The organism is Allobosea sp. 05T422_2 (genome assembly GCF_056396265.1).
Map to the genome: position 1 here is coordinate 1 of NZ_JBFTLD010000008.1, position 57671 is coordinate 57671.

The window sequence follows — 57671 nt, forward strand, 5'->3', positions numbered from 1 at the left end:
AGCGACAGCAGTGACGACAACATCAGCCCGACAGCCAGCACCGCCGTCGGCAGCCGCGGCACGAATCCACTTTCGATGAATTCTGCGACGACCGAAGCGCCGATAACAACGGAAATCAGAGCAAGCACCCCGGCTACCGCAGAGAAAAATGCCATGGGACGCTCCTCCTTCACAAGGAAGCCGATCAGCTTCAATATCCGGAAGCCGTCATGATAAGTGCGCAGCTTGCTCTGTGAGCCAGCAGGCCGCTCGTTGTAGACGGTGCTGATCTCGGACAGCGGCATCTTCATTTCAAGCGCATGGACCATCAACTCGGTTTCTATCTCGAAACCGTGTGACATGCCGGGAAAGGACTTCGCATATCGGCGGGAGAAKGCCTTGTACCCAGAGAGCATATCCGTCGTTGCGGATCCGAAGATGTTCTGAACCAGGCCTGTGAGCATCTTGTTGCCCCAAGCGTGCCCGGCTCGGTACGCATCCGCACTCTCGGCGACGCGCGCGCAATTGACCATATCGTATGGGCCCGAAACGACTTGCGCGAGCAATACGGGAGCCGCACTCGCATCATAGGTCGCATCACCGTCGACCATTATGTAGATATCAGCCTCGATATCCGCGAACATTCGCCGGACAACATTGCCCTTCCCCTGCCGCGTCTCAGTCCGAACGATARCACCCGTCTTTCGGGCGATATCGGCGGTGCCGTCCGTCGAGTTATTGTCGTACACGTAGATCTCAGCCTCCGGTAGCGAAGCCTGAAACCCTGCAACGGTTGCGGCAACCGTCACAGCTTCATTGTAGCACGGTATCAGAACGGCAACGCGAAACTGCGTGGATGAGCTTACAGAATCCATTCGTCTCTCGCTTGCATCGGGACCCGACTTCTTCGACCGGACGGGCTGCGATCTACGGCGGGCGGGGTGCCATGCCACGGTTCTTTCGACGGCACAACCAGACAGTCGCGTCTCAGACGGAATGTTAGACTATCAGAAGCCCACCGGCGGGCCGGGAATCGTCTTGAGATAGCGTTCGGCGACGACGAAGAGGACGAGGTCGGGCTTCACCTCGTCGACCAGCGCAAAATTGAAGTTCGCTACGTTGTGATGTGTGTAGACGGGGTCGCGGAACGTCTGGAACAGCGCCGTGGGGCCCAGTACGTAGTCGGTGAATGAATCGCCGAAGATCACCGCGCGCGGCGCCTGCCGGCGGTCCGTCGTGCGGAAGGTAATGGGCCAGCCCCAGCCATTTCCAGGTTTGCGAATCTCGGAGGTCAGAATACGGCTCGGCCCCTGGCCATTAAGGTTTTCTCCAGTAAATGCGAGATCCTTGTGCAGCCCCAGAAGGTACAGGAGATCGCTGGGGACCGGTCCCTGGCTCGATGTGAAATCGGTGATCGGATCGATCGCCAGCATCGGAAAGCTCGGCTTCAGGCTTGCCATCAGCATGTCATACGCAATCAGCGAGGCACGCTGAGACCAATGGGTATCGCCCTTGAAGTAGAGGCCGGGATGCTTCGCCTTGGCCGCGACGATCGCTTCGCGCGGATCGATGAATGTCAGCGCTGTTCCCTGCAGCCGCGCGGCGATCTGATCTGCGCGCGTCAAGGCGCCGGCGCGACGCGGATATTGCGGAAGCATCTCGGGATAAATCGTGTTCTTGTCAGGTGCCAGCAGCATAGCGAAGGCGATGCCGCGCTTGGCGAGCCATTCCCGATTAGCCTCCATGCGGGCCACCCACTGCTCGAGTTCGCCCTGCGTGAAGATATCCTGACCCGTATGCTGCTCCATGATCCGTTCGGCCGTGTAGAACAGCCATTCATCGCGACCGATAGCAACCTGGGGATTGCTGCTGACGCCAAGACTGTGACGGGTCAGGCTGTTGAGGCGAACGAGCTGATCGCGCAAGCCGAAATGGTCGTTGACATAAGTMTCGAGCAGCCGCGACAGCTTCAGTGGGCGCGCCAAATCTTGCCAGCCGGGAGCACGGGCGAGCAAACGGTTCTCGCCCTGCCCCATCCCCGCCCCGCCGACGAACTGCAACACCATCGGCGCGAGCGAGATCAGCCCGAAAACCGCGATGACCAGCCATGACGGAATGCGCCAGGGCCGACTGAGCGCCAGAGTGACGGCGCGATCGATCTCTGCCCGCATGGCCCCCRCTCAGAACCGGAAATAGATGAAGGGATTATAGGCCCCGCCGGCGAGACTCATAGAGACCAACCCCAGGACCAGCACCAGACCGGCAAGGCGCACGAAATCAACCACCGGCCACATCCTGATGAACCAGCGTGACATGCCGTCCAGTGCGGCCTGCCCCCATGGACCCGCAGCGGCAAGTCCGACCAGACAAGCGAGCAGCACGTCTGCGCCGATGAGCCGCTCCAGGGTGGGCGCAAACGGCGCTGGCGCCCCCAACCCCACCATCGCCTTTAGGAAGCTCATGGCCTGGCCCATGCCGTCTGCCCGGAAGAATACCCAAGCCAGCATGACGAGGAGCAACGTGTAGACCGCACGGATGACGGTCGGCAATCTTTCCAGCCGCGCGCCGACACCCGCTCGCTCCATCACCAATGCCGTACCATGGAGCATCCCCCAAACGACGAAGTTCCAGGACGCGCCGTGCCAGATGCCGCATAGAAGAAAGACGATGAAGAGGTTGCGATAGGTCTGGAGAGGCGAGCCGCGATTTCCGCCAAGTGGGATGTAGACATAATCGCGAAACCAGGACGACAACGAGATATGCCAGCGGCGCCAGAATTCCGTCACCGAGAGCGAGGCATAGGGATAGTTGAAGTTGATCGGGAAAGTGAAACCGATCATGAGGGCGAGACCGATCGCCATCAGCGAATAGCCGCCAAAATCATAGTAGATCTGCAACGTGTAGCCGATGACGCCGGCCCAGGCGATACTGGTGGACAGCTGATCGCTCGGCAACGCGAAAACAACGTCGACACTGGCCGCTATCGTGTTGGCGATGAGCACTTTCTGGCCGAGGCCAATCACGAATATCCGGATTCCTGCCGCGACACGCTCCATGGTGAAAACCGGCTGGTGGAGCTCGGTCACGATGAATTTGTAACGGATGATTGGTCCCGCCACGAGTTGCGGGAACATCGAGATGTAAAGGGCGAGGTCGCGCAGGCTGCGCTCAGCCGGAACGTCCCGCCTGTAGACGTCGATCAGATAGGACAGGGCATGAAAAGTGTAGAACGAAATGCCAAGTGGCAAGGCGATCTTCACGAACGCCCCACTCGGAGCCGCTTGGTTGAAAAGAAAGGCAACGGTTTCGGCGAGGAAGCCGAGATACTTGAAGATGATCAGGATCAGCAGGTATACCGAGACACCGGCGGCAAGGATCAGCTTGCGGCGCCTCTTGTCTGACTCGGCATCAATCATGATGCCGAGTCGATGGTTTAACCCGATGGACCCGAGCAGCAGGAATATATAGAGCGGCTCGCCCCAAGCATAAAAAAACAGGCTAAAGGCAAGAAGCACATTCTTGCTGCGACCGAAGGCATAAAAGCAAATCAGCGTGATCGGAAGAAAGTAGTAGAGGAAAACGATACTACTGAAGACCATCGTTTTTGCCAGCGCCTAACGTGCGTGCCTTCGCCTGCAGCAATGCAGGCGGGGGACTAGCTCAATTTCTCGAGGGTTACGAAATGACCGGCGAGTGTCAGCGGCTTATCCAGCTTCCAGCGCCCATTCATCTCAGCGACAAACTCGTCGGTCGCTAGCTGGGCACCTTCGGAGAAGAAGCCGTAATCGTCGACGACTACGCGGGCCCCCGGCAGCATGCGGGCGTCGAGGAAGTGCAGAGCGTCCTTGATCGGTTCGTAGAAATCGAAGTCGACATAAGCGAAGGCGACCCGCTGCGGCACATCGGGCCGCTTGATTGTCTGATTGACCCACCCCTTCATCACCCGCAGGCGATCCTTGGGGAATTTCACCTTCTCAAGGCGACCGAGCACCTCGGTCTCGGCCGACTTCATGGTGCCGCGATAGCGCTCCATCGAGCCGAGGCCAAAGATATCGTCGATCAGCTTGTCTTCCTTGGTCGGAGCCGGCAGGCCTTCGAAGGAATCGAACAGCCAGAACACCCGCTTGGTGTCCATGATCTCGCTAGCGATGAGCTGGGACGTAGCGCCCTGGGCAACACCGAATTCGCAGATGTCGCCTTCGACCTTTAGCGCCTTATGCAACGCGTCAAGGAGGTAGAGAGCCTCGCAGACATTGGTACCGATCAGATCTGCCAGACGCTCCTCACGGCCGGGGTTGGCGGGGAGATCCGGCAGCGCGGTCATGCGCAAGAGAGCCTCGATCTCCTGGCCGTCGCGCCTGTGAATCGTGCGCATGGTCTCGCTCAAGACGAGCCGGTTGCGGAGTTCGTTGAGTTCGTCCTCGACACTCCCGGCGTTTTCGACGCGCGTCACGGCCTGAATGCGGCGAATGTCGTATCCAAATGACCGCGCCAGATCGCGGACAGCATTCTTCAGGCTCATTGTCGATATCCCCTACTTTTTCCCGCCCCGCCCCTTTCGGGAAACATCGAGACACATGCCGATCCGGACGCCGTAAGCCCGAAGGCCCGAGCACAGCGCACCAACAATCACGATCAACCACGAATGATCCGACGGGTCGATACCTCGTTGAATCGTCTACGACAAGCGCTGAGGTTGCTTATCCCGCATATCGATTCATCAGGCATCTCCCGCTGCAGCGCCCGATCTCTACGCGCGAAATCGCCTTGCAACTGCCGCCAATGCCCCGCACTTAGGCACAATTCTGCTTCCGCCATACTGCAGCGCAAGAAGACCCGAGAGGTGCCCCTTGACAACGGTGAGTATCATTATGGCGACGCGCAATGCAGAGGAGTTTCTGCCGGACGCACTGGCAAGCATTTCTCGATCGATCCGGAGCACGGCAGCCGTCGAGATCCTGGTGGCGGATGGCAACTCCAGCGACGGGACCTTGGCGATCGCGACTGCTCACGCCGGCCTCAAAGTGGTTTCTCGGCGCGATACTGGCATCTATGACGGCATGAACCAAGCGATCGCGGCCGCGACGGGCGACTACTGCCTGATCCTGAACAGCGACGACCTGCTATTGGACGAGGCGCTTGGCCAGGCCATCGGAATACTCGAGGCGCGCCCCGATACCGGATTCGCCAGCGCTCCCGCTCTTTTCGGATCGGGCCTCAACGATGCGCTTCTCCGATCGCATCCAGCCCCTCTTACCGCAGAAGGGGCTCTATTCGGTGTTCCGGCGATCAATGCACGCCTGTTTCGACGCAACGTTCTTCAGGGCGCGGGCCCCATCCGAACGGATATCGGCCTCGCGGCCGACAGGGAGTTCATGGCACGCTTCGCTCGCACGGGCGTAACTGGCGTCAGTGTCGAAACACCACTCTACCTCTACAGGGTTCATCAGGGATCGCATACGATCTCGGGCGATCGAGCAGGCCGGCAGCGCGTTTACGAGGCAGAAGCCCAGCTGGCTCGCTTCCTCACCACAGACGCCGATCCCAGAATTCGCCAACTGGCAAGTGCGGCGGGCGCCGTCGCGGCGTTGAAAATGCGGGTCAGTCGCAGCCGGCCGCCCGCTATAGCTAAGGGGCAAAAGCAGCAACAGGGTGCGCCCATGGGGCCGATCGACCTGTGGCGCGGTCTAATTCTGGCCCGTAAATGGCGAGGCCGACTATCCGGCTACTAGCCATTGGGTGATGCCCGCTCCGATCCGAGCCACCATCTCTGCAGGTGCAACCTGAACCGGGGTCGCAGCAGCCACGAATGAGCCAAGGCTCGCACGCACCCTCCCAGATCGCCGGAGAAGTACCGCGTCGAGGCCTTTTCGATAGCGAGATAGGCGGCCATGTTGCGTCTGAGGGGCTGGGGCAATCGATGCGCTGCACCCCGCGCCAGCCATTTCTCCGAGAGAATGGACGCTGCGCGGTCCAATCGGTCGCGGGACGGGCGCCCACCCACGCGGACCTCGACCTCGACGGCGTCAACAACGGCGACGCCCCCTCCCGCCAGCGCAAGGCGCAGAAACCAATCGAGATCCTCCAGCCGCTCTAACCTCTCGTCGAGAAGACCAACACGCGCGAATGCTTCGCGCGGTACCAGCGCCGTCGAGCCGGGCCCAAACCAACAGCCTGACGCGAAATCGGCAGGGTCTGCGCTGGCCACTGGAATTCGGATCGCTGTGGCGCCGGTTGCCAGCTCGAGCCGGCGAAAGCCGGTCGCCACGCTGGTTAGCGACGGCCACCCACGTGCCATTCCGTCTTCGGCGAAAGCCACCTGACGGGCAAGCTTGCCCGGCAACCAGATATCGTCTGAATCGAGGAACGCGATCCAGGGAGACGTAGCCTCGCTAATTCCGCGGTTCCGAGCGGCGGCAGCACCCGCGTTCCGGCTGAGCCGGATCAGGCGTACGCGCGGATCGTGGGCACAATCAAGTGGAACCCGATAGGGCTCGGGCGAGCCATCATCGACGACAATAACCTCGAAATCGACGCCGTCTTGCTGGATAACGGACCGCAACGCGACATCCGCCTCCTGCTGTCGGCGGTAAACCGGGATAATGACCGAAACTTTCATAGGGAATCCGACTGAGACCGCACACACCACACCTTGTAGCCCAATGCGCCTGCGCCGGGCATTGCCCTTCATTGGCCTCGACGGGAGTGCGCGACCGCAACGAGCATCGCAACGGCGATAAAGGCACCGGGCCGTCGGAGCCTGACATGACCTAGCCTGTCAACGTCGCTGGAGTAGATGACACGCGAGCGGGGATATTCAAGCCCACCCCGTCCGCCAGACCGCGAACTTCGCCTTGGTCTCGGCATTGGCCGGATAAAGCCCGAAAATGGTTTCGCCGGCGCGGACACGTTCTTCGACAAAATCCTCGTAGGCCGTCTGCTCATAGGCCTCCTCGGCGATCTCATTGGCGAGATGCGCCGGGATCACGCAGACCCCCTCACCGTCTCCAACCACGATGTCACCGGGGAACACCGGCACATCGCCACAGCCGATCGGGACATTGATATCGGCCGCGTGGTGGCGGATCAGATTGGTAGGAGCGCTCGGCCGGCTGTGAAAGGCCGGAAACGGCATCTGCGCGATATCTGGCGAATCCCGGAAGCCGCCATCGGTGACAACGCCGGCAACGCCTCGCTGCATCAGCCGCGAGACCAGGATGCCGCCAGCCGACGCCGCGCGCGCGTCCTTGCGGCTGTCGATCACCATGACATGGCCCGGCGGGCACGCCTCAACCGCCTTGCGCTGCGGATGCTCGATATCGGCGAAGACGCCGAGATGGTCGAGATCCTCACGCGCCGGGATGTAGCGCAGCGTATAGGCCTCGCCGACCATCCGCGGCGCCGCGGTTCCCAGCGGCCGCACGTCCTGAATGAAGACATTGCGGAAGCCGCACTTAAACAGCGCGGTCGTCAATGTGGCGCTGGAGACGCGCTTCAGCTTTTCGCGATTTTCGGGGGTCAGCAAGGACGTCATCGGAAGGTGATCCTCATTCGCTCAAAGGAGGCGGCATACGACGCTGATAGTCGCCGCCCCGGGGCTGCACCGCCGCGCAGCCTCGGAGCCATCGCGTTTCACTCGATCTTTACATTCGCCTTCTGCGCCACCTCGGCCCAACGCTTGGTTTCGGCGGCGATATGGGCGGTGAAATCGGCCTGGTTCGAGCCAACCGGGTCGACCCCAAGCTTCCTGAGCTGCTCGACGGTTGCCGGCTCGCGCATGATCGCCTGCACCTCGGCAGAAAGCTTGTCGACGATCGGTTTCGGCGTCGCGGCAGGCGCAAAGAAGCCGTGCCAGGAGGTCGCGGCATAGCCCGGAATGAACTCGGCCAGCGCCGGAAGGTCCTTGGCCACGGCGAGCCGTTCCGGCGTTGCGGTCGCGAGTGCCCTGATTTTGCCGGCTTCCACATGCGGCCACGCTATGGTGATGTTGTCGAAGGAAAGCTGGATCTGGCCGGAGAGCAGATCCTGGGTCACCTGCCCGCTCGATCGGTAGGGTACATGGGCCATATCCGTGCCGGTCGCGACCTTGAACAACTCGGCTGCCATATGCGTCGAGGTGCCGGCGCCGGACGAGCCGAACGAGTATTTGCCCGGGTTCTTCTTCAGCAGTTCGATGAGTTCCGGTACCGACTTCGCCGGCAGGTCGAGATTGACCATCAGGATATTCGGCACGCTCGCCACCTGCGAGATCGGCGCAAAATCCTTGATGTGGTCAAAGGGCATCTTGCTGTAGACGGCCGGGTTGATCGCATGGGTCGAGACCGTGCCCATGGTCAGCGTATAGCCGTCGGCCGGCGCCCTCGCGACGGCAGCGACACCGGTGTTGCCGCCCGCGCCCGCCCGATTTTCGACGATGAACTTGCCATTGAGCCGCACGGCCAGCCGCTCGGCCAGAATTCTGCCGAGAAGGTCGGTCGTGCCGCCGGCCGCGAAGGGCACCACGATGGTCACGACCTTCGAGGGATAATCCGACTGCGCCAGGGCAGCCGGGGCGATCATCAGGCAGGCGGCGGCCATCGCCGCGCGTCGCGTCAAACTCATCAGGTCTTCCTCCCTTGTTGCAGCGCCCGCGCAATTCGCGCCGGCTCGACCCTTCCCGGGCTCCTTGCCGCAGGGCATAGCACAGCATTTCAGATTTGAAATCTGAAATTTCAGACTTGTTCGGACTTGATGTTTGTGATGTTTGATGCGGCGATGCAGGGCGGAACGCCGGAGCCCGATCGGGATTTCGGTGCCTCCCCCGCACATGCTGGGACTATGATGACCGAGACCACCACGATCGAACCCGTCGCCCCTCACCTGCTGCGCTCCTTGCGCGAGCATGTGCATGAGCGTCTGCGTCGCGCGATCGTGGCCGGCAGCTTCCAGAACGGGGAGAGGCTGAACGAGCGTCAGCTCGCCGAAATGCTCGGCGTCAGTACAACCCCGGTGAAGGACGCGATCCGTAAGCTCGAAAGCGAAGGGCTTGTCCGCACAGAGGCACGACGCGGCGTCTTCGTGCTCTTCTCCGCGCGCCAGGCTTTGGAGATGGCGCTTGGCCGCGCCGCAATCGAAAGCGTGATGGCCCATATCGCCGCCAATCGCATCAGCGACGCCGAGATCCGCGACATGTCGCGGCTGATCGACGACATGGCGCACGCGACCGAGCACAGCGCACTCGAGGACCTCGTCAATCTGAACGAGGCCTACCACGGCGCGATCCACCGGATCTCGGGCTGCGCCTATCTGGAGCGCCGGCTGGACGGACAGCGCATGTATGATCACGCCCAGCGCATCGCACTGCTCGGCGAGCAGGACGAACGCCGCCAGGGTTTTGTCGAACACCAGGGAATCTTCGAGGCGCTGGCTGGGCGCAAGCCGCAGCTCGCCGAGCAGCGAATGAGGAGCCACATCGTGCGCTCGGCCAAGAGCCATGTGCGCCAGGTGTTCGGCTCGGATGCGGAGGGATTGGCCTATGACGAATGACCGCTTGCGGACCGCATTACGCGGAATATCCGGTGTGCATGTCACAGCCTGGAAGGGCGACGGCGAGGCCGACTGGGCCCTGACCGGCCAGATCGTCCGGCGCATTGCCGAGGCCGGCATCCACAATATCGTCTCGGCCGGAAATACCGGCGAATTCTACCCGATGACCACCGACGAGGTCGTCCGCAGCCATGCTGTCGCCGCCGAAGCTGCGGCCAGCAAGTCGCTGGTCACGGCCGGCATCGGCCGCTCCCTTCGCGAAGCGATTGCGACCGGCAAACTCGCAGTTGCGGCCGGTTGCGATGCGGTGATGGTGCATCACCCGCTCGATCCCTTTGCCGCGCCGCAATCGCAAGCCGATTACATTCTCGCCATTGCCGAGGCTCTGCCGATTCCGGTCGTCGCCTATATCCGCTCCGACGCGATCGGCGTGAAGGACCTCGCCCGCGTCGCGACCCACGCCAATGTCGCCGGCGTGAAGTTCGCGTCAAACAACATGATGCTGCTGGCCGAATGCGTGCGCGCGACCCAGGGCACCAGTGCGAACTGGATCTGTGGACTGGCCGAAGGCTGGGCCGCACCGTTCCACGCGCTCGGCGCCCGCGGCTTCACCTCCGGACTGGTCAACGTCGTGCCCGAACGCTCGCTGGCGATCTGGCGGGCGCTGGAAGGCAACGATTATGAACTCGCCCGACACCTCGTCGACGAGATCGCCGGTTTCGAGACGCTGCGTACCAAGTATGGCAACGGCGCCAATGTGACCGTGGTCAAGGAGGCGCTCGGCCTGCTGGGCACGCCGGTCGGCCCCGTCCGCCTGCCCGGCCTTCCCGAACTGAACGAGAGCGAGCGCGCCGAGCTGCGCCGTGTCGTTGCTGGCTGGGGCGCACGGCAAGCAGCAGCGGAATAGCCGCAAGCGTCATCGCAGAGCACTGCGACAAGGCATGCGGCCCGCATCCCCGCCGGCGCACCGCGCGCAATGGCGGTCAGGACCACAAGCAAGAAACATCCGAGGAAACACCATGCCCCACCCCCGCAAGACGCCCGAGACGCTGCGCAGCAGGCGCTGGTTCGGCGCCAGCGACCTGCGTTCCTTCGGTCATCGCTCGCGGGCGCTGCAGATGGGCCTCAATCACGAGGAGTTCATGGGCAAGCCGGTCATCGGCATCCTCAACACCTGGTCCGAGATCAACCCCTGTCACACCCATCTGCGCGACCGGGCCGAGGCGGTGAAGCGCGCGGTCTGGGCCGCGGGCGGTTTCCCGGTCGAAATCCCGGTGATGTCAGCCTCCGAGCAGTATCAGAAGCCGACAACGATGCTCTACCGCAACTTCCTGGCGATGGAGGCGGAGGAATCGATCCGTTCCCATCCACTCGACGGCGCGGTGCTGCTCGGCGGCTGCGACAAGTCCACGCCCGCCCTCGTGATGGGCGCATGCAGCGCGGGCCTGCCCTTCATCTTCGTGCCGGCCGGCCCGATGCTGCGCGGCAACTGGGCCGGCAAGGTGCTGGGTTCCGGGGCCGATGTCTGGAAATACTGGGCCGAGAAGGAAGCCGGTAACATCACCGACGGCCAATGGCGCGAGATGGAAAGCGGTATCGCCCGCTCGCACGGCACCTGCATGGTGATGGGTACCGCGGCGACCATGATGAGCCATGCCGAGGTGCTCGGCCTCACCTTGCCCGGCGCCTCCGCGATCCCCGCCGCCGATGCCGCCCACCCCCGCATGGCCGCGGCCGCGGGAAAGCGCATCGTCGAAATGGTCTGGGAGGACCTGACCCCCGACCGCATCCTGACCCGAAAGAGCTTTGAGAACGCGCTCACCGTCCATATGGCGGTGGCGGGCTCGACCAATGCGATCATCCACCTGATCGCGATGGCGGGTCGGGCCGGTGTGCCGCTGACGCCGGAGGATTTCGACACCTTTTCGCGCACGGTGCCGGTGATCGCCAATCTGCGGCCGTCCGGCGACTTTCTGATGGAGGATTTCTTCTATGCCGGCGGTCTCCCCGCTCTGTTGAAACAGCTTGAGAGCAAGCTGCATACCGACGCCATGACAGTGACAGGAAAGCCACTTGCCGAGACGATCGCGCTCGCACAGGTCTATGATGACAACGTCATTCGTCCACTCGACAGGGCCGTCTCGACCGCCAACGGGCTTGCCGTCCTGAAGGGCAATCTTGCGCCCGATGGCTGTGTCATCAAGCCTTCCGCGGCCGAGCCTCGGCTGCTCCAACATCGCGGCCCGGCTCTGGTTTTCGAGGATTACGACGCGATGATGCGCGCGGTGAACGACGAGGACCTCGATGTCACCGCCGATCACGTCATGGTCCTGAAGAACTGCGGCCCGGTCGGCGGCCCGGGCATGCCGGAATGGGGCATGCTGCCCATTCCCAAAAAACTGCTGAAGCAGGGTGTGCGCGACATGCTGCGCATTTCGGACGCTCGCATGTCCGGCACCAGCTACGGCGCCTGCGTGCTCCATGTCGCGCCGGAGGCTTATATCAAGGGGCCTCTCGCCGCGGTTCAGACCGGCGACATCATCGTTGTCGATGTCGAGGCTCGCAGTATCTCCGTCGAGCTTAGCGACGACGAAATCACCGGTCGCCTCGCCACTTGGTCACCACCCGACCGCAATTATGCTCGCGGCTATGGCCGCATGTCCGCCGCCCATATCCGCCAGGCCGACAAGGGCTGCGATTTCGACTACCTGGAGGGCACGGCCAAGGTGGCGGAACCGGAGATTCACTGAGCGACCTCAGAATGACCACGGCCGTGGAAGCAGCAAGCCTCACGACAGACCAAACCTGCCTTGGACTGGCCGAGAGCCCAGGGCATTATCGATGCGAGCGCCGAAATGGCGTGGCTAAGGCGATGGGGCAGTTGATGACGATGGGGTATGACGACACGCTCTCCTTCGACCCACGCCTTGCCTACGAGATGCCGACCAATTCACAGATCGAGCAGGAGCGCTGGGTCTTCGCCATGTGCAATGGCAGGCGTGGCGGCCGCTTCGCCGAGATCGGCGCCTTCGATGGCGTCCTCCACAGCAACAGCTACTTCCTCGAAACCGAACATGGCTGGACGGGTGTGGCGGTCGAGCCCAACCCCGAACTTTTTGCGAAGCTCCGGCAGAACCGCACGGCGATCTGCCTGGAAAAGGCTGTCTATCGCGAGTCCGGCAGGGTCCTTGACTTCGTTGCCTCCCAGGAGATCGGCACCCTCGAGGAGTTCGCCGACAGCGACGGTTATGCCAGGCATCGTCGCCAGGTCGTCGCGGAGAAGGGCCTGATCCAGGTCGAGACCATCACCTTCAACGAGATCGCTGCGATGGGTGATTTCGCGCTAAACGGCTTCGACTATGTCTCGCTCGATACGGAAGGCTCCGAACTCGACATTCTGCGCAGCATCGACTTGGCTCGCCACCGGATCCCGCTCTTCACCATCGAGCACAATTTCGTCGAGCCGCGCCGGGAGGAGATCAGGCTCCTTCTGGCCGAGGCCGGCTATGATCGGCTCAATGTCGGCTTCGACGACTGGTATTTTCACCAGCAGCTCCTCTGCGAACGAAATCACGGTGCCGCGGTCGATCTCGACGGCATCAACCGGTATTTCAAGAGCCTCTACAAGGATTAGCTGGCGTCCGGACAGGCCCATGGCGTGCCTCCTCCCAGCTTGTGTTGACGCGTTTTCGCAAGTCTGGAACAAGCTCACGCACGAAACAGCCGCCCCACGGGTTCGGCGTAAAGCGCGAGTGCAATGTGAATTCGGAAGCCGCGCAGCGCTTCATCGAGCGCACCCATGATCGCTCCTTGACCATCGGCATCATTGGCCTGGGCTATGTGGGCCTTCCACTCGTATTGGCGGCGCTACGCAAGGGCTTCAGCGTCATCGGCTTTGACATCGATCGCGACCGCGTCGCGCTGATCAATTCCGGCCAGAGTGACATCAAGCACATCCCGTCCGAACCGATCGCAGAGGGCATCAGCAGCGGCCGGTTCGCCGCCACGACCGACTTCGATCGGCTGTCCGAGCCGAACGCCCTGCTCATCGCCGTGCCGACGCCACTGACGCGGCACCGCGAGCCGGACATGTCCTATGTGGTCAAGACTGCAGAGGCGATCGCGCCCCGGTTGCAGCGCGGCCAACTGATCGTGCTGGAATCGACGACCTATCCCGGAACCACAGACCAGGTGATGCGTCCGATCCTGGAAGGCGTATCCGGGCTGGCAAGCGGTCAGGATTTCTTCCTGGCTTACTCGCCTGAACGCGAGGATCCGGGCAACCCCAGCTTCKGCACATCGGATATMCCCAAAGTGGTCGGGGGCGACGGGCCAGATGCCTTGGCAATGGCCGACGCGCTCTACAGCGCACTTGTGGTCAGAACGGTGCCTGTTTCATCAACCGCAACCGCGGAAGCCGTCAAGCTGACCGAAAATATCTTCCGAGCAGTCAATATCGCGCTCGTCAATGAGCTGAAGCAGGTCTACAGCGCGATGGACATCGACATCTGGGAGGTCATCGAGGCGGCGAAGACCAAGCCCTTCGGCTTCATGCCCTTCTATCCGGGCCCCGGCCTCGGTGGCCACTGCATCCCGATCGACCCCTTCTACCTGACGTGGAAGGCGCGCGAATACGACATCACGACGCGCTTCATCGAGCTCGCAGGCCAAGTCAACACCCATATGCCCTATCTGGTGGTCAACCGCCTGGCGGAGCTGGTCGATACGCAGCTCCGCAAGAATTTCAGCGATGCCCGTATCCTCGTCCTCGGCATCGCCTACAAGAAGAATATCGACGACATGCGGGAAAGCCCCGCGCTCAAACTGATCGAGCTGATTGAAAGGCGGGGCGCCCATGTCGCGTTCCACGACCCCCATGTGCCAGTGATCCGGCCGACGCGCGAATACCCGGAGCTGACCGGAAAGAAGGGGATCCCGGCGCTCGATGCGGAAGCTCTGGCTAGCTTCGATGCCGTTCTGATCGCGACGGATCACGACATCGTCGACTACCGGCTTCTGGTGGAGCACGCCCATCTGATCGTGGACACGCGCAACGCCTGTGCGCGACACGGAGTAAGTGGCGCAAACGTATTCAAGGCGTAACAAGCCAGGCGGATCGGCGGCCGGTCGATCCGGCTCAACGACCCCGAGCAGTTCACAATTGCTTCTGCCAAATCGTGTGAGCGAAGGTCTGCTTCATATCAGCAGGTGGCCTGCACCCCGGGCGTAAAAAACCGCCGGGCCAGCGTCTGGCCCGGCGGTTATAAGCTATGTCTGGGAAGCAAAGGGCAAGGTCCCTCGCTTCGACGGCCTCACGCCACCTTCGCCACCACAGCCGGCTTTTCCCATTCCTCGCCCCAGATCATCACGGCGTGGCCGGGTGAGACCTCGCGGAACTGGCGGACCGGCGGGACGTAGTCGGGCGCACGCACCGGGCTCTTGATCTCGTCGTTCGAGACCGGGCGCTTCTCGAGGCGCCGTGCCGGATCCGGCACCGGCACTGCCGCAAGCAGCCGCTTGGTGTAGGGGTGCTGCGGATTGCCGAAGATCGCCTCGCGCGGGCCGATCTCGACGATCTCGCCGAGATACATCACCGCCACCCGATGGCTGACGCGCTCGACCACCGCCATGTCATGCGAGATGAAGAGATAGCCGAGCTTCATGCGCTCCTGCAGCTCGAGCATCAGGTTGATCACCTGCGCCTTGACCGAGACGTCGAGCGCCGAAACCGATTCATCCGCCACGATCAGCCGCGGCTCGACCGCGAGTGCGCGTGCAATGCAGATGCGCTGGCGCTGGCCGCCCGAGAACTCATGCGGGAAGCKGCTTGCCATATCGGGCTGAAGCCCGACGCGGCGCAGCAGCTCGGCGACCTTGTCGCGGGCCTCCGAGCGGGTCGCGAGCTTGTTGATCAGCAGCGGCTCGGCAATCGCCGCGCCGACATTCATGCGCGGATCGAGGCTGGCGAAGGGGTCCTGGAAGATCATCTGCATGCGCTTGCGCCGGTCGCGCAGGGTCCGCTGGTCGAGCTTCAGCACATCCTCGCCGTCAAGCAGCACCGAGCCGGAGAGCGGCTCGATCAGCCGCATCACCGAACGCCCCGTCGTCGACTTGCCGCAACCGGATTCGCCGACCAGCGCCAGCGTCTCGCCCGCCTGCAGGCTGAAGGAGACGTTCTCGACCGCATGGACCCGGCCCTTGACGCCGCCGAGCAGCCCCGCGCGGATTTCGAAACGGGTGGTGAGCCCGCTGACCTCGAGCACCGGCCGCTCAGCATGAGCCACGGTGTCGGAGGTCTCCGTCGGCACATCGGACAGGCCGGTCGCCCGATCGACGACCGGGAAGCGCATCGGCCGCTTGTGGCCAATCATCGAGCCCAGCTTCGGCACCGCTGAAAGCAACGACCGGGTATAGGGGTGCGTGGCGCGGGCGAAGATATCCTCGGTGGCGCCGGTCTCCACCGCCTGGCCGTTATACATCACCACCGTGCGGTCGGCGATTTCGGCGACTACGCCCATGTCGTGGGTGATGAAGAGGACGGACATGCCCTCCTCGTCCTGCAGGCTCTTGATGAGCTCGAGGATCTGCGCCTGGATCGTTACGTCGAGCGCTGTCGTCGGCTCGTCCGCGATCAGGAGCTTCGGCTTGCAGGCCAAGGCCATCGCGATCATCACGCGCTGGCGCATGCCGCCGGAGAAGCGGTGCGGGTACTCGTTGAAGCGCGACTTCGCCGCCGGAATACGGACCTTCTCCAAGAGCCGGATCGTCTCGGCCTCGGCCGCACTGCGCGACAGGCCGCGGTGCAGGATCAGCGCCTCGGCGATCTGGAAGCCGATGGTCAGCACCGGATTCAGGCTCGTCATCGGCTCCTGGAAGATCATCGCGACTTCGTTGCCGCGGATATGGCGCATATCGGCATCGGGCAAGGTCAGCAGTTCCTTGCCGCCGAGCTTGATCGAGCCTTCGATCTTGCTCGAGCCGGGCGGTGTCAGCCGCATGATCGAGAGCGCCGTCACGCTCTTGCCGGAGCCTGATTCACCAACGACGGCCACCGTTTCCTTCGGTCCGATATCGAAGGAGACGTCGCGGACCACGGAGCGCCACTGCCCCTCGACACGGAACGAGGTGGTCAGATGCGAAACGGAGAGAATGGGAGAGGTCATGCTGAAGCTTTCCAGTCTTTCCTAGATCACGCGGCGCGGGTCGAGCGCGTCGCGCAAGCCATCGCCAATGAAGTTGATCGAGAGAACGGTGAGGAAGATCGCGGCACCAGGGAACAAGGCCCAGTGCGGAGCGACATCGAGATGATCCTTGGCGTCGAACAGGATCCGCCCCCAGGTCGGGATGTCCGGCGGGAAGCCGAGACCAAGGAAGGACAGGGTCGATTCGGCGATGATCGCGGACGACACCTCGATGGTGCCGGCAACGATGACCGGTCCCATCGCGTTGGGCAGGATGTGGCTGACGACCTGCCGCCATTTCGTCGCGCCCGACGCACGCGCCGCCTCCACGAACTCCTTCTCGCGCAGCGAGAAGAACTGGGCCCGGACCAGGCGGGCAACAGGCATCCAGCGCAACCCGCCGATGACGACAACGATCAGGACGAAGACGCCGCCCTCAAGCCCGAAAACGGCCTTGAGCTGTTCGCGGAACAGATAGATCACCAGCAGCAGCAGCGGCAGCTGCGGCAGCGACAGGAAGAGGTCGGTGACCCACATCAGGAAGGAGTCGACATAGCCGCGCGACATGCCGGCGATCGCCCCAACGACGACGCCGACGAACGTGGCGACCACCATGGCGGCGAGGCCGACTGCGAGCGAGATGCGCCCGCCATAGATCATCCGCGCCAGAATATCCTGGCCAAGATCGTCGGTGCCGAACGGATGGCTCCAGGACGGCGTCTGCAGCTGTGCCGCGAAGTCGATATCGTTGATCGCCACGGGCCAGAGCCACGGGCCAATGACGACGCCGAGCACAAGCAGGCCGAGCACGATCGTGCTGATCATTGCCAGGCGGTGTCTGCGGAAGCGGCGCCAGGTCTCGCGCGCTGGCGAGACCGACACGCTCCGCGCCGGCGAGCCGGAAGTCGGCTCAGCGGAAGGAGATACGAGGGTCGAGCCAGCCATAAAGGAGATCCGCAATGAGGTTGAAGAAAACGACGAGGCAGGCGAAGACGAAGGTCACCGCCATGACGACAGGGGTGTCGTTGGCGAGAATCGCCGTGATCAGCAGCGAGCCGATGCCGGGCACACGGAAAATCTGTTCCGTGACGATAGCACCGCCGAAGACCGCCGGCATCTGCAGCGCGACCAGCGTGACGACCGGGATCAGCGCGTTGCGCGCCACATGCCGGATCGTCACCTTCGTCTCGCTGAGGCCCTTTGCCCGGGCGGTGGTGACATAGTCGAGCCTGACGACGTCGAGCACGGCGGAGCGCACATAGCGCGTATAGGAGGCTGCCTGAAAGAGACCGAGCACCAGGATCGGCATCAGCGCCTGCCGCATCATCTCCCAGTACCAGCGCCAGCCTGTCGCCGCGATATCGGAGCGATAGACGAAGGGCAGCCAGTCCAGCTTGATCGAGAACAGCAGGATGAAGAGCAAGCCGGTGAAGAAGGTCGGCAGCGAGAAACCGACGAAGGCGAGCGTGTTGGCGATCTGGTCGAAGACCGAATAAGGCCGCGTCGCGGCATAGATGCCGACCGGCAGCGCGATCGCAAGCGCCAGCAGCTGCGAGCTGCCAACGACGAAGAGCGTCGTCGGGACCCGCTGCAGGATGAGATCGTCGACATTGATTCGGCTGGCGAAGGAAAAGCCCCAGTCGCCCTGCACCATGGCCGTCAGCCAGCGCACATAGCGCACCATGACCGGATCATCGATGCCGAACTTCGCGCGCAACGCCATTCGGACTTCGGGAGGCACATTGGGATTGGTCGCGAGCTCCTCGAACGGGTCGCCAGGCGCCAGCGCAAGAACCGTAAACAGGATCAGGCTGATGCCTAGAAGGCTCGGAATGGCGATGAGCAATCGCCTTATGAGGTAACTCGCCATGTACAGGTCTCTGTCAGCGTGCGGATCGGGACCGTAAACCGGAACCGAAGGATGCAGGGAGCGACGAAGACGCCCCTGCGATGATCCGGCTCCGGCCGGTCAATGAACGGTCGGTACTCACCCTTAGCGAGAGCGCATTGCGCTTTCGCTAAGGGATTGGCCGCTTCTACTAGCTGCGATACCAGCTCGCCAGTCGCCAGACGTCACTGTCCCAGCCACTATATTTCGGCACCAGGTTGTTGGCCGCCGCGGCGACGCGCGTACGCGACAGAAGCGGCAGGATGACGTTGGCCTCGCAGAAGGCCTCATCKACCTTAATCAGCAGCGCGGCGCGCTTGGCTGGGTCGAGCTCTTTCTGCGCAGCCTTGTAGGCGTCGTCCGCTTCCTTGCTGGCGTAGCGCGAGACGTTGCGACCGAGCCACTTGTTCTCCTTGTTGGCGATCTCCCAGGAGGTGAACTGGTTGAGGAAGCGCTCCGGATCAGGCTGCGGCTGCGTCGTGGTGTACATCTCCATGTCGCAGTAGAGCTTGGTGTAGGTGTCGGGGTTGGCGACGTCCGAGGAGAAGAACACGGACGCGGTCACCGACTTCAGCTCGAGATCGATGCCGGCGCGCTGGCAGGCCTGCTTGATGATCGCCTGGGTCTTCTGGCGCGGCGCATTGATCGAGGTCTGGAAGACGTATTTCAGCTTCTTGCCATCCTTCTCGCGGATGCCGTCGGCGCCCTTCTTCCACCCGGCGTCGTCGAGGATCTTGTTGGCCTTCTCGACGCTGAACTCGTATTTCAGCTTCTTCGACTTGAACATCTTCGGCTCGTTGACGAAGCTCGCCGTCGCCGTGCCGCCGCGGCCATAGATGAATTTCTGGATCGAATCRCGGTCGATCAGCAGGTTGATCGCCTGGCGCACGGTCGGAYCGCTGAGCGTCGGATGCTTGGTCTTGATGCTCGAACGCTCGCCATCGACCTCGGTCCACGGATCCGTCGTGTTGAGGATGATGAACTCGATATTGCCGCTAGGAACCGCCAGCACGCGCCCGCGCCCACCGGTCTCCATGCGCTTGAGGATCTCGTCCTCGACTAGCATGTTCCAGGCATAGTCGAACTCGCCGGTCTGCAGCACGGCGCGCGCCGCCGAGACTGCGTCGCCGCCGCCCTTGACCTCGATCGTGTCGAAATGCGGCTGGTTCTTGACGTGATAATCGGGGTTGCGCTCGCCGGTGACGATGTCACCTGGCTTGAAGTCGACGAACTTGTAGGGGCCGGTGCCGACGGGCTTCAGATTGGCCGGAGCCTCGCGCGACTTGGCCCCCTTGAACTCGCCGAAATGGTGCTTCGGGATGATCATGCCGGCGACGCCGACGAAGGCATCGGCCCAGAACGGCGTTGCCTCGGCGAAGATGACCTTGACGGTGTGGGAGTCGAGCTTCTCGACCTTGATGTCCTTGTAGGAGCCGGTGGTGTAGGCGGCGGTGGCCGGATCGGCTGCATATTCCCAGTTGAAGACGACGTCATCCGCGGTGAACGGCTTGCCGTCATGCCATTTGACGCCCTGCTTCAATTTCCACGTCACCGACTTGCCGTCGGCCGAGAGACCGCCATTCTCCTTGGAAGGGACTTCAGCAGCGAGGCACGGAATGAGATTGCCTTCGGCATCCCAGCCGGCGAGCGGTTCATAGAAGACGCGCGAGGCCTCCTGGTCCTTGGTGCCAGAGGCGAAATGCGGGTTCAGCAGGGTCGGCGCCTGCCAGAGCAGGATCTTCAGCGGCCCGCCGCCACCGRCCTTGGTCGGCTTGTAATCGTCGACCGGCTGCGCCATCGCGACGCCGTTCCAGGCCAGCATCTGGGTTGCGATCGGTGCGCTCAGTCCCAGCGCCACCATCTTCTGCACGAAGGAGCGCCGCGACAGGCCACCTTCCTTCACATCCGCGATCAAACCTCGCAGGCCGTGTTCGTTCATACATACCCTCCGCCAATCGGCAACCGACAAAACTCCGGAGGTCTTGCGCCCCCTGCTTTTCCCTCAAGCTGCTCCCAGCAAGGCATGTGCCAAAGAGCGCGTCAACCATGCAGCGCAGCGCCTTGCAGTCCCGCTTGGAACTGACTGGACGAGCCTCTCCTGGCTTGCTCAAATGCGGAAACACTTAGAAGCGAGATAAAAATGGACAATCGAAACGACCTCTGGCGCCAGGTTGACGCAAGCAAGGAGCGCTTCATCGCGCTGAGCGAACGGGTCTGGGGCATGCCCGAGGTCTGCTATACCGAACAGCGCTCCGTGGCCGAACATGTCGCCGAGCTCCGCCACCAGGGCTTTCGAATCACCGAGAACGTCGCCGACATCCCGACGGCCGTCATCGGCGAGGCCGGAGAAGGCGGCCCGGTCATCGCCTTCCTCGGCGAATATGACGCACTCCCCGGCCTCAGCCAGGAGGCGGGTGTTGCCACGCACCAGCCGCTCGAGGATGGCGGCCATGGTCATGGCTGTGGGCATAACCTGCTCGGCTCCGCCGCACTGCTCGCCGCCACCGCGATGAAGAACTGGCTGGCCGAGAACAAGATCCCGGGGCGCGTACGCTACTATGGCTGCCCTGCTGAGGAAGGCGGCGCAGCCAAGGCCTTCATGGTCCGCTCGGGTGCCTTCGACGACGCCKATGTTGCGATTTCCTGGCACCCGTCGAGCTTCTGGGAGGTCACCCCTCCCCTCTCGCTCGCCAATACGCGTGCCGATTTCATCTTCACCGGCCGCGCCGCCCATGCTGCGGCCTCGCCGCATCTCGGCCGCAGCGCGCTCGACGCCGTCGAGTTGATGAGTGTCGGCGTCAACTATATGCGCGAGCACATGCCAAGCGACGCGCGCGTGCACTACGCGCTGCTGGATACGGGCGGCATCGCCCCCAACGTCGTGCAGGCGCATGCGCGCGTCCGCTACTCGATTCGCGCGCGCGATTTGCCCGGCATGCTCGAGCTCGTCGAACGCGTCCGCAAGATCGCCGAGGGCGCGGCATTGATGACCGAAACCAAGATGGAGATGCGCATCATCAGCGCCGTCTCGAACGTCGTCGGCAACACCCCGCTCGAGAAGGCGATGCACGACATTCTGGAGGAGCTCGGCGCTCCGCATTTCGACGAGACCGACCGCGCCTTCGCCCGCGATATCCGCTCGACGCTCTCGCCTCAGGAGATCGCTTCCTCCTGGCGCTCGATCGGCCTGCCTGAAACCGAGGCTCCGCTTGCCGATTTCGTTGTCCCGCTCGACGCGCCGCGCAATCCGATGATCGGCTCGACGGATGTCGGCGACGTCAGCTGGGTCGTGCCGACGGTTCAGGCTCACGCGCCAACCGTCGCGATCGGCACGCCTTTCCACACCTGGCAGGTGGTGGCGCAGGGCAAAAGCCCGGCCGCGCACAAGGCCATGGTCCAGGTTGCCAAGGCGATGGCAGCGACCGGAGCCGCCGTGCTCTCGGACCCTGCCCTGATGGCTGCGGCAAAGGCCGACCTGAAGACCCGCGTCGGCAAGGATGGCTATGTCTCGCCACTGCCGGGGGAAGTGCAGCCGCCGCTGAACATGTCGCGCGGCTGAGACATAAAACAATCCCCAGCCGCCACTGGCGGCTGGGGACAGCTTTCGGTTTCAAGTCGCCGCGGCAGCACGCCGCGACGAACGATGACCTCAGAGGACCGGAGCGGCCTGCTGGCCCAGTTCCTCGGCTGAGGGAATACGGCCGCCCTCGAACCAGTAGGCCGCTGCGGCACGCGACATCGCCGCGCCGTCATGGCCGATTCCGTTCACCGTGATCAGCTGCCAGTTGCAGGGCAGCCCGAGCCGGGCCGCCTCGCGCTTGGCGAAGTCGAGCATGAAGTGGGCCCGGCCGTAGCGATGCGGCCCCTGAGCCAGCGCCTCGGCCTGCGATGGCAGGTTCGGATCGGCGGTGGCGATGTCCTGGTCACCGGCGAAAATGATCATCGGATAGGCAAGCCAACGCGCCAGCGCCGCTTGATCCAGCCCGAGCTCACCGAGGCCTTCCGGGAAACTCCTGTCAAGGCAAGGCAATGTGTACCAGCCCGGATTGGAGGCCATCGCCGCCTCGAAGGGTTCCGAGCCTTGCGTCGCCAGCATCCGATGGACGAACTGACCGCCGGCCGAATGGCCGAAGATGCGGATCACCGGACGGTCGATGACGCCACCGGCACGCAGCGCCTCGAGCACACGCTGCGGCACGGAATAGAGCCAGGTGTCGCGTGCAGCGATCGCGCCGCCGGCCCCGAGAACGAGCCCGTTATTATAGCCTTCGGCCTGCGGATAATGCTCGTTGGAGAAGGTCGGGGCGACGATCAGGAGGCCGTGCTTCTCCGCAGCATCGATCCAGAAATCGCGGTACTCGTCGCCATTGCGCAGCATGCCGTGCTGCACGACCACTACCGGGTCGTTCGGCTTGTGGCCGGCGGGACGATAGATATTGACCTCGAGCGGCCTGTCGGGATGAAAGCGATCGACGAAAGGCAGAGTGCTGCGGCCGATAGCGGGCGTAAGCGAAGCGGTGGTCATGCGGTCTCCGGGGCCTTGTGCAAATGGCAGGCGGCGCTGCGGYCGGGCGCGATCTCGGTCAGTTTTGGCCGGACCTCACGGCAAACGGGCATCGCGAGCTCGCAGCGCGGGTGGAACGGGCAGCCTGGCGGCGGTGCGAGTGGCGACGGCAACTCGCCCTTCAATGGCTGGAAATCGCGCTTGCGCCCGGCCGCCGACGGGATCGCCTTGATCAGGGMCGCGCTATAGGGATGCGCCGGCTCGGCGAAGATGGCAGTGGCAGATCCGATCTCGACGATCCGGCCGAGATACATGATCGCGACCCGGTCGCTGATATGGCGCACCAGCCCAAGATCATGGCTGACGAAGAGATAAGTCAGCCCGTGCCGCTCCCGCACATCCATGAACAGGTTGATGACCTGGGCCTGGATGGACACGTCGAGCGCCGACACCGGTTCGTCGCAGACCAGGAAATCAGGCTTCACCGCGAGCGCGCGGGCAATGCCGATACGCTGGCGCTGGCCGCCCGAGAACTGGTGCGGATAGCGCTCCCGATAGGCGAGATCGAGCCCGACTTCGGTCAGCGCCTGGTCGACAGCGGCCTCGATCTCCGCCTTCGGCAGCAGCTTGTGGACGCTCAGCGCCTCGCCGACGATCCGGCTGACCTTCATGCGCGGGTCGAGCGAGGCGTAGGGGTCCTGGAAGATCATCTGGACCTTGAGCAGGAACTCGAGCCGGTCCTTGCCCTTGAGCCCGGCCACCGGCTTCTGTTCGTAGATGACCTCGCCCGTGCTCGGCTTGAGGATGCCGGTGGCGACACGCGCCAGGGTCGACTTGCCGCAGCCGGACTCACCGACGAGCCCAAGGACTTCACCGCGCTTGACGCTGAGATCGACGCCGTCGACGGCTCGCAGCGCCGGCGGCGCCTTGCCGCGACCGGTCGCCATCAGGATGCGTTCCGCCAGGGTGGGGCTGCGGCGGAAGTGCTTAGTCACACCCTTCAGTTCGAAGACGGGCGCGCTCATGCTGCCTCTCCCTGCGGAACCGGGTTATGGCAACGGAAGCTGCGTTCGGCGGTCCCGGTCGGCGTCGGATCCTGCTCCGCGCAGATCGGCTGGACCCGGTTGCAGCGGGGGCGGAATGGGCACCCGCTCGGGCGCCCATCGATCCGCGGCGCGACGCCGTCGATCTGGTTCAGGCGCTCACCCGGCTCGACCATCGCGGCCGAGGAATTCAGCAGACCAAGCGTATAGGGATGCCGCGGCTGGTCGAGCACGGAGTCGACCGGACCGATCTCGACAACCCGGCCGGCATACATCACGGCGACCCGGTCCGCGAGCTCGGCGACKACCGCGAGATCATGGGTGATCCACAGCACGGCCGTACCGGTTTCACGGCTGAGCTTCTGGACCTCGAACAAGATCTGGCTCTGGATCGTGACGTCGAGCGCGGTGGTCGGCTCGTCGGCGATGATCAGGTCGGGTGCATTCAGCAGCGCGGTCGCGATCGCGACACGCTGGCGCATGCCGCCCGAGAACTCATGCGGAAACTGCTTGAGGCGTGCCTCCGGCGAGGAGATGCCGACACGTGCCAGTGCCTTGGCCGCCTCGCTCAGCGCTTCCGCGCGGCTGCACTGGCGATGCTCCAGGATCGCCTCGCTCATCTGCTCGCCGATACTGAGCACCGGGTTCAGCGTCATCAGCGGATCCTGGAAGATCATGGCGATGCGATCGCCGCGCAGCTTGCGCAGCCGCTCTTCGGACGCCTCGCGAAGGTTCTCGCCGGCGAACGTGATCTCGCCCGCAACGATCTCGCCCGGCGGATCGATGAGCTGGACCAGCGAGAAACCGGTCACCGACTTGCCGGAACCGGATTCTCCGACCAGCCCGAGCACCTCGCCGCGCGCGACGCTGAGATCGACGCCATCGACGGCCGGCCAGGCGCCATCGAGCGCGTGGAAGACGGTCCTGAGTCCCCGGACCTCGAGAAGCGGAGCACTCATGAGCGCACGTTGAAGCTGCGGCGCAGGCGGTCGCCGACAAGATTGAGCGACATGATGAGCAGCACCAGCGCGATGCCGGGGAATACCGCGATCCAGTATTCGCCGGAGAGGAGGAATTCGAAGCCGTTGGCGATCAGCAGTCCGAGCGAAGGCTGCGTCACGGGCACGCCGACGCCGAGGAAGGACAGGGTCGCCTCCAGCGTAATTGCGCTCGCAATGCTGATCGAGGCCACCACGAGCACCGAGCCGACCGAGTTCGGCAGGAGATGGGCCAGCATGATATGTCGGGTCGGCAGACCGAAATTCAGCGCCGCCTCGATATATTCCTTGCGACGCTCGACCAGGGCGGCGGCACGCATCAATCGTGCATATTGCGCCCATTGCACCAGCACGATCGCAAAGATCACCTTGTCGACGCCACGGCCGATCGAGGCGAGCAGCACGAGCGCGATCAGGATCGAGGGAAAGCCGAGCATGAAGTCGACGACGCGCATGATCACGGCATCGACCGCGCCGCCGAACTGAGCTGCGAGCAGGCCGGCGGTAATGCCGATGACGAGCGCGCCCGCGGTCGCCGTGAGACCAACCATCAGGCTGGTCCGAAGCCCGTAGAGGATCGCGCTCAGCATGTCGCGACCCTGGGCATCGCTACCAAGCCAGTAGGTGATGCCGGTCATGCCGCTGTCTCCCGGAGCCAGCCGGTTGTCCATCACGCTCAACGAGGCGAGGTCGTGCGGGTTCTGCGGCGCGATGACGGGAGCAAGTACGGCGAGCAGGACAAGGATACCGAGCAGGATCGCGGCGCCGCGCGTCGTCGGCCGGTTCCGGATCCGGCGCAACACCTTCTCGCGCAGGGGCGTATCGGCATAGGCCGGCACGACTGGAGCTTTCGCCGGCGCGCTCATGCCATGTCTCCGGTCAGCTTCACGCGCGGATCGAGCGCGGCATAGAGAATATCGACGAGGAAGTTCACCGTGACGAAGAGCAGCGTTGCCAGCAGCACATAGGCGACGACCACCGGCCGATCGAGCTGGTAGATCGAATCGATCAGGAGCTTGCCCATGCCGGGCCAGGCGAAGACCGTCTCAGTGATGGTGGAGAAGGCGACGAGGCTGCCGAACTCGATGCCGACCACCGTCACGACCGGGATCAGGATGTTGCGCAGCACGTGCCGACCGACGATCCGCTTGCGGCGCACGCCCTTGGCACGGGCATATTTCACATAGTCCTGCGTCATCGTCTCGGTCGTGCCGGCCGCGACGAGGCGGATCATCAGTGCCGTATTAGGGATGGCGAGGTTGAGCGCCGGCAGGATCAGATGCTGCAGCCCGTCCAGCGTGAGCAGACTGGTCTGTACGCCGAGCACGGAGACGGTCTCGCCGCGGCCGGCCGTCGGCAGCCAGCCAAGCACGACCGCAAAGAGCAGGATCAGCATCATCCCCTTCCAGAAATTCGGAAGGGAATAGCCGAGCACGGTACTCGCCATGATGATCCGTGACGGCCGGCTGTCAGGATCGAGTCCCGCGAACAGCCCGAGTGGCACACCGACCGTGACGGCCAGCATCATCGCCAGCAGCACCAGTTCGAAGGTCGCGGGCAGACGGGCGAGGATCAGTTCGATCGCGGGCACGCCATGCACGAAGGAGCGCCCGAGATCGCCCTTCAGGGCATTGCCCATGAAGGTGAAATATTGCTGCCAGACTGGCAGGTCGAGGCCGAGCCGCTTGATCAGGGCCGCGCGCTCGGCGGCACTGACCTGTGGCGAGACCAGGAGCTCGATCGGGTCTCCGATGCCATAGACGGCGAAGAAAACCACGACCGAGACCGCGAGCAGAACGATGACGCTCTGGATCAGCCGCTGCAAAACATAGGCGGTCATTGCGTTTGATCGACTCTGCTACGCTTACTGGATGACTGGACTTACTTGGCGACCGGCTTCACCGACATCGCCAGCATGAACTGGTCGGCGCGGCCGGTGACGCTCAGGTCGGACTTGAACGCCCAGATGCCGCTTTCGAAGTGCAGCGGGATGAACGCACCGTCTGCAAGCACCAGCTTGCCGGCCTCCTGCAGCAGTTCGGCCCGCTTGGCATCGTCGAGCGTCGTCACGGCAGTGCGGATCACCTTGTCGAACGCGACGTTCTTGTAACCGCCATAGTTCGAGCCGCCGAGGGTCTTCTCGTCGTTCGGGGTCGGTGGCCACTGACGCAGGAAGGATGCGGCCTCACCTGTGCCGGAACCCCAACCGCCGAGCGCAACGCTGAACTCCTTCTTGGCRCGGCGCGGGAARTAGATCGCGCGCGTCATCGCATCGACCTCGGTCTTGATGCCGATCTGGGTCAGGTACTGCGCGACAGCCTGGGTGATCTGGCTGTCATTGATATAGCGGTCATTGGTCGAGGACAGCGTCAGCTGGAAGCCCTTGGCATAGCCTGCCTCGGCCATCAGCTTCTTGGCGGCAGCCGGGTCATAGGCCAGCTTCGGCGGGTTCGGCAGCGTGCCGAACATACCGGTCGGCAGGAACTGGTAGGCCGGCTCTGCCGCACCGTCCATGATCCGCTTGACGATCGCGTCACGATCGATAGCGAGCGACATCGCCTTCCGGACGCGGGGGTCCTTGAGCGGGTTCTTGCCGTCTTCGGACTTGACGAAGGGGCTCTGGTCGCGGGCCACGTCGAGCTGGAAATACATCACGCGGGTCGAGGGCGTGACGACATGGCCAAAGCGCTTGTCACCCTTGATGCGGCCAAGGTCGCGCGCCGCGGGATTCTCGATGACGTCGTAGTCACCGGCAAGCAGCCCGGCCAGGCGCGGACCGGCATTGGTCACCGGCAGCAGGCGCACGGTCGCCCAAGGCTCCGCCTTGCCCCAGTAGCTCGGGTTGCGCTCGAGCTCGATCGACGAACCGCGAACATAGGACTTCAGCTTGTAGGGGCCCGTGCCGATGGCGAGGCTGCCGTCATTGAAACCGCTCACGGCCGGCCAGGCGCCGGTCACGCCGCAGTTCTTGGGAACGTCATAGCTGATGGGGCCATGCTCGACGATCGAAGCCGAGAGAATGCTGAGGCTCGAAAGCAGGTTCGGCATCAGCGGTTCGGGGTTGATCGTGTTGATGATCAGCGTGTGGGCGTCGGGCGCCTCGACCGAGGCGAAGTTCCCGGTGATATCGGCGAAGGAATCGGAGACCTTGGTCTCGTTCTTCAGCGTGCGGCAGAACGTGAAGACCACGTCTTCCGCAGTGAAGGGCTTGCCGTTCGAGAAGGTGACGCCCTGGCGCAGTTTGAAGGTCCAGCGGTTCTTGCCGTCATTCTCCCAGGAATTGGCGAGGCTGGGATGGAGCTTCTGCTTCTCGTCCTGACGCACGAGCGAGTCGAAGATGTGCTGGGCCAGCGCATTGTTCGGCGTGAGATCATGGTAATGCGGATCGACAGCTGTCGGTTCCGAAGCCAGCGCGATGCGCAGGGTCTGGGCCCAGGCCGGCGCGGCGGCAAGGCAGGTTCCGGCCAAAGCCGCAACCATTAAGGATTTACGCATGGTCATCTCCGCTCCCAATGTGAACCATTTTGACAGCTTCATTTTCGTTGGGTAGMAAACATGAAAATATTCGAACGTCAATCGGGTGGAGACGCATGTCCCAAGGCTTGAAGCCGACGACCGATCTCTCGAACCGGATCGCCCGGGTCTACCCGTCCTTGAGCAACGGGCATCGGCGTGCAGCCGATTTCGTGCTGCAGCACCCACTCGACGTCGCCACCATGACGATCGAAGGACTGGCTGAAGGCAGCGGGACCTCCAACGMGACCGTCACGCGCTTCGTCCGCGCTCTTGGCTATGGAAACTATGCCGAATTCCGTGCAGCCCTCTCCTCGGCCCTGAAATTCGCGCTCGATCCGGTCGACAGTTTTGCAGGCGCACGCTCGGCCGCGGGCTCGACCTTCGCCACCTTCGTTGACGCCCTTTCCGACCAGTCGGCCAATCTGCAGGCCGCGCGGGACGCCCTCGACGAGGCGACCACGACACGGGCGATCGAGGCGCTGCTCAAGGCGCGCCGCGTCTTCATCGCCGCGTCGGGGGCGAGCCATCATGTCGCATCTTTCCTTGAAGAAGGGCTCGCGCTCTATCTCGACGCCGACGTGACCTTCGCGTCCTCACGCGCTGGCCCTGAACGAGCCATTCGCCACATGCTCTCGGCCAGGCCCGACGACCTCGTCGTCGCGATCTCGGTGCCGCGCTATTCGCGCACCACGCTCGACCTCGCCTCCTTCGCGAAGAAGCGGGGGTCGACTTTGCTTGCGCTGACGGACGGCCCTACCTCCCCACTCGCCAACATCGCCGACATCACGCTCTTCGCCCCGGCCCGGAATCGGCTTCTGCCGAATTCGCCGACTGCCATCTTCGCGCTGGCGGACGCCCTGATTACGGCGATCGCCCGCGAGCGACCTGACGCAGTCGAAGCACTGAAGGGCTTGAGCGAAAGCCTGCTCTGGACGTTTCACCACTGAGGTGAGCTTGCCATGCCCCCCGTCAACAGACGGGGTGTAGCAACAAACCCGTGTACCGGCGCCGATCATGGCGCTTCGCGCAACTGAAGGAGCATCGCACGACGAATTCAACTGAAGCGAGAGCGATTCAGGCTCTTGCACAGCAGCGCGATGAGAGTGCCCCCGCTCTATCGGGTTACGTCACGGCGTATCCACCGACTTATCGACAGGTAACGAAGGCAAGAGTCGAACCCGAAGAGGTCGTTCATGGAGCAGGATTTCTGCGCTATTTTGAAAACTATCTGATTCAAAATCTTAAAATTTATGAAGAATTCTCGTCTATCGTCAGAACATTGGTCTTGGCGCAAGAGTGCACAAATTGCTATTCTTCTAATCTGGAATACGCGGAAGACACGGCCTAGCACCGAGACGATCGCGCACTGGATCGATGCCACGATGGATTGTGGATGAACGACCGGGTGAATGACAAGTACGCAGGCGCTTCCCAGGCGCAGGGCGGAGGAACTGACACGACGGCTGGGGACGGAAAGAAGTGGCGCTGGCCCACCGCATTCCGCAACGCAATCCTGCAACGCTGGAACGCCCTCTCCCTCGAACGCCAGTTCCTCCTCACCGCCGCCTTGGCCGTCGGCCTGTCCATGGCTGCTCTCGGCTATTGGGTCGAGAGCCGGATTCGCTCCGGCTGGATTCAAGGCATGGCGGAAACGGGAGCGCTCTATCTCGAGGGATTTCTGGCACCCCATGTGCAGGGGCTGGATGCCTCGAACACATTACCGCAGGAAAGCCGTGAGAAGATCGAGGACCTGCTGGTTAATACCAGCCTCGGCCGCCACGTCGCGATCATCAAGTTATGGGACCTCAACGGGAACCTGATCTTCAGCACGAGCAAGGTCGAGTCTCACGGGAAGCTGCCGGCAGGCGACATCAAGCGGATCATGGCCGGCAACGTCGTCGTCGACACTGATCTCGACGATGACGGCGATGAGCTCAGGGCACTGAAGTTAAAGCCAAAGCTGATCGAGATCTATGCGCCGATCTACAGGGAGAAGACCAGGGACATCATCGCGATCGGAGAATTCTACGAGTTCAGCCGGTTCATGAACCGAGAGATCTCCAGCGTCCGATACGCGACATGGTTCCTCATCGCGAATGTCGCCATCGTCATCGTCATCCTGCTACATGTCATCGTCAAACGCGCGAGCCGAATCATCAGTAGCCAGCAGGCTCTTCTCGAGCAGAACTTGGCGCGGGCTGAAGCCCTGGCGAAGCGGAACAATGCGCTCAGGCGGGCAGCGGACCGGGCCAGGCTCAACGCCACCGTTCTCAACGAGACCTATCTTGCCAGCATTGGCGCCGACATCCACGACGGGCCCATCCAACTCCTCAGCCTGATGATGCTGAAGCTGCCCTCTGCAGCAGATCGGGCGAGCGGGACCGTGGCGCCCGCAGCCCATGCTCACGGCGAGCTCGAACCCCTGATCCAGCAGGTCCTCTCGGATCTGCGCAACCTGTCGTCAGGGCTGGCACTGCCCGAGGCGGAGAATCTCTCTCTCGCTGAGACCATCCATCTGGCCATTACCCGCCATGAGCAGCAGACAGGCACACATGTGCTTCGCAACATCGCCGAACTGCCCGCGCAGGTTCCCGTCGCCATCCGCTTCTGTTCTTACCGGGTCGTGCAGGAGGCGTTGACCAACGCCTATAAACACGCCGGGGGGCGGGGGCAGAAGGTCGAAGCCCGCATTGGCGACGATAGGCTCGAGATCTGCGTGTCGGACAGTGGCAGCACCTTGCCCGTCCAGCACCGTGACACGACACTCGGTGGTGGCGGCCTCGGGGTGCGGGGCATGGACAGCCGCATCAAGGCATTGCGAGGCCAACTCACAGTGAGTCGGCTGCCTACCGGTGGAACCGAAGTGCGCGCCACGCTGCCCATGCGATCCTGACGGCGCGATCCCGCCCCTATCGAGGCCTCGCCGGATCACGCGTATCAGATGCCGGAGGAACGAGCCTTTGCGCCGCGATCACAACCTCGAGACGATTCCTGGCATTCAGCTTGTGCATGAGATTGGTCATATAGCCCTTGATCGTCTTCTCGCTCAGCGAGAGGGCCCGGGCGATCTCTCGATTCTGCTTCCCGCACAGGAGAAGCCTCACGATCTGGTCCTCCCGCACACTCAGCCTGGTGCTTTGCGCCGCCCTCTTCTCCAGCGCTTTGCTTTGCAGCGCACCGATCACCTTGGTGGCGAAAGCAGGCGTGATATAGATCTCGCCTCGCCGCGCCGCCTCAATCGCGTCGAAAAGATCATCGGCGGGACTGCCCTTGAGGACGTACCCGCTGGCGCCGGCGTCGAGCGCCTGAATGGCATGGTCGGTACTGGTCGATGCGGTGAACACCACCATTTTCATGTGAGGCGCAGCCTTGGATGCGTCCGAAATCGCCTGGAAGGCATCGCCCGCCATGTTCAGATCGACAATCATCGCGTCAGGCTGGTGAGTTTCCGTGATCGTGGTGATGTGATCAGCAGCGGAACCGGTCGCAACGAGCGAGAATCCACCTTTGCGTTGCAGCAGTGCAACGATCCCTTCGGTCAGAAGCGGGTGGTCGTCTACAACCGCAATCGATATGCCATCCATCGCTGACCTCCCCCAATTCTATGCCGCGACGCTGAGAGCATGCTGGCTCATTTACAGCCTCGTGTAAATGACTTGGTGAACGAAGGGTTAACTTATGTTGTCTTCGCGCCAAACGCTCGCCCAGGAACCGCCGTATGGCTAGATCTTGCACGAATACCTGGTGATTAATGTGACATAGGTCACAGATCGCACCGGGATTGCGTTGATCGTTCAGTCAAATGGATCAACCCCGCGCCTCGGCATTCCCATTGGCTTGCCGCGATCGTCTCGTGTATCGTATGCAGACATTATCATACAATGCATGGAATCCGGAGAGCCGGCATGGCGCGGAGCGACGAGACAATGCAGTGGATCCGCCAGCTCGATCCATCTGCAGGCCCGCGTTACCTCCAGATCGTCGAACTGATTGCCGAGGCCGTCGCGAACGGCACCCTGCGACCTGGCGACAGACTCCCACCTCAGCGGCAACTCGCCAAACTTGTTGACGTCGATCTGACGACGGTTACTCGCGCCTATGCAGAGGCAAGACATCGCAATCTGCTCGATGCGGTAACCGGGCGCGGCTCCTTCATCTCGACGCGGAAGGAACAATCGGGTCCGCTCATCGACCTGAGCATGAACATTCCCCCGCCCCCGAAAGGCATACGCCTTGCTGAATTGATGCAGCGCGGTCTCACAGAGGTCCTGTCGCGATCGAGTGCCGATTTGCTGATGACCTATCATGTCGGAGCGGGTTCGCTGGCGGACCGGGCGGCCGGCTGTGCCTGGCTTGAGCCCGTTCTCGGACGGATCGAACCCGCCAGATTGCTCGTCGCCCCCGGCGCGCAGCCGGCGCTCGTGGCACTGGCCAGCCTGCTCGCAAAACCGCGCGAGGCCATCCTGGTCGAGGCCCTCGCCTATCCCGGCCTGCTTGCAGCGGTGAGGCTGGCGGGGCTACGGCCTGTCCCCGTCGCGACGGACGAAGAGGGTCTTCTGCCGGGMGCCCTGGAGCGGGCCATTGATGAATCCGGCGCAAAACTGCTCTGCGTGACGCCGACGATCCAGAATCCGACCACGGCGACGATGCAGCCTGCACGACGCGATGAGATCGTGCGGATCGCGCGGGCAAAACACCTGAGGATCATCGAAGACGATCCTTACAGCCTGCTCGCCGGCGATGCTCCGCCACCGCTGGTCGCCCTCGCTCCGGAGCGGACCTATCATGTCGCGACCCTGTCGAAGGTCCTGACCCCGGGGCTGCGTACCGCCTTCGTCGTCCTGCCACCGGACGAGAACCGTGACGCGCTCGTCGCGATCCTGCGAAGCATTGCACTCATGCCGCCCCCGCTGATGACGGCTCTTGCAACCCATTGGATCCGGATCGGCGCCGCTGGCGACCTGCTCGACGGGGTGCGCCGCGAGGCTGCGGCGCGCCAGGAGCTGGCCCGCTCCATCCTGCCGGCCTCGGCCCGGCATCATCCGAACGGCCTGCATATCTGGCAGCCGCTGCCAGCGCATTGGGATCGTTACCGCCTGGTCGAGGCAGTCCGTCAGGAAGGCCTCGGGGTCACKCCATCGGATGCATTCAGCGTCGAAGGCGAGGCCCCGGACGCGGTCAGGATTTCTCTGGGCGGCGTGCCGGAACGCGGCCGCCTCGCCCATGCCCTGAAGGCGCTGGCCGCAATCATGGGCAATGAGCGCTCGCAGCATCAGGGGATCGTCTGACGAGACCAGGAGCGCGCAGGCACGGCCTCCTCAACGCGCTCCGTTCCTCGGGGTCAGGCCGGCGTCTTCTCACCCTTGGGGCGAGCCAGCCGACCTTCCTCAGCCTTGTGGAAGAACTGTGCTGCGACGAGCCAGCCCTTCAACGGCTGCAGCGGCGGGATGCAGGTCAGCAGGATCAACGGCAAGGTGGTGACGAGATGAACCCAGGCCGGCGGCTCATAGGCCATTTCGAGCCAGAGCGGGAACACCACGGCCGGAATGCAGACAAACATCATTACGAAGAAGGCCGGCCCGTCGGCAGGGTCAGCAAAGGAATAGTCGAGACCGCAGACCTCGCATTTCGGCCGCAGCTTCAGAAAGCCCTCGAACAGGTGCCCCTGTCCGCAACGCGGACACCGTCCGCGCAGGCCGGTCTGGGCAGGCGAGAGGGGTGGCCATTCTTGGTCGGACACGGGAACAACTCCTTGAAGCCAGCTCTGAGCGGCCAACGTCGCCCACTAAATGGCAACAGAGACGTACAATGTCAAGATTGTACGCATACACAGATGGAAAGCGACGGGCCAATCCTCGCGACAGACACATCGCGCCGCCAACAGGCTTCTGCCGCGCGATGGAGCAAGTCTAGAGGCGTTGAAGTCGCGGGTACGGCGCGAGATCGGGACTGACACTACAGCGTGCCTGGGCGGCGAGACGGGTGAGAAGCGAGCGCCGAACGGTTAGCCGCGCCGCGATGCCCCAGCCGGCTTGGCGATCGAAGCAAAATGCAGGTTCACGATTTCGGCTCCGGCACATCGAGCTTCAGCTCGACATGAACCGTATCGCCATCGGCATGCGTGACGCGGAAGCCCAGATCGCTCGCCATCTGTAGCATCGGAACATTATGCGCCAGCACTTCGCCGAAGAGCCGCTGGTAGCCCTGCTCCCGCGCATGCGTGATGATTTCGGTCATGAGGCGATAGCCGAGGCCCCGCCCCTTCATGTCGGAGCGGACGAGGATCGCATATTCCGCCGTCTTGCGCTCCGGGTCGCCCGAGATCCTGACGACGCCGAAGATCGGCCCCACCCCATAGGGCGCACCGGGCTCCCCAGCGACCAGGGCCATTTCCCTGTCATAGTCGATCTGTGACAGCCGGGCCGCCGTTGCATGCGGAAAGATCTTCACCGGTCCCAGGAAGCGCATCCGCAGATCGTCCGGCGTACACAACGCGACCATCTCGGCGAGAGCGCTCTCGTCCTCGGGCCGGATCGGGCGCAGATGGAGCTGCGTGCCGTCGCCGAGTGCGATCTCGCGCTCGAGCTGGTGCGGATAGGCGCTGACCGCCAGTCCAAGACGGCGCCCTTTCTTGCCGGCGATGACGATCCGGGCATCGAGCGCAATGCAGCCTTCGTAGTTGGCGAGAAGCGGGTTGATGTCGAGCTCGATGATCTCGGGCAGCTGCACGACCAGCTCCGACAGGCGAACGAGAATATCGACGACCGGTTCGAGCGGCACGGCGGGAACGTCGCGAAACCCCGCCAGTAACCGCGCAACCCGCGTGCGCGAGATCATGTCGCGCGCCAGGACCGAATTCAGCGGCGGCAACCCGATGGCGCGGTCCCCGATCACCTCCGTCGCGGTGCCGCCGCGTCCGAACAGGATCACGGGACCGAAGGTTTCATCCTGAGCAATGCCGAGGATCAGTTCGTGTGCCTTCGGTCGGGAGATCATGGGCTGGATCGCAAAGCCATCAATCCGCGCCGTGGGTCGAATCCGGCCCACGCGCTCCAGCATCTCGCGCGCCGCAGCCTCGACCTCCACCCTGCTCTTCAGGCCCAGGACGACGCCGCCGACATCGGATTTGTGGATAATGTCATGCGAGAGAATCTTCAGCGCCACCGGAACCGCGATCCCCTCGAAACATGCTCCGGCCTCCTCCGGGGTCGCCGCCAGTTTCGTCTCGACGGTGGGTATCCCGAACAGCCCAAGCAGTTGCTTCGATTCCGGTTCCGTCAGCGACGTGCGTTTCTCGCGCAGGGCTGCCCGGATGAGTTTGCGCGCCGCCTCGACCTGCCTGGGCGCAATCGCGACGCCAGCTGTCGGGGTTTCCAGCAGAAGCTCCTGGTTTCGCCGGAAGGCGGCGAGATGACTGAAGGCCCGGACAGCCTCTTCCGGTGTCGCAAAATTCGGAAGTCCGCCTTCACGCAGATGCGCCCTGGCGGCCTGCGCGAGCGTGCCGCCGAGCCAGCTCGTCATGACGGGAACATGCTTCTGCCGCGCGACAACCCGGGACACGGCACGTGCCGTCTCCGCGCCGTCGGCGACCGCGGAGGGACAGTTGATGACCAGGACGGCATCGCTCTCGCGCTCTTCCAGCAGGGCTTCCAGCGCAGCCGCGTAACGATCTCCCGTGGCGTCGCCCAGGACATCGACGGGGTTCCCGCGCGACCAGCCTTCAGGCAGCACGCTGTCGAGCTTGGCGATCACCGCCGGGCTGAGGGTCGCGACGCGGTTTCCCCGCTCTCCGACGGCATCGACGGCGAGGATGCCGGCGCCGCCGCCATTGGTCAGAATGGTCAGCCGGTCGCCAGTGACGCGAACTCCTTTTGCCAGGATCTCGGCCGCGGCGAAGAGCTCATCGAGTTCGGCCACCCGCAACAGGCCGGCGCGCCGGAAGGCAGCGTCATAGACTGCGTCCGCGCCCGCAAGTGCGCCGGTATGCGACAGCGCCGCCCGCGCTCCGGCGGCACTGCGCCCGGCCTTCACCACGATGACAGGCTTCATGCGCGCCAGCGCCCGGGCTGCCGACATGAACTTGCGGGCGTGGGAGATGTTCTCGATATAGAGCAGCACTGAGCGCGCCGCCGGATCCGTGCCGAGGTAATCGAGCATGTCGCCCGCGTCGACATCGCTGGTGTCGCCGAGCGCAATCGCGTGCGAAAGGCCGATACTGCGCCGGTCAGCCCAGTCGAGCAGCGCCGACATGATGCCGCCGGACTGGCTGACGATGGCGATATGGCCTGGCCGCGGCGTCAGATGCGCAAAGCTCGCATTGATCGCGCGGGCGGAGGAAATCAGGCCGAGGCAGTTCGGCCCGACGATGCGCATCAGATGCGTCTTGGCCGCATCGAGCATCCGTTGCCGCAGCCCATCCGTGGCCGCACTGTCGCCAAAGCCGTTGCTTATCACGATTGCGGCGCGGCAACCACGTTGTCCGAGTTCGGATATCAGCTCGGGAACCGCCGCTGCCGGCGTCGCCAGGACGGCAAGGTCGGGCGTGACCGGGAGCTCTGTTACCGAGCGATAGCTCAACGCCGCGCGGATCGCCGTTTCATGCGGGTTGACCGCCATGATCGGCCCCTTGAACCCCGCGCCATAGAGATTGGCGGCAAGCGTCGCCCCGACCGAACCGGGCTGATTGCTGGCCCMGATCAGGGCGATCGCGCGAGGATTGAAGAGCGCGTCGAAATTCCGAATGCTCATGAGCGGAAACCGGGCTGAACGCGCCCGATCTCAAGCCGGGAGTGGCTCAACCGCGCGTTTGCAGAGTTGAGCCATTTTCCCCGCAACGATCAATGGCACATGAAGAGCGGCACCTTGCTGTTCTTGAGCAGGGACTGCGTCACCCCGCCGAGCAGCCATTCGCGCAGGCGGGAATGGCGATAACCACCCGACACGATGAAGCCGGCACCGAACTCTGCCGCCTCGTCCTGGAGTGCGGTCGCGACGTCGCGCCCCTTGCCGAGCGCCACCGTCTTGACCGTGACGTCGACGCCATGACGCGCGAGATGAGGTGCCAGCTCGACGCCGGGCACCGCGTTGGACAGGTCCTTCTCGCCGGTGACCGAGACGATCTCGACAGCCTTGGCGGCTCGCAGGAACGGCAAGGCATCGGCAACCGCACGCGCCGCGCTCGCCCCGCCGTCCCAGGCGATGACGATGGTCTCTCCGGAGAAGCCGGGATGGCCGGGCGGAACCACYAGGACCGGCCGGCCGCTCTCGAACAGCGCCGTCTCGATCAGGCCGCGGTCGATGGCGAGCGTCGTCGGCTCCGCATCCAGGATTGAGAGGTCGTTGACGCGGGCATGGTCGAGAAAGCGCTGCAGCAGGCTGCTGTAGATCAGTTGAGGGCTCTCCACCGTGCTGACCACGCCGGCAAGATTGGCCGCGAACCGGGCGTCGGAGGCAAGCTTCTGCGCGAGACCGGCGATGCGCCGATTCTCCGACGCAACGATCGCGCCGCTGAAATCATCGATCATCGAATAGGGCACGGAAAACCGGCTTGCCGCCGCCTGAACCGTAAGATGCGCATTCGTCTGCCGCGCCAACGAAAGCCCGTAGCCGACAGCAAGGTTCTCCTCGGTCTGCCCCTCCTCCGTCACCGCCACCAATATGCTCTTGATGCCTTCGATCATGTCATCCTCCAGTACGCGAAAGAACCTCCGCCAGTCCGGCCAAAACGTCCTTGCGCCAGATCAAACCGGACGCGCCCGAAATATGCGCGATTGATCGTGGCCTGCATATCCAAGCGGCAGAAAGGACGGACGACCATCATGCTTTATGTCATCACCCTTCATCTCGCCCGGACGAGCGGCTATCCCGAGGGAAGCCCACGACATGGCTACGAGATCACCGCGCCGCTCGACCCTGACGGACATATCGATGCGGCCGCCTGGCAGGAGCAGCGCGATCTCTGCCGCGTCAGGCGCTTCTCGGCGGGGGAGCCGGATCGTCACGGCTGGCTCCTGCGCCGGGCCGGAGGCGCCGGCGGCGCGACCTGGTTCATCGACTATGACGATTCCGGCAGCGATGACGACGAGGCCGGCTACCGGCTCGACCRGCACCGCTTCGTCGTCGGCGACTATGTCTCTATCCGCGACGGTGACGGCGACTTGCAGCCCTTCCAGATCATTGCCGTGAAACCGAGGGCCCCGGTCAAACCAGTCATCGCCTGAAGGCATCTACGGCATCTGCGCGGTGCCGGTGTGCAGGGGGGCGCCTTGCTCCATATCAATGCGTCCCTGCACACTGGGCTCGATCATAGATGCCACGGATGCGTCGAGATGTGGGGGACATGCGATGACAGCAACGGTGAAAGCGCAGGCGGGCTACGCGAGCATCATGGTGCCGCTGAACCTCGGCGGCGGGGCCGCCGATCGGGTCAAGCTGGCCGCGTCCCTGGCGGATCGTTTCGGCAGCCGGCTGATCGGCATCGCCGCAGAGGACTTCGTTCTCCCCTATGTCGGCGACGGCCTGGCGAGCGTCGACGCGCTCCTGATTGAGGAGAGCAAGCGCGCAGTCTCAGCAGAGCTTGCCCGCGCCGAAGCGATATTCCGCAAGGCCGCCGGCGACATGAAGCACCTCGTCTGGCGCAGCGCCATCGAGACACCGCGAAACTTCGTTCTCGACCAGGCCCGCGCAGCAGATCTCGTGGTGCTGGCGCGCCAAGCCCATCACGATCCCGTCCAGGGAGGGATGAGCCTCTCTCCGGGCGATCTGGTCATGTCGCTTGGCCGGCCGCTCCTCGTCGTACCGCCCGACGTCAGCTATCTCTCCGGCAAGCATATCCTGGTCGCCTGGAAGGATACGCGGGAAGCGCGGCGTGCCGTGCGGGATGCCCTGCCGCTTCTGATGCAGGCGGAATCCGTGACTGTCCTGTCGATCGGCCCGGATGCCGAAGATCAGGGCGCCGAAGACGTGCGCGACTATCTCACCTTGCACGGTGTGGCGGCAAAGGCAGTCCTGCAGACCGACAGTGCCAAGCATGCAGTCAACGAGTTGATCGACTTTGCGACCGAGCACGGCGCCGATCTCATCGTTTCCGGCGCCTATGGCCACAACCGCATGCGGGAATGGATGTTTGGCGGCATGACGCGCGATCTGCTGCAAGCTTCACCGGTCTGCTGCTTGATGTCACATTGAGGCTTTGCCGGCTTCGCAGGCGTCCACCGTCCGCATGACATCCCTGCTCCCATCCGGCTCGCATAGGAGGTTTCGGGGTGCCCCAGTCTCAGGCGGAGGCCCTGACACAGCCCGACAGTGAAAGCTGGGCGGCGCGGACCTCCCGGCTCTATCGCCAGCATCTTGACCTGATTCTGGTCGGCATTGCTTTGGCCGGGCTCATTGCCGGCGGCTGGTTCTGGTGGAGCGGCATGGCGAACTCAGCCAGTCGCGCCTGGACTGTTGCGACCATCCCGGTGCTGCTGGCGCTCATCATACAGATCGTCAGGTCGCTGCGGCGCGGCGATGTCGGTCTCGATATCGTCGCTGCCCTGTCGATGTCGGCGGCGCTGGCCTTCGGCGAAAGCCTGGCCGGCAATGTCGTCGCGCTGATGTATGCCGGCGGCCAGTTGCTCGAGAATTTTGCCCAGGGGCGTGCGCGCCGGGAGATGTCGGCCCTCCTCGGCCGGGTCGCCTTCAATGCCATGCGTTATCGCAGCGAGACACTCGAGGAAGTGCCGATTGCCGCGATCCGCCAGGGCGACCGCCTGCTGATGCGCACCGGGGAGGTGCTGCCGGTCGACGGCCATGTCGCAAGCGGCACCGCCGTGCTCGACCTTTCGGCTTTGACCGGAGAATCCGTGCCGAAGAGCCTGAGCCGCGGCGCCGAGGTGCTCAGCGGAGCAACGCTGCTCGGAGCCCCGTTCGATCTGATCGCGAGCCGGCCGGCGTCCGAGAGCACCTATGCCGGGATCGTCAAGCTGGTGGAACAGGCGCAGGCGAGCAAGGCGCCGATGGCTCGCCTGGCGGACCGTTACGCCATCGGTTTTCTCGTGCTGACCCTCGCGATCGCGGGGGCCGCCTGGCTGCTGAGCAGCGACCCGATCCGCGCCCTGGCAGTCCTCGTCGTGGCGACGCCCTGTCCCTTGATCCTCGCCGTGCCGGTCGCGATCATTTCAGGCATCTCGAAGACCGCGCGGGGCGGCGCACTGGTCAAGGATGGCAGCGTGCTCGAAGCCCTGGCGCGAGTGCGAACAGCCATTCTCGACAAAACCGGTACGCTCACCCAGGGGCGCCCGACGATTACCGAGATCCGCACCTGCAACGGCTTTGCCGCGACGGAGGTACTAACCCTCGCCGCGAGCCTCGATCAGGCCTCCGCCCATGTCGTGGCCATTTCACTGATTCGGGCCGCGTCCGAAGCCGGACTGCCCCTTCTGCCCCCCTCGGATATCTCCGAAACGCMGGGAAAGGGCATCGAGGGACAGGTCGGCACCAGGCGCATCGCACTGGGCGGCGGTTCCTATGTGCGCAGCCGCARCCGCGGCGGTGATCCGGACGCGCTGGTTGCGGACGCCCCCCCGGACGCTCTGACCGTGGCGGTGGCCGCGGACGGGCTGCTCGCCGGCGTCATTCTGCTTCGCGATCAACTGCGCGACGATGCGCGTTCGACGCTTCAATCGCTCCGCACCGCCGGAATCGAGCGGATCGTGCTGGCTTCCGGAGATCTTGACCAGATTGCCCGGACAGTGGGCGCGGATCTCGGYGTCGATCAGGTTTTGGGAGACCTGACGCCGGAGGGCAAGGTCGCCGTCGTGCGCCGCGAAGCCGAGAGCCGGGCGGTGATGATGGTGGGGGACGGCGTCAACGACGCGCCCGCACTTGCCGCCGCGGATGTTGGGGTCGCGATGGGCGCGCGCGGCGCCGCCGCGTCGTCGCAAGCAGCGGGCGTCGTCTTGCTGGTCGACGAACTGCAACCGCTGGCGAAGGCACTCGCGGTCGCCCGGCGCACGCGCGGCATCGCTCTGCAGAGCGTCTTCGTCGGCCTCGGGCTGTCCCTCGTCGGAATGCTTGTCGCTGCCCTCGGCTATCTTCCCCCGGTGCAGGGAGCCCTGTTCCAGGAAGCGATCGACATCGTGGTCATCCTGAACGCGCTCCGGGCCCTGCGCTAACGCGAAATGCACATCCGTTGAGCGGTTTCCTGGCCGGTGAGGTATTTGCGCGCGCCTCCGCTCCAGCTTCCACGCTGGCCGTCGCGCTCCCCGCGCCAGCTGCCATCTGGTCATGAATGCCAGGTCTTCTGACGCTGCCCCTCGGAATTCAAAACCCAATCCGCCCCCCGCAGCCCCCTTCGTCCAAGACGTGACAGCAATGCTACCCTGGTGCGCTACGCAATCCGCGACTGGCTGCCGTGCTCTAGTCTGGTCCCTCGTGACGCCCGCCCGCCCCCGCCCCGAACTCACCCGGCAGGCAAACCTTTAGCCGGCTCTGCTCCAGGACCGGCAAACCAACATTCGAGCGCGACTTTCCGCGGGTTGTCAGTATCCTGCACGTTCGATGTCATGGCCTACCGGCCGCCGGTGCAGGTCGAGAGTAGACGGAGGCCCATGAGCCCGCTTGATATATTCGCCTGGATTGTCCTCGTCGTGCTCGTGTGCAGCACGGTTTTCGTCATCGTCTTCATGGCCATGCTTCCGGGCATGATCGCCAAGCGACGCAATCATCCCTGGGCCCAGGCGGTGGCCGTCGGCGGCTGGGTGACGCTGTTCCTGGGATTCGTGCTGTGGCCTGCCGTCCTGATCTGGGCCTATGTCGACGTGCCCGCGCGTGCTGACGCGCCCGCGCGCCCGCAGGAGCTCGCCCGATGATCGTCGTCCTGCTCAATGTCTATCTCGCCCTGCTGTTCGTGCTGGTAAAACTCCGGATCGTGCCGTTCAACCTGTTCTGGAAGGTCTCGCCGGTCCTTGTCCTGCTCCTCTTGCTGATCGGCCTGTTCATCCCGATGAACTGGGGCGCGCCGCAAGGCGCGGCGCTGGCCATCCGGCAATCCGTCGCCATCGTCCCTGATGTCGCCGGCGAGGTGATCGACGTCCCTGTCGAGCCGAACACGCCGTTGAAGGCGGGCGCTGTGCTGTTCAAGATCGACCCCGTGCCCTACGAGGCCCAGGTCAAGGCGCTTGAAGCGCAGTTCCAATTGCAGCAGCAGCGCCTGGCTCAGATGACCCAGCTGCAGAGCACGGGGTCCGGCCGCAGCTTCGATGTCGAGCAACGCCAGGCCGAGGTCGACCAGCTCAAGGCGCAACTCGAGGGCGCCAGGTGGAACCTCGAGAAGACGGTGGTTCGAGCTCCGGCCGCCGGTTACGTCACCAATGTCGCGCTGCGGAAGGGCGCACGCGTCGCCAACCTGCCGCTTGCGCCGGTCATGGCCTTCGTCGACACCGCGGAGACGGTCATCGGCGTCGAGATCCAGCAGATCGATGCCCGCTACATTGCGGCCGGCCAGCCGGTCGAACTGACGTTCAAGTTCGCCCCGGGGCAGGTCTTTACCGGCAAGGTCGAGAGCGTGCTGCAGGCGATCTCGACCGGTCAGGTGCAGACATCCGGGGCGGCGGTGACGCCGAAATCCATCCAGGCAGCCCCCTTTGCCGTGCGCGTGAAACTCGACGACCAGGCCTTTGCCGACAAGCTCCCGGCGGGTGCTGCCGGCGATGCCGCCATCTTCACCGATCGCGTCACGGCCGCACATGTCATTCGCAAGGTGCTGCTGCGGCAGATCGCGATCACCAACTACATCAACCCCTTCTGATGCGAACGATCCGGCCCGCGGAGCTCGGCGCGCAACGGCCGCCAGCTCCCCGAGCCGGAGCGTCTCGGGATCACGAGCAACGAGTTGGCCCGATCGGATCGCCCGGCTCGGCTGATCGGTCGGGCGTTCGCCGTCCACATGATCTCGCGGCGGCGCGTTGACGCCGGCTGCTGCCGCCGGCTTTGATGCAGCGACACTATACGACCGGCATCGCCCGCTCACGCCGCGGCGGGTTGTTCATCCACACGAAGGGTTATCCAGATGCCTAGCGGCGGCTCCATCATCACAATCAGCGCCGCGAGGCCCCCCCTTCTTCGGGCCTCCGCGGCCCTCATCCTGCTCGCCGCTCTCGCCGGCTGTACGCAACGCGAGCCCATCGCGGCGAACGAGGGGCCAGGAATCCCGATCCGTACGCCGCAGGAGCGCAGCTATCTCGATCCCGGCCCTGCACCGAGCGAAGGCAGCGGGCCGGCTTATGTGCGCGAGAACCGCCGCTCGCCCAATTTCGGCGATCGTTTCGGGGGCGATGTCCTGTCCCGCGCGCCGTACTGACCCCAGCCATTGCTGAATGATGCGCAGAGCGGCCATGACCGCTCTGCTGCCTGGCCCCGCGACCTGGATGGCTTCTGCATGAGACGGCATGGGATGAGGATCGCTGCTGGGGCACTGGCATTGTTGCTCGCCGGCTGCGCCGGCGACGTGCAGGGCGTGCTGGCGCCGGTTGCGCATGGCGCACCCGACGCCAGCAAGGTCACCATGCTCGTGGCAAYGACGCGCTCGCCCGACCCGGATAGCGGCATCCTGTTTTCCGGCGAGCGCGGGGCGAAATCATCCTTCGCCGAGATCACCGTCTCGATCCCGCCCGCGCGCGCCCGGAAGGTTGGCGAGGTCCAATGGCCAAGCCGCCTTCCCGGCGACCCGGAACGCGAATTCGTGACGCTGAAGGTTGACCGTCTCGACCAGCAGGCCGCCTTCGCCCGCTTGCACTCAGCAGCGTTGAAAGCCCCGAAGCGGCGCGTTCTCCTCTTCGTCCATGGCTTCAACAACCGGTTTGAGGATGCGGTCTATCGCTTCGCTCAGATCGTCCACGATTCCGATGCCAATGTCGTGCCGCTGCTCTTCACCTGGCCCTCGCGCGGTTCGCTCTTCGCCTATGGCTACGACCGCGAGAGCACGAATTATTCCCGCCATGCGCTCGAGGCCACGCTGCAGGCGCTGGCGCGCGATCCGGCCGTCGGCGAGGTCTCGATCCTGGCCCATTCCATGGGCAACTGGCTCACGCTCGAATCGCTGCGCCAGATGGCGATCCGCAACGGCCAGATCGCACCGAAGATCGCCAATATCATGCTCGCCTCGCCTGACGTCGATGTCGATGTCTTCCGGACCCAGATCGCCGAGATCGGCAAGAGCCGCGCGAAATTCACCCTCTTCGTCTCGCAAGACGACCGGGCACTGGCGGTTTCCCGCCGGGTCTGGGGCAGCACGGCACGGCTGGGCGCGATCAACCCGGAAGCCGAGCCCTATCGCGACGAACTGGCTGCCGAAGGCATCACCGTGCTCGACCTGACCAAGCTCAGATCGGACGACCGGCTCAACCATGGCAAATTCGCGGAGAGCCCCGAGGTCGTGCGGCTGATCGGGACCCGCCTCGTCGCGGGCCAGTCCATCACCGATTCACGCGTCGGCCTCGGCGACCGCCTGATGGCTGTCACCGCCGGTGCCGCGGCAACGGTTGGAACTGCGGCCGGTCTTGCGATTGCAGCACCGATCGCCATTGTCGACCCCCATACTCGCCGCAATTTCAATGGCCGCATCGAGCAACTCGGAGACTCGATCAGCGACGCGGCGAGCACGACCGGCGAAGTACTGACCACGCCGCTGGTGAACACGGGCCAGAAACAATAGCCGGATCGCGTGCACCAATCTCCAAGCCGCCGAACGCCAATTTCATTCGGCCGCCCGGGCAAGCTGCGACGGCAAGTGCCGCGGAGCACCTGTCAGATCACAGACGGCAACATCGTCGGCTTCGGCAGGTTCACGGTCACCAGCAGGCCCTCCGGCTGGGCCGAAGCGAGGGTGACGTCCCCGCCATGCGCCCGGATGACGTCCCGGGCAATCGTGAGCCCGAGGCCGGTGCCACCGGTCGCACGGCTGCGCGAGCCATCGAGGCGTTGAAACGGAGCGAAGGCACGCTCGATCTGGTCCGGCGCAATCCCTGGCCCGCCATCCCTGAGAACAATGACAAGCGCCTGAGCTTCGTCGCGCAGTTTAACGCTGACCCGCTCTCCATAGCGCAGGCCATTGTCGATGAGGTTTGACAGAGCACGGCGCATCGCCACGGGCTGACATGACAGCTGCGCATGATCGGGGCCGATATAGGTGACATGCCCCCCCATATCCGTGAAATTGTCGCAAAGGCTGATCAGCAGCGAGGCGATATCGACCACGCTGTGCGGCTCGCGCCGGGCATCGTCACTCCCGAAAGCGAGCGACGACTGGATCATGGTTTCCATCTCGGAAATATTGGACAGGACCTCCTGCCGCTGATCCTTGTCGCGCACATACTCCGCCATGAGCCGCAGCCGCGTGAGCGGCGTGCGCAGGTCATGCGAGATGGCCGCGAGCATAGTGGTTCTCTCATCCACGAAATGCGTGAGGCGCGCCTGCATGTCGTTGAAGGCGTGGGCGATCGCGGCATATTCCGGCAGGTCCATGTCACCGATCGGAGTCAGCGCCCGCTCTCGGCCGAGCCGTTCGGCCGCTCCGGCAAGCTGCGTCAGCGGCTTGACCAGGCTGCGCGCCATCCAGATGGATAGCATGCCGACAAACAGCGCCCCGCCGATCAGGTCCGCCGCGTTCCGCACGTAGCGCGCGCTCGCCAGATCGCCGGCGCGCTGCGTCACGATCAGCCAGGACCGATCCGAGAGGCGGACGCCGATCTCGATTTCCGATGCCACGAGCGGATAGTGCTCGACAGAATCCGCGGCGACATTGGTCATGAGCGCCGGCAGGCCGGACAAGAGAACGACACCGGTCCTGACCTGACTGAGCAGGTTGCCGTAGGGCGTGATGTTGACAACGACAGCATCCGCATCGACGCCCAGTTTCTTGCTGATCTGGGCCTGGAGCGTCGCGCTCGATGCAGGCGAAGGACCGCCCGGCGCTGCGGGTTGACCTTCACGGATGACGAAATCGAGCCACTCCTTCGATCTCAGCGAAGACAGCGCCAAATCACGCTGGCTGGCATCAGCCGCCGTCACGGTCCGTTGAGCATCGACTGTCGTATCGACAAGCCACTGCGTGTCGAACAACGCGAAATCCGAGGGTGGCACCAGCGCGCGAAGCGCTTCGCCCAGCAGTTGCGTCCCGATGAAGGTGAGGACCACAACAATGGCGATGCGGGGGGCAAAGCCCACCCGCGACCACAGCCTTACCCTCATGGCGTCGCTTCGGGCGCATCGGCAACCACGTCCGCAGTCATGACATATCCCTCGCTCCGCACGGTCTTGATGAGCAGTGGTTCCTGCGGATTGATCTCGATCTTGCGGCGCAGCCGGCTGATCTGGACGTCGATGCTGCGATCGAAGATCTGGCTTGCCCTGCCATGGGCCAGATCGAGCAGCTGATCACGGCTGAGAACACGCTGCGGATGCTCGACGAATGCCAGAAGCAGATCGAACTCGCCGCTGGTCAGGTCGGTCAGCACATTGTCGGGAGACAGGAAGACGCGGCGTTTCGCATCCAGAGTCCATCCCGCAAACCGAAAGTTCGACCGCACGTGATCGCGCGCAGCGGCGGGAGAGACGCCGGTCCGGCGCAGAACAGCCCGCACCCGCGCCAGAAGCTCCCGCGGGTTGAAAGGCTTCGTCACGTAATCGTCGGCACCGAGTTCGAGCCCGACGACCCGATCCGTATCGGATGTCATCGCCGTCAGCAGGATGATCGGGATGTTGCTCGTGGCACGGACGCGCCGGCAAAGGCTGAGCCCATCCTCTCCMGGCATCATGATATCGAGGACGATGAGGTCGAAGCGCCCTGCTTCCAGGGCTTCGAGCATCTGCGCCCCGGCCTGGGCCTGCGTCACACGCACCCCATGCTCACTCAGGAATCGCGCGAGGATCCTAAGTATCGTGGCGTCGTCATCGACGATGAGGAGATGAGGGCTGTTCGAGCGGGCCACGCGATGAAGCTCCGGCAGAGGAGTACCCTTGGCCTTCCACATGCCCTTTGGGCAAGCATCATTCTGCAACAGTCTGTTGCAAACCGAAATCCCGGCGACATCGCCCCGCGCGCCCGCGGCCCTAGAGATGAGCGTCTCGCGCACGCGTTTTGCGCCATTGGGGTTGATGAATGACGTCGTTGGAGGCGCTTCGGCGCATTTTGTCCGGCCGCGTGGCCCTGGCCGCATCTGCCCTGGCGCTCATCTGCACGACAGTTCCTGGTGATGCCCATGCGCAGAGTCTTTTCGATCGCATGCCAACGATMCCCGGCGATTGGACCATCACCCTGGGTGCTCAGGGCAGGTTTCTCCCCGAATTCGAAGGCGCTAGCCGCTTCCGCTTCGAACCCCTTCCGATCGTMTCCATCCGCCGGGCCGGCAAGGCTGCGCGCTTTCGCGCCYCTCTGGACGGTGCCGGTATTTCGCTGATCGACATCGGCGGCTTCCATGGCGGTCTTGTCGGCAAGTACAAGGGCGGTCGCGACGCTGGCGACTACCCCAGACATTTGCGCGGGCTCGGCGATGTCGACGCGACGATCGAAGCTGGCCTCTTCGCCGAGTTCTGGCCCCGGGATTGGTTCCGGACGCGAATCGAAACGCGCCGTGGTTTCGGCGGGCACAGGGGCTTCGTCGCCGATCTTTCCGCCGATGTCGTCGTTCCCGTCGGCGAACGCTGGACGCTGTCCGGCGGGCCGCGCCTCTCGCTGGCCGACAACAAGGCGACCGCACCGTATTTCGGCGTCGACGCCGCCCAATCGCTGGCTTCCGGGCTTCCCCTCTTCAATGCCAAGGGCGGGCTGCATTCGATCGGCGCCGGCCTGCAGGCGCGCTATCAACTGACGCCGCGATGGGAGGTCCGTGCCTATGTCGAATACGCCCGCCTCAGGGATGATGCGGCATCCAGCCCGCTGGTGACCCGCTATGGATCGCCGGACCAGACGACCGTCGGCCTCGGCGTGAGCTACTCGTTCGACATCAAACTCTGGTGAGGGGATGCCCCTTGGACAGGCGTGGCGAGGGCGCGGCGTATGTGAGGCAGATGGAAGCGCCGGCTCCGGCCGCTAAAGCGTAACGGAGGAAAAGGCATTTACGTTTGCAACGGGCGCAGGGTGGCTGGCAGTGATGATAGAACTGGCGAGCGCGCGAGTGTCGTGCAAATCTCCGGGACCTCGCGATCATACTGCCCCCATTGCAGGCATCTACCGTGCCGGTTCACGCTCCGAGACCAGACAAACCTAGTTTCGCGGGTCGGCGCAGGGGCGTTCTGCGCATTCTATTGCTGGTTGTTGCATCAGCAGCCATTGCAGGCTTGGCTCTGTCCTACAGCACGGTGCGCGACTACGGCTCATTTCGAGCGTCGATACTGACCGGAGCGCCAGGCGGCGCCTATCATTCGCTCGCTTCAGATCTGGCGCAGCTGGCCAGGCGCGACCGAGGGCATCTCGAGGTTATCCCGACGGCGGGTTCGATCGAGAACGCCAAACGCCTGATGGCAGACCAAAAGTCCTGCGCCGAGAAATTTGCCTTCGTTCAGGACGGCACTCCAGTGCCTGCCGAATCCGAACTGGAACTATTGGGGCGCCTGCCCGAGCCGGAGTCGCTGCTTTTTCTGACCCGGCGCGATCGGTCCTTCGGTAGCTTCTCCGACCTACGGGGCGCCTCCATCGGAATAGGCMCCGAGAATTCGGGAACGGCCTATCTCGTGCTCCAGCTGCTCGGCGATCCCGACCTGAAGAAGCTCGACATTCGAACGTCCTATCGCGAGCTCGAGGAGCAGGCTCAGCTTGTGGCGCAGGGCAATCTCGATATTGCCGCCTATGTCATGCGAAATGATGCCGAGTTCCTGCGGACGATCATCGGCCGCTATGATCTGGAAATCATCGAACTCCGAGATTTAAGAGGTTTGACCGACCGCTTTCCATGGCTGACTCTTGGGCGCGTGCCGGCTGGCCGATACGACTTGATGCGCCTGGCCCCTGCGACCGACAAAATGGTGCCGCAGGTCAATACGCTGGTCCTGGCCAACGCGTGCGCGAAGAGAGCTGACCGCATTGAATTGCTGGTGCTCCTGGCGGCTGCGCTTCCGACTTTCGTGCGCAGCAACCCGCCGACCTCGACGAGTTCGGCGACCGCGGTGCCGCTATCGTCCGAAGCGAGGCAGTTCTTTCTGACTGGCGAGCCGGAGTTCGTAGACCGCTATTTTCCATGGCTCGTGAACCTCATGTCGCCCGCCTATTGGATCTACCTCGTCATGGCCGTTACGGCCCTTTTCAACCTGCTGAAGGGCATCAGCCGCTTTCGTCTTTGGCGACTTGATTCCGCGCGCGAGAAGCTTGAGGCGGAAGCAAGGCTCGTGGCGGGGGAGGCCGTCAGCCATGCGCCAGCACTGCATCCCATCGCGAAGCCCGCCTTGCCGGATGCGGATGAACGTGAAGCGATCAAGGACATGCTGGAGCGCCTGGCCGGGCTGCGCGAGCGGTGTCAGCGATACGCCAACTCGTTCGCAACGCCGATGGGCGAGGAAATGTTCTATCGCTACCAGCAATTCCTGATCGACCGCACGACAGTCGAACTGAAGGCGCGTCTTGGAACGGGCTCATAACTCGTAGCTGCACCGATTCCCAACACGTGCGCCGACTATCGCCCCGACACGGCCCAGCCTCTCTCGTCTGGTCGATAAGATGACACGGCGCCGCTCGTTACAGACGTGCTTGAGACCGTGCACAAAACCGGCAGCAGGCCAGTTGTTGGATCAGAGAATGGCGGCACCACGTGTTCGATCAGGCGGCGCGACTTGGTGCCTTCTCAGACGGCATGCCATCTTTGATGGCGGCTTTGATTTGGTTCCGCAGTTCAGGCGTATCTTGATGCCCATGCACGGCAACGGCGTGCTGCACCGAGGCCTCCACCAGTTCGCTCTCATTGTCGGCGATGATCGTGACTGAGCAATTCATCTCGCTCGGGAATTCACGGCAGTCGATGAACTTGCGTCCCATAACGTCCTCCCCGATTGGGAGATCAAGCAACCTTCCATCACGTCGAATGGAAGCCCCCTACTTCACCCACAGTACGCTTACGCCCCGGGCCTGGCAAAAAGATCCGGCGCCCGACGATCGGATGTAGCTGAGATAATCGAAGCCTGCTGATGCGGGAGAATGTCGTTCGCCCCTGTGGGTCTCGATCCTACCAACCCGTTCGCCACTTCAGGCTAGCAGCCAAGGGCGTCACGTCCGACTGCTATGGACAACGGTTACAGAAATCTTGGAAAATCGTTTAAAATCAATATTTTATGATAATGGCTGGGGCGCCAGGATTCGAACCTGGGAATGGCGGTACCAAAAACCGCTGCCTTACCACTTGGCGACGCCCCAACGCGCTGCTGCGTTCTAGTGTGCGTCGCGCCTCTGCGCAACCGTCGACAAGCGCTTCTCACAGGTGGCTGCATCCGACGCAACAGATCCTTCGGCGAGGCTCTGGAGAAATCCACACAAGAGGTGCTTAGCCCTGTTGCGCTGCGGCGCGACGCTGGCTATAAGCCGGCCACCAGTTGATCGGAGTGTAGCGCAGTCTGGTAGCGCACCACGTTCGGGACGTGGGGGTCGCAGGTTCAAATCCTGCCACTCCGACCAAAATTTCCCGAGATATTTCAAGTAGTTACAAATCAAGCCCTTCGGGGCTTTTTTGTTGCCCGGACAGTTTCAGCGTGGCTTGATCCTCAGGTGGGCCTGTTTTGGCCCAATTAACGCATCCACGACTTCTCCCGGTACAGCGATGGTGTCGTGCGCGCCGCTCCTGTAGTCTCGCCCAAGGACAATGGGGCTCACTGTATGACGCGCTTTTCCCGAATCATCGGAATCATGAGCCTCGCCGTGCTGCTTTCCGGCTGCGACAAATGCGGGGAGCTGATGAAGCTCGATATCTTCGGCCAACCCGTGAAGACCTGCTCCGGCAATAATCCGCAAGGCTGAGCGCGGGCCCGTCTGCCTGACGCGAATCGGTGGACTATCGGGCAGGATCTTGTATGCGGCCCGATGCTTTCACCTTGTGCGGCTGCATCGGCCTTGCCGAAAACCGCAATCCACTTTTCGGGCCGACGCCTTCCCGGCTGGCGTCAAAGAAAAAGCCGGGGCAAAGCCCCGGCTCGTTCGTCTCTGTCGCTGCTGCAGGTCTCAGCCGCGGCGGCGCAGGAAGGACCAGCTTGCCCCGACCAGGCTCGCGGCCAGCGCCATCTTGAGCGCGTCGCCCAGCAGGAAGGGCTGCACGCCGAAGGCGAAGGCCTTGGCGAAGCCGACGCCGGTGGCACCGCTCGCCATTTGCGCCCCAAGAGCGAGCCACAGGCCGCCGAGGCCAAGGATCAGCGCTTCCGCGACAATGAATCCCGCGATCAGCCGGAACACCGAGGCGCCGCGCTCGGCCGCCCAGCCAGCGACAGCCGCCGCAAGCACGAAGCCGACCAGGAACCCGCCGGTCGGACCCGCGAGATAGAACAGCCCGGCCGCGACCGGCGGCGTGTTGGTGAAGACCGGCAGGCCGGCGAGGCCGTAGGCGATGTAGAGTGCGACAGTCGCGGCGCCGAGGCGCGAGCCATAGGCGGCACCGAGGCCGAGCACCGCCAGCGTCTGCAGGGTCATCGGCACCGGCCAGAACGGCACCTTGATCTTGGCCGCGAGGACGAGCAGCAGGCTGCCGGCCACGGCAAGGGCGACATTGCGCGCCAGCGCGGCGCGACGTCCGGAGATCTGGGGAAGGATCGCGTTGACCAGGGTCGGAGCGGAAAGGGGAAGCAGATCGGCCATGCGCTCTCATCCATTTTTCGAGGGCCGCGCTGCGCAGCCGGTTTTCCGTCTATAGAAAATGCTGCAATGCCCTACAAGGCGCGCGGCGGTGCGCGAAGCGGCAAGGCCGGGGCGCAACCTGCCCCCGTGACGCGACTGGACCAGGCGACGGAACCCGCATGAGCGAAGACATCGAATTCGATCGGAGCGCCACGGCTCCCTCCGGCGACGTGGTTGAACTGTCGCCGCTCGTCCGGCGCATCATCGCCGGAAATAGCGGGCCGATGACCTTTACCGGCACCTGCACCTATATCATCGGCCGGGGCACTGTGGCGGTGCTCGATCCTGGCCCCGACGACCCGGCTCATGTCGCGCGCGTCCTTGCCGCACTCGCTGACGAGAGCGTCAGCCATATCCTTGTCACACACACCCATCGCGATCATTCGCCCGCCGTTCCGGCACTGCAAGCGGCGACAGGCGCCATCGTCGCCGGCTGCCTGCCGCATCGCGCGGCGCGCGAACTGGCGCTTGGCGAGATCAATCCGCTCGATGCCGCGGCCGACCGCGATTATGCCCCCGATCTGCCGATGTATGACCGTGACACGGTCACGGGCCCCGGCTGGACGCTCTCGGCGGTCGAAACGCCGGGGCACACCGCCAATCACCTCGCTTTCGCGCTCGCGGAAGAGACAAGCCTGTTTTCAGGCGACCATGTCATGGCCTGGTCGACGAGCATCGTTGCCCCGCCCGACGGCTCGATGGCGTCCTACATGGCTTCGATCGAAAAACTGCGCGCGATGGAGCACGCCATCTACTGGCCTGGCCATGGCGGGCCGGTGAACGAACCGCAGCGCTTCCTGCGCGCGCTCGTACAGCACCGCCGGCTGCGCGAAGCCGCGATCCTCAACCGCCTCAGGGCTGGCGACGAGCGCATCGCGGAGATGGTGCCACCAATCTATCAGGGCTTGCCGGTCGCATTGCATGGCGCGGCCTCGCTCTCGATCCTCGCCCAACTCGAGGATCTGGTCCTCCACGGCACTGTCATCTGCGACGAGGCACTGCCGATGCTGGCGAGCCGATACAAGCTGGCCCGGACCTGATGCAGCGGCGTCGATTTCTTCGGATCGCATCACGCCGTCGCACATGACCTACCGTGCCTCGACCAGCAGCTCGACCTCTGCAGCAAAGGCGGCGATGCGGGCAGCATTTGCGCCGAGATCGTGGCTTCCGATCCGCGAAGCCGAGCGGATGTCGATGCGGCTGCCGTCGGCACGCGGTCGCACTCGGATCGTGATGTCCTCGGCAAGGCGCAGGATTCGGGTGCGCGCCACCGCMTCGATCCGCCCTGCCCCGCTGCGTCCGCCGGGGCGCGACGCTTCGAGCACCTGCCAGCCCAGTGCAGTGGCGGCCCGGCGCGCGATTGTGAACGCCGTTTCGGCCGGGACCTCCAGCACGATCGGCAGCGTCTTCGGATAGGCTTGGCGCTGGATGCGCCGCTCTCCAGCCGGTACGTCGGGCGGCACCAGGCCGTGGCGCACGGTCAACGCGGCCTGCGAGCGGCTGAAGGTCGGGGGATCATCGATATCGGTCGAGATATCGCTCAATCGCGGCAGCGTCAGCCATTTGAAGCCACCATAGAGCACTGGGGCAAGCATGATGAGCGCAAGCACGAAGGCCTGTGCCGCCATGCCGACCCCGCGATGCCCCACCTGCCAGATCCGCATGAAGGCGAGCACGGCCAGCAGCAACGCCAGCAGAACGAAGCCATAGGCACCGGCGATCGGCGCGAGTCCCTGCGCCGAAGGCTCGCCGAGCCGGGCGACGAGAATGGCCAGCAGCAGCACCGCGACGGAAAACCAGGCCAGCCGCCGGCTCCAGCGTGCGGCGCGCGAGACAGGTTCCTCGAAGACGATGCGACGATGCATGATGATTACGTGGCGGGGTCTGGCACCGAAGGCAAGCCTCGCGGCTCAGCCTGTCGGCAGGCGATAGTCCTTGAACTGCTCGCGCAGCGCGGTCTTCTGGATCTTGCCCGTAGCGGTATGCGGTATCGCCTCGACCAGGACGACATCGTCCGGCAGCCACCATTTTGCGATCTTGCCGGTCATATAGGCCAGCATCTCGTCGCGGCTCGGTGAACGGCCGGGTTTTGGAACGATGACCAGCAGCGGCCTCTCGTCCCATTTGGAATGGGCGACGCCAATCACCGCGGCCTCCGCCACATCGGGATGGCCGACCGCGAGATTTTCGAGATCGATGGACGATATCCACTCGCCGCCCGACTTGATCACATCCTTTGAGMGGTCGGTGATCTGGAGATACCCCGCGGCATCCAGCGTGCCGACATCGCCCGTATCGAAGAAACCGTGCTCGTCGAGGATCGCTTCATCCTCACGCCTGAAATAGGCGCCGGCGACGGACKGTCCGCGCACCTTCAGGCGCCCGAAGGTCTTGCCATCCCAGGGCAGGTCCTGGCCGGCATCGTCGGTGATGCGGAATTCGACGGTAAAGGGCGGATGCCCCTGCTTGACCTTGAGATCGTAGAGCGCATCGCCCTGCAGATGCCCATAGACCGGCTTGATCGAGCAGAACGAGCCGATCGGGCTCATTTCGGTCATGCCCCAGGCATGTGCGACCGTGACGCCATATTTGCGCTCGAATGCTTCCGTCATCGCCCGCGGGCAGGCTGAACCACCGATCACCACACGTTTCAGCGTCGAGAGGCGGGCGTTGGTCGCCTCCAGATGCTGCAGCAGGCCAAGCCAGACCGTCGGCACCGCAGCGGTGCAGGTCACGCCCTCGCCTTCCAGCAATTCGAGCAGCGATGCACCGTCGAGCTTCGCACCCGGCATGACCAGCTTGGCTCCRGTCATCGGCGCGGAATAGGCCAGCGACCAGCTATTGGCATGGAAGAGCGGCACGACCGGCAGCACGCTGTCGCGCGAGGACAACCCGATATAATCCGGCGCCGAGCAGGCCATGGCATGCAGCACGTTCGAGCGGTGCGAATAGAGCACCCCCTTCGGACCGCCGGTGGTGCCGGAGGTGTAGCAGAGCCCGGCGGCGGTGTTCTCGTCGAACTGCTTCCAGGCGAAATCATCATCGGCTTCAGTGAGCCACTCCTCGAAGGCGGCTGCTCCCTTCAGGCTGGTTTGCGGCATATGTGCCGCATCGGTCAGCACGATGTAGCGCTCGATGCTCGGCAGCCTGTCCTGGATCTGCTCGATCAGCGGCACGAAGGTCAGGTCGAGGAATAGCATCCTGTCCTCGGCATGGTTGATGATCCAGGCGATCTGCTCCGGGAACAGCCGCGGATTGACCGTATGCGTGATCGCGCCGATCCCGCTGATCCCGTACCAGAGTTCGAGATGCCGGTCGGTATTCCACGCCAGCGTCGCGACCCGGTCGCCGAGCCGCATCCCTTCCCGCTCGAGGCGCCTGGCCACCCGCAGGGCGCGGCGGCGGATATCGGCATAGGTCGTGCGCCGCAGCGAGCCGTCTTCCACCGCGCGGCTCACGACCTCGCGGGTGCCGTGCTGGACGGCGGCATGGTCGATGATCCGGTGCAGCAGCAGGGGCCAGTCCTGCATCAGGCCAAGCATAGCGTCTCTCCCCACGATCATTCTTGCTGTTGTTGGGAGCAGCATAGACAGGCTGCTCCCCGGCAGGGAAGCAGGAGTTGAGCCGGAGCGGGAATGAAGGGCTCGCCTGGAGCCACGCGATAGTTTAGGGCAGAACTGATAGACCCTGAGAGTTGGAACCGTGTCAGCGCCCGACGCCCTACGCACCGATCCAGACCGCGTCTGGTTCCGCTTCATGCGGTTGCACCAGCGCATGCTCGGCCAGATGACGGCGCGCATCCGTACGCTCGGGCTCTCGATCCCTCAATTCGATCTGCTCTCCACGCTGACCGAGCGCGAAGGCATCAGCCAAAGCGAGTTGGCCGAGCGGCTCTACGTCACCAAGGGCAACGTTTCCGGGMTCGTCGATCGCCTGGTGCAGGCCGGCCTCGTCGAGCGCCGGGCAATCGCGGGCGACCGGCGTTCCTATGCGATGCATCTGACGCCCGAGGGGCGCAGGCTGGCGGAAGCCGGCATCGCGGCGCAACGCAGCTATGTCGCGACCACGCTCGGCAAGCTGCCGGCCGGCGATCTCGCAGATCTCGACCGGCTCGTYCTGGCCTGGCGCGACCTCGCTCGCGCCGCGGACGCCGAATAGCGCCTTCATGTTCGCCGGGCTCGCCTTCGCTGGCGGCGGCAATCGCTGCTACTGGCAAGGTGGCTTCCATGAAACCGTGGCGCCACGCCTCGCGTTGTCACCGCGCCGGGTCGTCGGTGTCAGCGCCGGCGCCTTCGCGATGCTCTATACGGCACTCGGTCTCGGCCCGACCGTACGCGAGCAGGTCAGGCAAGCCTGTCTCGACCGAACATCCGAAATGGATTGGGCGGCCTTTCGCCGGGGTGGGCGGCTCTTCCCGGTCGGCGAGCTCTATCAGAGCCTCCTCACCCAGCTCTTCACGCCCGAGGCCCTCTCAACCCTGCGGCTGATGAGCGATTTCCGCATCGCGATCTCGCGCCCGCCACGCTTCTGGCCCCTGCCGATCGCCGCGATGCTGGGGATCGGCGCCTATCAGCTCGAAAAGCGCCTCCGCCGGCCGGTCCATCCCACCGCCGGGCGCCGCCTCGGTTTCGTGCCCGATCTTGTCCGGCTCGCCGATTGCGCAACCGCAGAGCAACTGGTCGCGGCCCTGATGGCGAGCGCTGCAGTGCCTCCCTTCATGCCGGCCGGGCTCGTCGGGCAGCGCGCTGCGCTCGACGGCGGGCTGGTCGACAGCGCCCCCGCCTGGGCGCTCGCCGATCTGGAACAGGCCGGCGAACGGACGCTGGTCCTGCTGACGCGCCCCTTCTCCGCGGTGCCGCAGGTGCCGGGCCGGACCTATGCGCGCCCGTCCCGGACCATTCCGGTCTCGCAATTCACGATCCGCGACTGGGAGGGGATCCGCTTCGCCTACGAACTCGGCATCAGTGACGGCGAGAGCTTCCTTCGGCGGATGGAAGTCGAAGCGCGAACCGGCTAGGCATGAGGCTGGTTCCTGCGAACTGGTTCTTGCCAACCGACCGGACGTACCGATGCCTGCGATCGATCTGACCGCCTCCGCGACCGACCTCCGCGAAGCCCTGCTCGCGCGCCGCTTCAGCGCAAGCGACCTGCTCGAGGCCAGCTTCGCCCGCATCGACTCGCTGAACCCATCG

At 64.0% G+C, this 57671-nt stretch carries 50 protein-coding genes and 2 tRNA genes (1 of these 52 running past the window's edge); 24 read left to right on the top strand and 28 right to left on the bottom strand.

Translation table 11 applies throughout. The annotated features are described in order from the left end of the window. The 4 genes from AC1DJT_RS02755 to AC1DJT_RS02770 all read right to left on the bottom strand — a co-directional run. Window positions 1-854: glycosyltransferase family 2 protein (locus AC1DJT_RS02755; protein ID WP_476833480.1), on the bottom strand; the 854-nt coding region annotated here is incomplete at its 3' end. Between the two features lie 132 nt (window positions 855-986). Beyond that, the gene (locus AC1DJT_RS02760; RefSeq protein ID WP_476833481.1) at window positions 987-2045 is read right to left on the bottom strand and encodes an alginate O-acetyltransferase AlgX-related protein; all 1059 of its coding nucleotides are present in this window, start codon (window positions 2043-2045) and stop codon (window positions 987-989) included. 114 nt (window positions 2046-2159) lie between these two features. Next, window positions 2160-3578: an MBOAT family O-acyltransferase gene (locus tag AC1DJT_RS02765; protein WP_476770694.1), complete on the bottom strand. Its 1419-nt coding sequence runs from the start codon at window positions 3576-3578 to the stop codon at window positions 2160-2162. 56 nt (window positions 3579-3634) lie between these two features. Further along, window positions 3635-4501 (bottom strand): TylF/MycF/NovP-related O-methyltransferase, encoded by an 867-nt coding sequence (locus tag AC1DJT_RS02770; RefSeq protein ID WP_476770693.1) that lies wholly within the window; start codon window positions 4499-4501, stop codon window positions 3635-3637. A gap of 349 nt (window positions 4502-4850) precedes the next feature. On the opposite strand from AC1DJT_RS02770, the gene AC1DJT_RS02775 reads away from it, so the two are divergent. Then, window positions 4851-5711, top strand: coding sequence for a glycosyltransferase (locus AC1DJT_RS02775; protein ID WP_476770692.1), 861 nt, complete (start codon window positions 4851-4853; stop codon window positions 5709-5711). On the opposite strand, the gene AC1DJT_RS02780 is transcribed toward AC1DJT_RS02775, so the two are convergent. The 3 genes from AC1DJT_RS02780 to AC1DJT_RS02790 form a co-directional block, all read right to left on the bottom strand. Next, on the bottom strand, window positions 5708-6598 hold the full coding sequence (locus AC1DJT_RS02780) for a glycosyltransferase family 2 protein (RefSeq protein ID WP_476770691.1): 891 nt from the start codon (window positions 6596-6598) through the stop codon (window positions 5708-5710). The two genes, AC1DJT_RS02775 and AC1DJT_RS02780, sit on opposite strands and share 4 nt — an antisense overlap. Before the next feature lie 198 nt (window positions 6599-6796). Continuing rightward, a complete protein-coding gene (locus tag AC1DJT_RS02785) occupies window positions 6797-7513 on the bottom strand; it encodes a ribonuclease activity regulator RraA (RefSeq protein ID WP_476770690.1) in 717 nt (238 codons plus the stop codon). 98 nt (window positions 7514-7611) lie between these two features. After that, complete coding sequence (locus tag AC1DJT_RS02790) at window positions 7612-8580, bottom strand: Bug family tripartite tricarboxylate transporter substrate binding protein (RefSeq protein WP_441488315.1); 969 nt, start codon at window positions 8578-8580, stop codon at window positions 7612-7614. A gap of 219 nt (window positions 8581-8799) precedes the next feature. On the opposite strand from AC1DJT_RS02790, the gene AC1DJT_RS02795 reads away from it, so the two are divergent. The 5 genes from AC1DJT_RS02795 (at window position 8800) to AC1DJT_RS02815 (ending at window position 14607) form a co-directional block, all read left to right on the top strand. Further along, on the top strand, window positions 8800-9504 hold the full coding sequence (locus AC1DJT_RS02795) for a GntR family transcriptional regulator (protein ID WP_441477023.1): 705 nt from the start codon (window positions 8800-8802) through the stop codon (window positions 9502-9504). Next, the gene (locus AC1DJT_RS02800) at window positions 9494-10411 is read left to right on the top strand and encodes a dihydrodipicolinate synthase family protein (RefSeq protein ID WP_476768512.1); all 918 of its coding nucleotides are present in this window, start codon (window positions 9494-9496) and stop codon (window positions 10409-10411) included. Before AC1DJT_RS02795 ends, AC1DJT_RS02800 begins: the two co-directional genes overlap by 11 nt. Window positions 10412-10523: 112 nt before the next feature. Further along, entirely contained in the window at window positions 10524-12254 is a 1731-nt protein-coding gene (gene araD / locus AC1DJT_RS02805) for an L-arabinonate dehydratase (protein ID WP_441488313.1), read from the top strand. A 110-nt stretch (window positions 12255-12364) separates the two neighbouring features. Then, entirely contained in the window at window positions 12365-13138 is a 774-nt protein-coding gene (locus AC1DJT_RS02810) for an FkbM family methyltransferase (protein WP_476826203.1), read from the top strand. 125 nt (window positions 13139-13263) lie between these two features. Beyond that, window positions 13264-14607 (top strand): nucleotide sugar dehydrogenase, encoded by a 1344-nt coding sequence (locus tag AC1DJT_RS02815; protein WP_476833482.1) that lies wholly within the window; start codon window positions 13264-13266, stop codon window positions 14605-14607. A gap of 209 nt (window positions 14608-14816) precedes the next feature. Here AC1DJT_RS02815 and AC1DJT_RS02820 read toward each other — a convergent pair whose 3' ends face one another. The 4 genes from AC1DJT_RS02820 to AC1DJT_RS02835 all read right to left on the bottom strand — a co-directional run bounded on the left by AC1DJT_RS02820 (window position 14817) and on the right by AC1DJT_RS02835 (window position 20512). Further along, on the bottom strand, window positions 14817-16667 hold the full coding sequence (locus AC1DJT_RS02820) for an ABC transporter ATP-binding protein (protein WP_476833483.1): 1851 nt from the start codon (window positions 16665-16667) through the stop codon (window positions 14817-14819). 21 nt (window positions 16668-16688) lie between these two features. Next, window positions 16689-17630: an ABC transporter permease gene (locus AC1DJT_RS02825; RefSeq protein ID WP_113510930.1), complete on the bottom strand. Its 942-nt coding sequence runs from the start codon at window positions 17628-17630 to the stop codon at window positions 16689-16691. Then, window positions 17596-18555, bottom strand: a complete 960-nt coding sequence (locus AC1DJT_RS02830; RefSeq protein WP_113510931.1) for an ABC transporter permease — start codon at window positions 18553-18555, stop codon at window positions 17596-17598. Before AC1DJT_RS02830 ends, AC1DJT_RS02825 begins: the two co-directional genes overlap by 35 nt. A 169-nt stretch (window positions 18556-18724) precedes the next feature. Then, a complete protein-coding gene (locus AC1DJT_RS02835; protein WP_476833484.1) occupies window positions 18725-20512 on the bottom strand; it encodes a peptide ABC transporter substrate-binding protein in 1788 nt (595 codons plus the stop codon). A gap of 201 nt (window positions 20513-20713) precedes the next feature. On the opposite strand from AC1DJT_RS02835, the gene AC1DJT_RS02840 reads away from it, so the two are divergent. Continuing rightward, a complete protein-coding gene (locus AC1DJT_RS02840) occupies window positions 20714-22132 on the top strand; it encodes a M20 family metallopeptidase (RefSeq protein WP_476833485.1) in 1419 nt (472 codons plus the stop codon). Window positions 22133-22222: 90 nt separating this feature from the next. Here AC1DJT_RS02840 and AC1DJT_RS02845 read toward each other — a convergent pair whose 3' ends face one another. The 6 genes from AC1DJT_RS02845 to AC1DJT_RS02870 are packed head-to-tail and all read right to left on the bottom strand — an operon-like array spanning window position 22223 to window position 28613. Continuing rightward, window positions 22223-23098 (bottom strand): alpha/beta hydrolase family protein, encoded by an 876-nt coding sequence (locus AC1DJT_RS02845; protein WP_441488307.1) that lies wholly within the window; start codon window positions 23096-23098, stop codon window positions 22223-22225. Next, window positions 23095-24102 (bottom strand): ABC transporter ATP-binding protein, encoded by a 1008-nt coding sequence (locus tag AC1DJT_RS02850; RefSeq protein ID WP_476833486.1) that lies wholly within the window; start codon window positions 24100-24102, stop codon window positions 23095-23097. The genes AC1DJT_RS02845 and AC1DJT_RS02850 overlap by 4 nt, the downstream gene beginning before the upstream one ends. Continuing rightward, entirely contained in the window at window positions 24099-25079 is a 981-nt protein-coding gene (locus AC1DJT_RS02855) for an ABC transporter ATP-binding protein (RefSeq protein WP_069879500.1), read from the bottom strand. Before AC1DJT_RS02855 ends, AC1DJT_RS02850 begins: the two co-directional genes overlap by 4 nt. Further along, the gene (locus tag AC1DJT_RS02860) at window positions 25076-25984 is read right to left on the bottom strand and encodes an ABC transporter permease (protein ID WP_069879499.1); all 909 of its coding nucleotides are present in this window, start codon (window positions 25982-25984) and stop codon (window positions 25076-25078) included. The genes AC1DJT_RS02855 and AC1DJT_RS02860 overlap by 4 nt, the downstream gene beginning before the upstream one ends. Continuing rightward, window positions 25981-26958, bottom strand: a complete 978-nt coding sequence (locus AC1DJT_RS02865) for an ABC transporter permease (protein ID WP_476768507.1) — start codon at window positions 26956-26958, stop codon at window positions 25981-25983. Before AC1DJT_RS02865 ends, AC1DJT_RS02860 begins: the two co-directional genes overlap by 4 nt. 41 nt (window positions 26959-26999) lie before the next feature. Beyond that, a complete protein-coding gene (locus AC1DJT_RS02870; protein ID WP_476833487.1) occupies window positions 27000-28613 on the bottom strand; it encodes an ABC transporter substrate-binding protein in 1614 nt (537 codons plus the stop codon). A 95-nt stretch (window positions 28614-28708) separates the two neighbouring features. Here AC1DJT_RS02870 and AC1DJT_RS02875 point away from each other — a divergent pair, with 95 nt between their 5' ends. Together AC1DJT_RS02875 and AC1DJT_RS02880 are read left to right on the top strand one after the other, a co-directional pair. Further along, window positions 28709-29581: a MurR/RpiR family transcriptional regulator gene (locus AC1DJT_RS02875; RefSeq protein ID WP_476833488.1), complete on the top strand. Its 873-nt coding sequence runs from the start codon at window positions 28709-28711 to the stop codon at window positions 29579-29581. A 446-nt stretch (window positions 29582-30027) separates the two neighbouring features. Next, window positions 30028-31527: a sensor histidine kinase gene (locus AC1DJT_RS02880; protein ID WP_476768504.1), complete on the top strand. Its 1500-nt coding sequence runs from the start codon at window positions 30028-30030 to the stop codon at window positions 31525-31527. 16 nt (window positions 31528-31543) lie between these two features. Here the strand turns inward: AC1DJT_RS02880 and AC1DJT_RS02885 are convergent, their stop codons facing one another. Then, window positions 31544-32218: a response regulator gene (locus AC1DJT_RS02885; protein ID WP_441488301.1), complete on the bottom strand. Its 675-nt coding sequence runs from the start codon at window positions 32216-32218 to the stop codon at window positions 31544-31546. Between the two features lie 321 nt (window positions 32219-32539). On the opposite strand from AC1DJT_RS02885, the gene AC1DJT_RS02890 reads away from it, so the two are divergent. Continuing rightward, window positions 32540-33922 (top strand): aminotransferase-like domain-containing protein, encoded by a 1383-nt coding sequence (locus tag AC1DJT_RS02890; RefSeq protein WP_476833489.1) that lies wholly within the window; start codon window positions 32540-32542, stop codon window positions 33920-33922. A gap of 53 nt (window positions 33923-33975) precedes the next feature. On the opposite strand, the gene AC1DJT_RS02895 is transcribed toward AC1DJT_RS02890, so the two are convergent. The 3 genes from AC1DJT_RS02895 to AC1DJT_RS02905 all read right to left on the bottom strand — a co-directional run bounded on the left by AC1DJT_RS02895 (window position 33976) and on the right by AC1DJT_RS02905 (window position 38314). Continuing rightward, window positions 33976-34374 carry a DUF983 domain-containing protein gene (locus AC1DJT_RS02895; RefSeq protein WP_043238048.1) on the bottom strand — a complete coding sequence of 133 codons (399 nt, stop codon included), beginning with the start codon at window positions 34372-34374 and terminating at the stop codon, window positions 33976-33978. A 317-nt stretch (window positions 34375-34691) separates the two neighbouring features. Further along, a complete protein-coding gene (locus AC1DJT_RS02900; protein ID WP_476833490.1) occupies window positions 34692-37382 on the bottom strand; it encodes a bifunctional acetate--CoA ligase family protein/GNAT family N-acetyltransferase in 2691 nt (896 codons plus the stop codon). An 89-nt stretch (window positions 37383-37471) separates the two neighbouring features. After that, a complete protein-coding gene (locus AC1DJT_RS02905) occupies window positions 37472-38314 on the bottom strand; it encodes a universal stress protein (protein WP_069879493.1) in 843 nt (280 codons plus the stop codon). Between the two features lie 138 nt (window positions 38315-38452). Here AC1DJT_RS02905 and AC1DJT_RS02910 point away from each other — a divergent pair, with 138 nt between their 5' ends. The 7 genes from AC1DJT_RS02910 to AC1DJT_RS02940 all read left to right on the top strand — a co-directional run bounded on the left by AC1DJT_RS02910 (window position 38453) and on the right by AC1DJT_RS02940 (window position 45330). Next, window positions 38453-38854, top strand: coding sequence for a hypothetical protein (locus AC1DJT_RS02910; RefSeq protein ID WP_476833491.1), 402 nt, complete (start codon window positions 38453-38455; stop codon window positions 38852-38854). Between the two features lie 124 nt (window positions 38855-38978). Next, complete coding sequence (locus tag AC1DJT_RS02915) at window positions 38979-39821, top strand: universal stress protein (RefSeq protein ID WP_476768499.1); 843 nt, start codon at window positions 38979-38981, stop codon at window positions 39819-39821. 77 nt (window positions 39822-39898) lie between these two features. Beyond that, on the top strand, window positions 39899-41791 hold the full coding sequence (locus tag AC1DJT_RS02920) for a heavy metal translocating P-type ATPase (protein WP_476833492.1): 1893 nt from the start codon (window positions 39899-39901) through the stop codon (window positions 41789-41791). Window positions 41792-42226: 435 nt separating this feature from the next. Next, window positions 42227-42487, top strand: a complete 261-nt coding sequence (locus AC1DJT_RS02925; RefSeq protein WP_476768497.1) for a DUF3302 domain-containing protein — start codon at window positions 42227-42229, stop codon at window positions 42485-42487. Then, window positions 42484-43425, top strand: coding sequence for an HlyD family secretion protein (locus AC1DJT_RS02930; protein WP_441488293.1), 942 nt, complete (start codon window positions 42484-42486; stop codon window positions 43423-43425). The genes AC1DJT_RS02925 and AC1DJT_RS02930 overlap by 4 nt, the downstream gene beginning before the upstream one ends. A gap of 261 nt (window positions 43426-43686) precedes the next feature. Beyond that, on the top strand, window positions 43687-43977 hold the full coding sequence (locus tag AC1DJT_RS02935; RefSeq protein ID WP_441488292.1) for a hypothetical protein: 291 nt from the start codon (window positions 43687-43689) through the stop codon (window positions 43975-43977). Window positions 43978-44070: 93 nt separating this feature from the next. Then, entirely contained in the window at window positions 44071-45330 is a 1260-nt protein-coding gene (locus AC1DJT_RS02940; RefSeq protein WP_476833493.1) for an alpha/beta hydrolase, read from the top strand. Between the two features lie 92 nt (window positions 45331-45422). On the opposite strand, the gene AC1DJT_RS02945 is transcribed toward AC1DJT_RS02940, so the two are convergent. Both AC1DJT_RS02945 and AC1DJT_RS02950 read right to left on the bottom strand, forming a co-directional pair. Next, window positions 45423-46865, bottom strand: a complete 1443-nt coding sequence (locus tag AC1DJT_RS02945) for an ATP-binding protein (RefSeq protein WP_476833494.1) — start codon at window positions 46863-46865, stop codon at window positions 45423-45425. Beyond that, window positions 46862-47647: a response regulator gene (locus AC1DJT_RS02950; RefSeq protein WP_476769621.1), complete on the bottom strand. Its 786-nt coding sequence runs from the start codon at window positions 47645-47647 to the stop codon at window positions 46862-46864. The genes AC1DJT_RS02945 and AC1DJT_RS02950 overlap by 4 nt, the downstream gene beginning before the upstream one ends. A 251-nt stretch (window positions 47648-47898) precedes the next feature. Between AC1DJT_RS02950 and AC1DJT_RS02955 the strand changes: the two genes are divergently transcribed. Then, window positions 47899-48633 carry a MipA/OmpV family protein gene (locus AC1DJT_RS02955; RefSeq protein WP_476833495.1) on the top strand — a complete coding sequence of 245 codons (735 nt, stop codon included), beginning with the start codon at window positions 47899-47901 and terminating at the stop codon, window positions 48631-48633. A gap of 341 nt (window positions 48634-48974) precedes the next feature. Then, window positions 48975-50246: a TAXI family TRAP transporter solute-binding subunit gene (locus AC1DJT_RS02960; protein WP_476833496.1), complete on the top strand. Its 1272-nt coding sequence runs from the start codon at window positions 48975-48977 to the stop codon at window positions 50244-50246. A 178-nt stretch (window positions 50247-50424) separates the two neighbouring features. Here the strand turns inward: AC1DJT_RS02960 and AC1DJT_RS02965 are convergent, their stop codons facing one another. Together AC1DJT_RS02965 and AC1DJT_RS02970 are read right to left on the bottom strand one after the other, a co-directional pair. Next, window positions 50425-50640, bottom strand: a complete 216-nt coding sequence (locus AC1DJT_RS02965; protein ID WP_441488286.1) for a DUF1059 domain-containing protein — start codon at window positions 50638-50640, stop codon at window positions 50425-50427. A gap of 300 nt (window positions 50641-50940) precedes the next feature. Continuing rightward, window positions 50941-51015, bottom strand: a tRNA-Gln gene (locus AC1DJT_RS02970). Window positions 51016-51196: 181 nt separating this feature from the next. Between AC1DJT_RS02970 and AC1DJT_RS02975 the strand changes: the two genes are divergently transcribed. Then, window positions 51197-51273, top strand: a tRNA-Pro gene (locus AC1DJT_RS02975). Window positions 51274-51813: 540 nt separating this feature from the next. Here AC1DJT_RS02975 and AC1DJT_RS02980 read toward each other — a convergent pair. Continuing rightward, window positions 51814-52440 carry a biotin transporter BioY gene (locus tag AC1DJT_RS02980; protein WP_476769618.1) on the bottom strand — a complete coding sequence of 209 codons (627 nt, stop codon included), beginning with the start codon at window positions 52438-52440 and terminating at the stop codon, window positions 51814-51816. 158 nt (window positions 52441-52598) lie between these two features. On the opposite strand from AC1DJT_RS02980, the gene AC1DJT_RS02985 reads away from it, so the two are divergent. Then, the gene (locus AC1DJT_RS02985; protein ID WP_476769617.1) at window positions 52599-53519 is read left to right on the top strand and encodes an MBL fold metallo-hydrolase; all 921 of its coding nucleotides are present in this window, start codon (window positions 52599-52601) and stop codon (window positions 53517-53519) included. A 48-nt stretch (window positions 53520-53567) separates the two neighbouring features. Here AC1DJT_RS02985 and AC1DJT_RS02990 read toward each other — a convergent pair whose 3' ends face one another. Both AC1DJT_RS02990 and AC1DJT_RS02995 read right to left on the bottom strand, forming a co-directional pair. Further along, window positions 53568-54344 carry a DUF1499 domain-containing protein gene (locus AC1DJT_RS02990; protein ID WP_476833497.1) on the bottom strand — a complete coding sequence of 259 codons (777 nt, stop codon included), beginning with the start codon at window positions 54342-54344 and terminating at the stop codon, window positions 53568-53570. 45 nt (window positions 54345-54389) lie between these two features. Continuing rightward, window positions 54390-56021, bottom strand: a complete 1632-nt coding sequence (locus AC1DJT_RS02995) for a long-chain-fatty-acid--CoA ligase (RefSeq protein ID WP_476833498.1) — start codon at window positions 56019-56021, stop codon at window positions 54390-54392. Between the two features lie 214 nt (window positions 56022-56235). Here AC1DJT_RS02995 and AC1DJT_RS03000 point away from each other — a divergent pair, with 214 nt between their 5' ends. The 3 genes in view from AC1DJT_RS03000 to AC1DJT_RS03010 are tightly spaced (at most 52 nt apart) and all read left to right on the top strand, a layout consistent with a single transcriptional unit that may run on beyond the window. Then, window positions 56236-56637, top strand: a complete 402-nt coding sequence (locus AC1DJT_RS03000) for a MarR family winged helix-turn-helix transcriptional regulator (protein ID WP_476833501.1) — start codon at window positions 56236-56238, stop codon at window positions 56635-56637. A 7-nt stretch (window positions 56638-56644) separates the two neighbouring features. Further along, the gene (locus tag AC1DJT_RS03005) at window positions 56645-57496 is read left to right on the top strand and encodes a patatin-like phospholipase family protein (RefSeq protein WP_441507686.1); all 852 of its coding nucleotides are present in this window, start codon (window positions 56645-56647) and stop codon (window positions 57494-57496) included. Between the two features lie 52 nt (window positions 57497-57548). Next, window positions 57549-57671: the 5' portion of an amidase family protein gene (locus AC1DJT_RS03010; protein WP_476769615.1), read on the top strand. It continues 1347 nt past the right edge of the window; only the first 123 of its 1470 coding nucleotides appear in the window; its start codon is at window positions 57549-57551; the stop codon falls past the right edge of the window.

What these genes read in the sequence shown, in the direction of transcription:
- AC1DJT_RS02765 (WP_476770694.1), bottom strand. Translation starts at nt 3,578, where the DNA reads ATGGTCTTCAGTAGTATCGTTTTCCTCTACTACTTTCTTCCGATCACG.
- AC1DJT_RS02770 (WP_476770693.1), bottom strand. Translation starts at nt 4,501, where the DNA reads ATGAGCCTGAAGAATGCTGTCCGCGATCTGGCGCGGTCATTTGGATAC.
- AC1DJT_RS02775 (WP_476770692.1), top strand. Translation starts at nt 4,851, where the DNA reads ATGGCGACGCGCAATGCAGAGGAGTTTCTGCCGGACGCACTGGCAAGC.
- AC1DJT_RS02780 (WP_476770691.1), bottom strand. Translation starts at nt 6,598, where the DNA reads ATGAAAGTTTCGGTCATTATCCCGGTTTACCGCCGACAGCAGGAGGCG.
- AC1DJT_RS02785 (WP_476770690.1), bottom strand. Translation starts at nt 7,513, where the DNA reads ATGACGTCCTTGCTGACCCCCGAAAATCGCGAAAAGCTGAAGCGCGTC.
- AC1DJT_RS02790 (WP_441488315.1), bottom strand. Translation starts at nt 8,580, where the DNA reads ATGAGTTTGACGCGACGCGCGGCGATGGCCGCCGCCTGCCTGATGATC.
- AC1DJT_RS02795 (WP_441477023.1), top strand. Translation starts at nt 8,800, where the DNA reads ATGACCGAGACCACCACGATCGAACCCGTCGCCCCTCACCTGCTGCGC.
- AC1DJT_RS02800 (WP_476768512.1), top strand. Translation starts at nt 9,494, where the DNA reads ATGACGAATGACCGCTTGCGGACCGCATTACGCGGAATATCCGGTGTG.
- araD (WP_441488313.1), top strand. Translation starts at nt 10,524, where the DNA reads ATGCCCCACCCCCGCAAGACGCCCGAGACGCTGCGCAGCAGGCGCTGG.
- AC1DJT_RS02825 (WP_113510930.1), bottom strand. Translation starts at nt 17,630, where the DNA reads ATGGCTGGCTCGACCCTCGTATCTCCTTCCGCTGAGCCGACTTCCGGC.
- AC1DJT_RS02830 (WP_113510931.1), bottom strand. Translation starts at nt 18,555, where the DNA reads ATGGCGAGTTACCTCATAAGGCGATTGCTCATCGCCATTCCGAGCCTT.
- AC1DJT_RS02845 (WP_441488307.1), bottom strand. Translation starts at nt 23,098, where the DNA reads ATGACCACCGCTTCGCTTACGCCCGCTATCGGCCGCAGCACTCTGCCT.
- AC1DJT_RS02860 (WP_069879499.1), bottom strand. Translation starts at nt 25,984, where the DNA reads ATGAGCGCGCCGGCGAAAGCTCCAGTCGTGCCGGCCTATGCCGATACG.
- AC1DJT_RS02865 (WP_476768507.1), bottom strand. Translation starts at nt 26,958, where the DNA reads ATGACCGCCTATGTTTTGCAGCGGCTGATCCAGAGCGTCATCGTTCTG.
- AC1DJT_RS02880 (WP_476768504.1), top strand. Translation starts at nt 30,028, where the DNA reads ATGAACGACCGGGTGAATGACAAGTACGCAGGCGCTTCCCAGGCGCAG.
- AC1DJT_RS02885 (WP_441488301.1), bottom strand. Translation starts at nt 32,218, where the DNA reads ATGGATGGCATATCGATTGCGGTTGTAGACGACCACCCGCTTCTGACC.
- AC1DJT_RS02915 (WP_476768499.1), top strand. Translation starts at nt 38,979, where the DNA reads ATGACAGCAACGGTGAAAGCGCAGGCGGGCTACGCGAGCATCATGGTG.
- AC1DJT_RS02925 (WP_476768497.1), top strand. Translation starts at nt 42,227, where the DNA reads ATGAGCCCGCTTGATATATTCGCCTGGATTGTCCTCGTCGTGCTCGTG.
- AC1DJT_RS02930 (WP_441488293.1), top strand. Translation starts at nt 42,484, where the DNA reads ATGATCGTCGTCCTGCTCAATGTCTATCTCGCCCTGCTGTTCGTGCTG.
- AC1DJT_RS02935 (WP_441488292.1), top strand. Translation starts at nt 43,687, where the DNA reads ATGCCTAGCGGCGGCTCCATCATCACAATCAGCGCCGCGAGGCCCCCC.
- AC1DJT_RS02945 (WP_476833494.1), bottom strand. Translation starts at nt 46,865, where the DNA reads ATGAGGGTAAGGCTGTGGTCGCGGGTGGGCTTTGCCCCCCGCATCGCC.
- AC1DJT_RS02965 (WP_441488286.1), bottom strand. Translation starts at nt 50,640, where the DNA reads ATGGGACGCAAGTTCATCGACTGCCGTGAATTCCCGAGCGAGATGAAT.
- AC1DJT_RS02980 (WP_476769618.1), bottom strand. Translation starts at nt 52,440, where the DNA reads ATGGCCGATCTGCTTCCCCTTTCCGCTCCGACCCTGGTCAACGCGATC.
- AC1DJT_RS02985 (WP_476769617.1), top strand. Translation starts at nt 52,599, where the DNA reads ATGAGCGAAGACATCGAATTCGATCGGAGCGCCACGGCTCCCTCCGGC.
- AC1DJT_RS03005 (WP_441507686.1), top strand. Translation starts at nt 56,645, where the DNA reads ATGTTCGCCGGGCTCGCCTTCGCTGGCGGCGGCAATCGCTGCTACTGG.